The organism is Wolbachia endosymbiont of Drosophila ananassae (assembly GCF_008033215.1).
In the GTDB taxonomy this organism is placed as follows: Bacteria; Pseudomonadota; Alphaproteobacteria; order Rickettsiales; family Anaplasmataceae; genus Wolbachia; species Wolbachia pipientis.
In genome coordinates this window covers 1,038,089-1,095,759 of sequence record NZ_CP042904.1, presented here as the reverse complement: position 1 = coordinate 1,095,759, position 57,671 = coordinate 1,038,089, and the positions used below count along the sequence as shown (strand labels likewise).

Annotated in this window: 46 protein-coding genes and 1 pseudogene (2 of these 47 running past the window's edge); 34 read left to right on the top strand and 13 right to left on the bottom strand. The window is 34.4% G+C overall.

Translation table 11 applies throughout. The annotated features are described in order from the left end of the window. The 7 genes from wmk (EA652_RS05325) to EA652_RS05295 all read left to right on the top strand — a co-directional run. On the top strand, positions 1 to 848 hold the 3' portion of the coding sequence (wmk, locus tag EA652_RS05325) for a WO male-killing family protein Wmk (RefSeq protein WP_010962718.1). It extends 64 nt beyond the left edge of the window; 848 of the gene's 912 nt are visible here — the last part of the coding sequence; its start codon lies off the left edge, out of view; its stop codon occupies positions 846 to 848. A gap of 169 nt (positions 849 to 1,017) precedes the next feature. Further along, complete coding sequence (locus EA652_RS05320) at positions 1,018 to 1,674, top strand: JAB domain-containing protein (RefSeq protein ID WP_006280787.1); 657 nt, start codon at positions 1,018 to 1,020, stop codon at positions 1,672 to 1,674. A 100-nt stretch (positions 1,675 to 1,774) separates the two neighbouring features. Continuing rightward, complete coding sequence (locus EA652_RS05315) at positions 1,775 to 2,908, top strand: hypothetical protein (protein WP_007549714.1); 1,134 nt, start codon at positions 1,775 to 1,777, stop codon at positions 2,906 to 2,908. A 75-nt stretch (positions 2,909 to 2,983) separates the two neighbouring features. After that, entirely contained in the window at positions 2,984 to 3,892 is a 909-nt protein-coding gene (gene wmk / locus EA652_RS05310) for a WO male-killing family protein Wmk (RefSeq protein WP_006280075.1), read from the top strand. 25 nt (positions 3,893 to 3,917) lie between these two features. After that, positions 3,918 to 4,829: a WO male-killing family protein Wmk gene (wmk, locus tag EA652_RS05305; protein ID WP_010962716.1), complete on the top strand. Its 912-nt coding sequence runs from the start codon at positions 3,918 to 3,920 to the stop codon at positions 4,827 to 4,829. 483 nt (positions 4,830 to 5,312) lie between these two features. Next, complete coding sequence (locus EA652_RS05300) at positions 5,313 to 6,227, top strand: DMT family transporter (protein ID WP_006280073.1); 915 nt, start codon at positions 5,313 to 5,315, stop codon at positions 6,225 to 6,227. Positions 6,228 to 6,291: 64 nt separating this feature from the next. Further along, entirely contained in the window at positions 6,292 to 7,599 is a 1,308-nt protein-coding gene (locus EA652_RS05295) for a UDP-glucose dehydrogenase family protein (protein ID WP_006280072.1), read from the top strand. Between the two features lie 17 nt (positions 7,600 to 7,616). Here the strand turns inward: EA652_RS05295 and EA652_RS05290 are convergent, their stop codons facing one another. The 9 genes from EA652_RS05290 to EA652_RS05250 form a co-directional block, all read right to left on the bottom strand. After that, complete coding sequence (locus tag EA652_RS05290) at positions 7,617 to 8,762, bottom strand: MFS transporter (RefSeq protein WP_006280071.1); 1,146 nt, start codon at positions 8,760 to 8,762, stop codon at positions 7,617 to 7,619. A gap of 127 nt (positions 8,763 to 8,889) precedes the next feature. Continuing rightward, positions 8,890 to 9,942 (bottom strand): threonine aldolase family protein, encoded by a 1,053-nt coding sequence (locus tag EA652_RS05285; protein ID WP_006280070.1) that lies wholly within the window; start codon positions 9,940 to 9,942, stop codon positions 8,890 to 8,892. Continuing rightward, the gene (locus EA652_RS05280; RefSeq protein ID WP_006280069.1) at positions 9,939 to 10,988 is read right to left on the bottom strand and encodes a threonine aldolase family protein; all 1,050 of its coding nucleotides are present in this window, start codon (positions 10,986 to 10,988) and stop codon (positions 9,939 to 9,941) included. Before EA652_RS05280 ends, EA652_RS05285 begins: the two co-directional genes overlap by 4 nt. Before the next feature lies 1 nt (position 10,989). Beyond that, entirely contained in the window at positions 10,990 to 12,765 is a 1,776-nt protein-coding gene (locus EA652_RS05275; RefSeq protein ID WP_006280068.1) for an ABC transporter ATP-binding protein, read from the bottom strand. Beyond that, positions 12,766 to 13,755: a phytanoyl-CoA dioxygenase family protein gene (locus EA652_RS05270; protein ID WP_006280067.1), complete on the bottom strand. Its 990-nt coding sequence runs from the start codon at positions 13,753 to 13,755 to the stop codon at positions 12,766 to 12,768. Positions 13,756 to 13,758: 3 nt separating this feature from the next. Next, complete coding sequence (locus tag EA652_RS05265) at positions 13,759 to 15,453, bottom strand: WG repeat-containing protein (protein WP_006280066.1); 1,695 nt, start codon at positions 15,451 to 15,453, stop codon at positions 13,759 to 13,761. After that, positions 15,414 to 17,750: a glycosyltransferase gene (locus tag EA652_RS05260; RefSeq protein ID WP_006280065.1), complete on the bottom strand. Its 2,337-nt coding sequence runs from the start codon at positions 17,748 to 17,750 to the stop codon at positions 15,414 to 15,416. Before EA652_RS05260 ends, EA652_RS05265 begins: the two co-directional genes overlap by 40 nt. Beyond that, a complete protein-coding gene (locus tag EA652_RS05255) occupies positions 17,707 to 18,666 on the bottom strand; it encodes an NAD-dependent epimerase/dehydratase family protein (RefSeq protein WP_006280064.1) in 960 nt (319 codons plus the stop codon). Before EA652_RS05255 ends, EA652_RS05260 begins: the two co-directional genes overlap by 44 nt. Before the next feature lie 131 nt (positions 18,667 to 18,797). Next, positions 18,798 to 19,559 carry an NTP transferase domain-containing protein gene (locus tag EA652_RS05250; protein ID WP_012673202.1) on the bottom strand — a complete coding sequence of 254 codons (762 nt, stop codon included), beginning with the start codon at positions 19,557 to 19,559 and terminating at the stop codon, positions 18,798 to 18,800. 693 nt (positions 19,560 to 20,252) lie between these two features. Between EA652_RS05250 and EA652_RS05245 the strand changes: the two genes are divergently transcribed. The 3 genes from EA652_RS05245 to EA652_RS05235 all read left to right on the top strand — a co-directional run bounded on the left by EA652_RS05245 (position 20,253) and on the right by EA652_RS05235 (position 27,602). After that, complete coding sequence (locus tag EA652_RS05245) at positions 20,253 to 23,780, top strand: DEAD/DEAH box helicase (protein WP_012673201.1); 3,528 nt, start codon at positions 20,253 to 20,255, stop codon at positions 23,778 to 23,780. 183 nt (positions 23,781 to 23,963) lie between these two features. Next, a protein-coding gene (locus EA652_RS05240; RefSeq protein WP_094189578.1) for an IS5-like element ISWpi1 family transposase occupies positions 23,964 to 24,796 on the top strand; the annotation gives its coding sequence in 2 pieces (ribosomal slippage) (positions 23,964 to 24,333 and positions 24,333 to 24,796; 834 coding nt in all). A gap of 610 nt (positions 24,797 to 25,406) precedes the next feature. Beyond that, complete coding sequence (locus EA652_RS05235; RefSeq protein ID WP_006280189.1) at positions 25,407 to 27,602, top strand: AAA family ATPase; 2,196 nt, start codon at positions 25,407 to 25,409, stop codon at positions 27,600 to 27,602. A 1,165-nt stretch (positions 27,603 to 28,767) separates the two neighbouring features. On the opposite strand, the gene ltrA is transcribed toward EA652_RS05235, so the two are convergent. Both ltrA and EA652_RS05215 read right to left on the bottom strand, forming a co-directional pair. Further along, positions 28,768 to 30,081 carry a group II intron reverse transcriptase/maturase gene (gene ltrA / locus EA652_RS05225; protein ID WP_006280268.1) on the bottom strand — a complete coding sequence of 438 codons (1,314 nt, stop codon included), beginning with the start codon at positions 30,079 to 30,081 and terminating at the stop codon, positions 28,768 to 28,770. 585 nt (positions 30,082 to 30,666) lie between these two features. Next, positions 30,667 to 31,671, bottom strand: a complete 1,005-nt coding sequence (locus tag EA652_RS05215; RefSeq protein ID WP_006280269.1) for a virulence RhuM family protein — start codon at positions 31,669 to 31,671, stop codon at positions 30,667 to 30,669. Positions 31,672 to 32,507: 836 nt separating this feature from the next. Between EA652_RS05215 and EA652_RS05210 the strand changes: the two genes are divergently transcribed. The 24 genes from EA652_RS05210 to EA652_RS05095 all read left to right on the top strand — a co-directional run bounded on the left by EA652_RS05210 (position 32,508) and on the right by EA652_RS05095 (position 50,708). Further along, entirely contained in the window at positions 32,508 to 32,963 is a 456-nt protein-coding gene (locus EA652_RS05210; protein WP_012673199.1) for a crossover junction endodeoxyribonuclease RuvC, read from the top strand. A gap of 113 nt (positions 32,964 to 33,076) precedes the next feature. After that, positions 33,077 to 34,303 carry a DNA modification methylase gene (locus EA652_RS05205; RefSeq protein WP_006280179.1) on the top strand — a complete coding sequence of 409 codons (1,227 nt, stop codon included), beginning with the start codon at positions 33,077 to 33,079 and terminating at the stop codon, positions 34,301 to 34,303. A gap of 13 nt (positions 34,304 to 34,316) precedes the next feature. Continuing rightward, positions 34,317 to 34,796 (top strand): hypothetical protein, encoded by a 480-nt coding sequence (locus tag EA652_RS05200; protein WP_006280180.1) that lies wholly within the window; start codon positions 34,317 to 34,319, stop codon positions 34,794 to 34,796. 3 nt (positions 34,797 to 34,799) lie between these two features. Further along, on the top strand, positions 34,800 to 36,281 hold the full coding sequence (locus tag EA652_RS05195) for an ankyrin repeat domain-containing protein (RefSeq protein ID WP_010082188.1): 1,482 nt from the start codon (positions 34,800 to 34,802) through the stop codon (positions 36,279 to 36,281). Beyond that, on the top strand, positions 36,278 to 38,101 hold the full coding sequence (locus EA652_RS05190; RefSeq protein ID WP_012673198.1) for a phage terminase large subunit family protein: 1,824 nt from the start codon (positions 36,278 to 36,280) through the stop codon (positions 38,099 to 38,101). Before EA652_RS05195 ends, EA652_RS05190 begins: the two co-directional genes overlap by 4 nt. Before the next feature lie 3 nt (positions 38,102 to 38,104). Then, positions 38,105 to 38,338, top strand: coding sequence for a gpW family head-tail joining protein (locus tag EA652_RS05185; protein ID WP_010962704.1), 234 nt, complete (start codon positions 38,105 to 38,107; stop codon positions 38,336 to 38,338). A 40-nt stretch (positions 38,339 to 38,378) separates the two neighbouring features. Further along, entirely contained in the window at positions 38,379 to 38,639 is a 261-nt protein-coding gene (locus tag EA652_RS05180) for a hypothetical protein (protein ID WP_012673197.1), read from the top strand. Then, a complete protein-coding gene (locus EA652_RS05175; protein ID WP_010962706.1) occupies positions 38,630 to 38,911 on the top strand; it encodes a type II toxin-antitoxin system RelE family toxin in 282 nt (93 codons plus the stop codon). The genes EA652_RS05180 and EA652_RS05175 overlap by 10 nt, the downstream gene beginning before the upstream one ends. Positions 38,912 to 39,013: 102 nt before the next feature. Next, entirely contained in the window at positions 39,014 to 40,432 is a 1,419-nt protein-coding gene (locus EA652_RS05170; RefSeq protein ID WP_012673196.1) for a phage portal protein, read from the top strand. Beyond that, positions 40,429 to 41,490 (top strand): S49 family peptidase, encoded by a 1,062-nt coding sequence (locus EA652_RS05165; protein ID WP_006280203.1) that lies wholly within the window; start codon positions 40,429 to 40,431, stop codon positions 41,488 to 41,490. The genes EA652_RS05170 and EA652_RS05165 overlap by 4 nt, the downstream gene beginning before the upstream one ends. A 74-nt stretch (positions 41,491 to 41,564) precedes the next feature. After that, on the top strand, positions 41,565 to 41,936 hold the full coding sequence (locus EA652_RS05160; RefSeq protein ID WP_010082142.1) for a head decoration protein: 372 nt from the start codon (positions 41,565 to 41,567) through the stop codon (positions 41,934 to 41,936). A 37-nt stretch (positions 41,937 to 41,973) separates the two neighbouring features. Further along, a complete protein-coding gene (locus EA652_RS05155) occupies positions 41,974 to 42,978 on the top strand; it encodes a major capsid protein (protein ID WP_006280204.1) in 1,005 nt (334 codons plus the stop codon). 97 nt (positions 42,979 to 43,075) lie between these two features. Further along, positions 43,076 to 43,381 (top strand): head-tail joining protein, encoded by a 306-nt coding sequence (locus EA652_RS05150; RefSeq protein WP_007550857.1) that lies wholly within the window; start codon positions 43,076 to 43,078, stop codon positions 43,379 to 43,381. A 1-nt stretch (position 43,382) separates the two neighbouring features. Beyond that, positions 43,383 to 43,904: a phage tail protein gene (locus EA652_RS05145; RefSeq protein ID WP_006280676.1), complete on the top strand. Its 522-nt coding sequence runs from the start codon at positions 43,383 to 43,385 to the stop codon at positions 43,902 to 43,904. Beyond that, positions 43,901 to 44,377 (top strand): hypothetical protein, encoded by a 477-nt coding sequence (locus EA652_RS05140; RefSeq protein ID WP_010962732.1) that lies wholly within the window; start codon positions 43,901 to 43,903, stop codon positions 44,375 to 44,377. The genes EA652_RS05145 and EA652_RS05140 overlap by 4 nt, the downstream gene beginning before the upstream one ends. Further along, on the top strand, positions 44,364 to 44,828 hold the full coding sequence (locus EA652_RS05135) for a phage baseplate assembly protein V (protein ID WP_012673195.1): 465 nt from the start codon (positions 44,364 to 44,366) through the stop codon (positions 44,826 to 44,828). The genes EA652_RS05140 and EA652_RS05135 overlap by 14 nt, the downstream gene beginning before the upstream one ends. 7 nt (positions 44,829 to 44,835) lie before the next feature. Further along, positions 44,836 to 45,090, top strand: a complete 255-nt coding sequence (locus EA652_RS05130) for a PAAR domain-containing protein (protein WP_010082105.1) — start codon at positions 44,836 to 44,838, stop codon at positions 45,088 to 45,090. Positions 45,091 to 45,092: 2 nt separating this feature from the next. Then, positions 45,093 to 45,428, top strand: a complete 336-nt coding sequence (locus EA652_RS05125; protein WP_007552425.1) for a GPW/gp25 family protein — start codon at positions 45,093 to 45,095, stop codon at positions 45,426 to 45,428. 2 nt (positions 45,429 to 45,430) lie between these two features. Next, the gene (locus EA652_RS05120; RefSeq protein WP_012673194.1) at positions 45,431 to 46,222 is read left to right on the top strand and encodes a baseplate assembly protein; all 792 of its coding nucleotides are present in this window, start codon (positions 45,431 to 45,433) and stop codon (positions 46,220 to 46,222) included. Next, the gene (locus tag EA652_RS05115; protein WP_044471240.1) at positions 46,222 to 47,382 is read left to right on the top strand and encodes a phage tail protein; all 1,161 of its coding nucleotides are present in this window, start codon (positions 46,222 to 46,224) and stop codon (positions 47,380 to 47,382) included. Before EA652_RS05120 ends, EA652_RS05115 begins: the two co-directional genes overlap by 1 nt. A 167-nt stretch (positions 47,383 to 47,549) precedes the next feature. Then, positions 47,550 to 48,284, top strand: a complete 735-nt coding sequence (locus EA652_RS05110; protein ID WP_006280237.1) for an ankyrin repeat domain-containing protein — start codon at positions 47,550 to 47,552, stop codon at positions 48,282 to 48,284. A 25-nt stretch (positions 48,285 to 48,309) separates the two neighbouring features. Further along, entirely contained in the window at positions 48,310 to 48,768 is a 459-nt protein-coding gene (locus EA652_RS05105; protein ID WP_007549613.1) for an ankyrin repeat domain-containing protein, read from the top strand. A 12-nt stretch (positions 48,769 to 48,780) separates the two neighbouring features. Further along, positions 48,781 to 49,221: a DUF2924 domain-containing protein gene (locus tag EA652_RS05100; protein WP_044471239.1), complete on the top strand. Its 441-nt coding sequence runs from the start codon at positions 48,781 to 48,783 to the stop codon at positions 49,219 to 49,221. Next, positions 49,215 to 50,708 (top strand): recombinase family protein, encoded by a 1,494-nt coding sequence (locus EA652_RS05095; RefSeq protein ID WP_012673193.1) that lies wholly within the window; start codon positions 49,215 to 49,217, stop codon positions 50,706 to 50,708. Before EA652_RS05100 ends, EA652_RS05095 begins: the two co-directional genes overlap by 7 nt. 406 nt (positions 50,709 to 51,114) lie before the next feature. On the opposite strand, the gene EA652_RS05090 is transcribed toward EA652_RS05095, so the two are convergent. Together EA652_RS05090 and cifB are read right to left on the bottom strand one after the other, a co-directional pair. Further along, positions 51,115 to 54,015, bottom strand: a complete 2,901-nt coding sequence (locus tag EA652_RS05090; RefSeq protein WP_121692673.1) for an ankyrin repeat domain-containing protein — start codon at positions 54,013 to 54,015, stop codon at positions 51,115 to 51,117. A gap of 1,119 nt (positions 54,016 to 55,134) precedes the next feature. Continuing rightward, a pseudogene (gene cifB / locus EA652_RS05085) lies at positions 55,135 to 57,671 on the bottom strand (cytoplasmic incompatibility factor CifB) (it continues 964 nt past the right edge of the window).

Here is a 57,671-nt window from a genome sequence, read left to right as displayed (position 1 = left end):
GTTATACTCAAAAAGATTTAGCGGGAAAAATTGGCGTAACGTATCAAGTAGTACTACAATATGAAAAAGGAACACGTAAAATTTCGATTGAGAAATTGTATGCTATAGCAGAAGTGTTATCGGTTGGCATCATAGATCTTATTCCTGTATCAAGTGAAAAAATTTGCCTTAAAAACGAAGAAGAGGAAATATTAAATCTAGTAAGAAAATATAAAACGATTAATGATCAAGAGTTGCGCAAGGTGTTTTACTTGCTAACAAAATTTACCCGAGTTGGTGAGAAAAGTAGTAAAAAAGCAGAGAAGGTAAAAATTGCAAAGGGTATGGTTAAAGCAGGAATTTCTGTTGATATTGTTTCACAAGCAATTGGCCTCTCTGCTAATGAGTGTGTTGAAGAAAAAACAGGTTCTATCTACTACCAAATAGGAAAAAAGATAAAAGAATGGAGGCTAGTGAGAGAGTATACTCAAAAGGATTTGGCTGAGAAAATGGATACAACACGTGATGAAATAAGCAACTATGAGCAAGGACGTGTGGCCATTCCACTGGAAAAATTATATGCAATAGCAGAAACATTATCAATTAGCATTACAGATCTGCTCATAGAGGAAGATGAGATAGTAGAAAGTGAGCTACCTGATTTAATAAAAGAATACAAAAAAATTGAGAGTCAAGAATTACGCTATGCGCTAATAAAATCTCTGTTTGAAAGCATACAAATTTGCGAAGAAAAAGTGAAAAGAGCAGAAAAGATGAAAATTGCAAAGGATTTAGTGAAAGGAGGAATTTCTACCGATATTATTTTGCAAATAACAGGCCTCTCTTTAGGCGAAATTCAACAGATTTAAAATAAAAAATCAGTATATATTAATATCTTTACTCTTAGATGAAAAAATAAGTAAAAAAGATTGAGAAATTGATTTGACTTCACTCGAAAGCTATGGCTTTATGCCAATGCTGATAAAAAACAGCAGTAAATATCTAAAAAAAGTTTGTTGTTAGTGAAAGGTAAATTATATGAATAAAAGTAAAGAAGAAATCGAATTCAGAATATTAGAAAGCAAAGGCAAAGCACTACTTGATCGTGAAATAATGGAAACGTTTCTAAGTGCAGTACATGAAAGCCCACAGGCTCAAGAAATTGCTAAAAATTTGGTGAATACTTATACAGGAGTAGGAAGGATTTTAGGTAGAGAAATGGATGACCTGAAAGTTATAGAAGGAGTAACTGATTCTGCAGTAGCAATGATTATGTGTGTTAAGGAAACACTAGAAAGGGTACTGAAAGAAAAGCTTAAGAGTGAGCCAATCATGGACTTACAAGGGATAGTAGAGTACTTAAACGTAAGTATAGGCCACTCAGAAAGGGAATGTGTAAAAATACTGTACTTGAATAAAAGGCGTCAACTAATTGGAGAAGAATCCTATATTGGTGAAATGGAAAAAGCACCAGTATACATAAAGGAAATTACAAGAAAGGCATTAATGAAAAATGCAACATCAATAATAATGTCACATAACCATCCTGGAGGGAGCTTAGAGCCATCAGAAGAAGATCAAGCAGTAACGAAGAGCTTAGCAGCAGCATGTAGTACTGTAAGCGTAAAATTGTTTGACCATATTATCATCACAAGTGGAGGCTATTTCAGCTTTCGAGAAAATGGATTGTTATAGTAGAAAGTATTTGCAAATCTACTCATTATAATTTATAATGAGTAGTAAGATGTATAAAGTTTATTGTACGCTTAAAAAGTATTTTTAATATGAGGTTTATATGACTAGTAAAGATCGGAATAAAAAGACTAATGTTAATCACAAGAAAATATTTGGTGCTCTTGAAGGCGTTGATATAAAGCAGTCTAAATTTGTGAGTAAAATTAATAACCAGAAGGAGATAAACCGGGAGGCCTCCCCTAGCAGAAACATTCGCGAAAACAAAATCAACTACGGGAAAAGCCTTGACTATGTTTATGGCACAAAACCTTTAAATGATCAAGCAGAAGATTTAAATCCATTTGCTTCAAATTTGCAAAAAATAAAACCAAGTGCAAGCGAAAGTGAAAAGTTGAGCTGGTTTAAGAGTGCTGTAGTAGAGACAAAAAACGTAAATGCATTGCATAAAGTTATAGAGCAAGTATTAGCCTCTGGAGCAAGAGTAAATGCATGTAATGATGGGGAGTGGAGCTTCGCAGAATACATGATATTGGGCACACACTTTCACAGATTAGAAAAAAGTGATCGAAAAAAGATAATGCGTAAGCTAATGCTAAGTGGTGCAGAGTTTCATGATACTCTACTACAGAATAAACTGATAGGTGAAATCTATAATGAGCTACAACCAGAAGTTCAGCCACAGATAGATGAGAGACTAGAAGAACTAGAGAAAGCTGGCGAAAGTGCTGTGCAAGAAGGAGAATTAATAGATGTTGAGATAGATAATACAACATCGTACATAGAGTTTTCTGGGAATAGCAAGGTAGAGGTAGCCAAAATACTGAGAGAGTTAGGGAGTAACATTTTAAAAATGGGTAATAATGCAGTTGAGATCAGAAGGGAGGAAGGAGGTGCAAGAAATTACGTTGATGTATCAGATGGTAGCTCCGTTGTGTTAGAATTTCCTACAAGCCTTGGTAAGCTAAATATTGTATTGTACCAGGACGTAAAAAACTGCAGTCAGGTACAAGTAAAAGTAGCGGATAAGGAAATGTGGGCTGAATTACAAAAAAGAGGAGAAGAAATTGGAAAAAATTGCCTTTTTGGGGGAGTGAAACTTAAGAAAGTGGTAGAAAGAGGTAATTTCACTAGGTGCGGCATATGGAGTGAAAAGCAGAAGGAAGTAAGTGAAAAATTGTTTTCATGGGCAGACAAAGTACGTGAAAATAGTAAAGAAACTTGTAGGGCACTTTAATTCATCAATTTAAAGGTTCCAGAGTCTGGCTATTATATCTGGAGCCTTTGAGCTATAGTATAAAATATTATATGTATGGTTCTTTTTGTGGAAAAAAGTCTAGATTATAAAGTGGGAGAAAAATTAAAAAGTTGGAGGTTAGAGAGAGGGTATACTCAGAAAGATTTAGCAGAGAAACTTGGTGTAAAGTACTGGGTAATACTTCAATATGAAAAAGGGAATCGTAGAATTTCAATTGAAAGGTTATATGCTATAACTGAGGCACTATCAATCAGTATTACGGATCTAATTCCTATATCAAAAAGCTGTCTTGAAGATGAGGGAGAAGAAATCTTAAATCTAGTAAGAGAATATAAAAAGATTAATGACCAGGAGTTACGTAAGATGTTTTGTTTACTAACCAATTTTGTCCAAGTTAGTGAAAAAAGTAGTAAAAAAGCAGAGAAAATAAAGATTGCAAAAGGTTTGGTTAAAGCAGGAGTTTCTGTTGATATTGTTGCAAAAACAATTGGCCTCTCTGCTGATGAATGCGTTGAAGAAAAAGGAGGTTCTATTTACTGCCAAATAGGAAAGAAGATAAAAGAATGGAGGCTAGTGAGAGAGTATACTCAAAAAGATTTAGTAGAAAAAATGAGTACAACACGTGACGAAATAAGCAACTATGAGCAAGGAAGGACTGCTGTTCCACTTGATAAATTATATGAAATGGCAGAAGCATTATCGATTAATATTACGGATCTACTAATAGAGGAAGGGAGTAAAGTGAAAAATGAGCTACCTGATTTGATTAAAGAATACAAAGAAATTGAGAGCCAAGAACTACGGCATGCACTAATAAAGTCTTTGTTTGAAGGGATACGGATTTGTGAGGAGAAAGTGAGAGAGATAGAAAGGATTAAAGTTGCAAAGGATTTAGTAAAAGGGGGAATTTCTATTGATATTATTTTGCAAATAATCGGTTTATCCGTTGATCAAATTGCATGAAAATTTATTTCTAAGTAAGGTATATATGTTTGTTTCTGTAAGCGATATTAGTTCTATAAGCTACAAAATAGGACAAAAAATAGAAGATAGCAGGTTAATGCGAGGGCATACTCAAGTAGAATTGGCAAGTGAAATAGGTTTAACATACCAAGAAGTAAACAGCTATGAAAATGGGTATATTCCTATTCCAATTGAAGTACTATATGTAATAGCAAGAGTATTGTCAGTTAATGCTATAGATTTATTACCCGAACCAGTAATAGTAAGGGAAGACAGCTATGAAGACGAGGAAATACTCTATCTAACGAAAATATATGAGAATCAAAAGTTAGGCAAAATAGTACCTTCATTAGTCAGGTTTGTTCATATTAGCGAAAAAATTAATCAAGAAGAGGCAAGGTTGGAAATAGCAAAAAATCTAGTGAAAGAAGGAGTTTCAGTTGACATAATTTCCCAGGCAACCGGCTTATCTATTTACGAGTATGATAATACAGAGAGAGAAATCTGCACTGATTCTATATATTACAGAATAGGGCAAAGAATAAGAGAATGGAGGTTAATAAGAAGGTATACTCAAAAAGATTTAGCGGATAAAGTTGGCGTAACACTCAAGGAAATACATGAATATGAAAGAGGTTATACTACCATACTATTTGATAAATTATATGAAATAGCAGGAGCATTATCAGTAAATATTAAAGTCTTGCTACCTGAAACGAGAGAAAGTAAAAAGCTATTGAGTTTAATAAACGAGTACAGAGAACCGGAATCATTAGATGCGTTAGTCAAATCTCTATCTGAAGATATGAAAAGCGGCAAGGAAAAAGTTAAAAAAGCAGAGAAAATCAGGGTTGCGAAAAATCTAGCAAAGGCAGGTGTTGCAATTGATATTATTGTGCGAGCAAGTGGCCTAACTGCTGATGAGTGTGAAAATTGAATTGTGTTAAAGACGGTACTGAGAAACATTATATTAAGATATAAGTAAAGATGGTTACGTATTTAATACATCTATTCTGAAAATTTGTTTAGCTGACTCAACTGAAGCATTTTCGTAAAGTTTTGCTGCTAATTTGCTTGTTTGATAACTTTCTTTAACGTCTTCACAGCTAACACTGAAAACACATATTGCTAATGCTAGCAGAGAAGCTAGTTGGTAAAATTGCCACAGCCGTCAGTACTCCCGATTACTTTTCCTGATAATGTGATAGTATTCGCAAGTATTATCATATATTACAAAAAAATCAGTTAGCATTTCTGTTTATTAAAATTATACAATAAAGCTGCACTTTATATAATACTTCTCAAATCATTTCTACTAAATATTTATGAATATGGTTAAACAGTAGATAGAGGAAAACTTGTCTAGTATTGATCTTTTTTATAGTAAAGTTATCTCATAAAATATTAAATTGGGAGTTTTATGGATCACAGATTAAGAGCTTATTTGCTTGGAGTTACCTGGTTTATACTCAGTTTACTTAGTAGTGTAGCTAATGATACTATATCAAAATATCTAAGTTTACATCTCCAAAGTTTTGAAGTAATCTTTTTCCGCTTTTTATTTAGCACTATTACCCTTGTACCTTTTATGCTTTACTATGGAAGAGAAGCTTTTAAAACAAGTCAAATATCTATTCAGATAACTAGAGGAGTATTGTTATTTGTTGGAATAACCTTGTGGACCTATGGGTTAGCTATTTTTCCCATAGTAACTGCAACAATTATAAGTTTTTCTATACCATTATTTGTTATACTTCTTGCAATCCCTTTACTAAATGAAAATATAATTTGGCAAAGATGGTCAGTAACTGTTATTGGCTTTGTTGGTATTGCTATTACTACCAAAGCTTATAGTGAAGACTTTAATCCTAAAATTCTTATTTTTATTGTATCTACATTAATCTTTGCTATATTAGACATACTTAATAAGAAACTCGCAATAAAAGAGTCCGTAATAAGTATGTTATTTTATTCAGCTCTAACAACAACTATTTTTTCCACTGTGCCTTTGCTGTTTTATTGGCATTTGCCTTCCTTGTTAGAATTAGTATTACTACTGATTTTGGGAATTAATTCAAATCTAATTCTGTTCTTCACATTAAAAGCTTTTACTCTTGCAGATGCTACTGCACTTGCACCATATAGATACATAGAGCTAATAATTTCTGCAATAGTAACATATGTTATGTTTAATGAGTTGCCTGATAAAAGTGCTTTGTATGGTATTTTAATATTAATACCATCGACTTTGTTTATAGTTTATTCAGAAAGTAAAGTAATTAAGAAAAATAATGTATGCAACGCTAGAGTAAAAATTTATGACTCTAATTGTTAATGATGTTCTTTTTAAATGTTTAAGCAGTTGAGCTACATTAGGATATTTTTAAGGTGATGACAAGATGTATATAACCATTATAGGAATAGGGTATGTAGGTTTAGTATCTTGTGCAATGTTATCAGAGCAGGGTCATAACGTTGATTGCATTGACATAAATACTAAGAAGATTGAGTTATTGAAATTAGGAAAAATTCCTATATATGAGCCTGGATTAGCAGACTATTTAGAGAATAATATAAAGTTACAAAGGATAAGATTCTTCGATTCGTATTCTCAAATAAATCCCAACACAGAAGTAGTGTTTGTAACTGTAGATACTCCATCAGACTCCCTAGGAAATGCAAATTTACAGAATGTATATAATGCAGTAAGTGAAGTTTCTGAGAGAGTTAATCAAGATTGCTTAATAGTGATAAAGTCAACTGTTCCTCCTGGTACTGCAGAAAATATATATAATTATTTATCTAATAAGGGCTATAACTTTGATTTGGGGGTTAATCCAGAGTTTCTCAAGCAAGGCTCTGCAGTATCAGATTTTTTATACCCAGATAGGATAATAATAGGAGTAAAAACTAAGCTAGCTAGAGCAAAACTAGAAGTTATATATAGATCATTTATAGATAAGAATATTCCGTTAATAGTCACTGATACAGTTACTGCTGAAATGATTAAATATGCTTCTAATGCTTTTCTAGCAACAAAGGTTGCTTTTATCAATGAGATGGCAGGTTTATGTGAGCTATTAGGAGCAGACATTGACCTTTTAGCTAACAGTATGGGAATGGACCATAGAATAGGTAAGGAATTTCTCAAAGCTGGTCCAGGATTTGGAGGATCATGTTTTCCTAAAGATTTGTCAGCTTTAATAAGGCTTGCTGAAGATCACAATGTCAAGCTACAAATTTTAAATTCAGTTAAGGAATCTAACTATAATCATATAACAAACATTGCTAAAAAGGTAGAATATGTATTAAATGGAGTCCAAAATAAAAAAATAGCAATATGGGGGCTAACTTTTAAGTCTGGTACTGATGATGTAAGAAATAGCCCAGCTATAGATATTGCACAATTGTTAGTGAATAACAAGGCTAAAATTACTGCATATGACCCAATGGGGATGGATAATGCTAGGCAAGTTCTAAAGGATATAGAATACGCGGACAATGCTATAGGGGCTGCAAGGGACGCGGAAGCCTTGTTATTGTTAACGGAGTGGAAAGAATTTAAAAATCAAGATTTTGCAAGTTTAAAGAGTATTATGGCTGCACCTAATGTTTTTGATTTCCGTAATTTATTAGATAGCGAGCTATTACTAAGATATGGTTACCATGTTTATTCCTTGGGTAAAAAATCTATCTACAAAGTTTAACTGTTGAGAAATTTTTTTTACACCGCTTTACTTAGTTTTTTTAGATCTTTGCTTGATAGTATGGAAAAGCAAACGAGTGCAACAACAGAGCAAATGGAAAAAAATGAAAACATAATACTGTTACCACAGTGCTTAACAAGTACTCCTAAGAGCACGCATGAAAATATTGAACTTGCAATATACCCAAATAATCCTGTTAAGCTTACAATTGCACATACATTATTTTGTGGAGCAATTTCTACAGCTATAACACCTGTCAGTACTTGCACTCCAAATATAAAGAATCCTGATAAGATTGCACAAAGGTTCATAAGAATTATGTTTTGACCAAAGTTCATTGCAATAAAAGTGAGTGCTATACCCAACATATAAAGTGATGCCAGCAAGCTTCTATTTTGAAAGAAGTACATATCACTAATTCTTCCTGTTATTAAAGTTCCAAGGATTCCACCTAAATCATATACGCCTGTTATTAGTGAGGATTGTACAAGAGAAATTTGTAATTTATTCTTTAAAATTATAGGAAACCAAAAGAAGATTCCCATTTTTATAATATAAGCACAAAAAGTAGCACAACATAGAAACCATATGGAACTTGTTACCTTGATACCTATTTGAGATTTCTGCACCTTATAATAGGTAGTAAAGTTGGCACTTTCTTTGTAATATGCCTTTAATATTATATAAATTCCAAAAAGTAAGCATAAGAAACCAGAGTACAAAAATGCACTTTTTGCATTATATATTTTAATTATACTTGGTAATACAATTAAAGTAATACAAGAACCAAGTTGCTGAGATGCGCTCATAACTCCCCATGATGATGCAATTGAAGAGATGCTAGAGTTTGTAACCATAAACTTGGTAATAGCTGGCCAACCTAACCCTTGTGTCCAAGCTAATAATATTAATGTTAACAGTAATAAAGTTAGATTATTATATGATAAAGTTATACCAATGGTTAATAATCCAGTTGCAATATTGCATAGCCCAAACATAAATAATGGATTATTTTTGGAGTCCATGATTATTCCATTAACAAATTTTGATACTCCATAAAAAAAAGAAAAGCAGGCAAAAAAATAGCTTAATTTTACATGGTCAGTATCTATTAACAGTGGTAGAGCAATTGGTATACTTTGTCTTGATAAATAAAGCAGCATATATCCACAGAAGAATAGTAAATATTGAAAGAAGACAAAGTTCACACCTATTCCCAAATAGCTCTATGCAGATGCTAGCATAATACTATATTGGTATAATATTGTTTGACAAGAAGTTTGCAAACAATTAGTGCAGAAAATTACTTAGTATCTTTCTTATAGCAGATACAGTAGTATTAATATCTTCATAGCTTATATCTCTATGTGTTATAGCTCTGATTTTACCTTTGATGTTAGCCATTCTAATTCCATAATTTGTCATTAGTACGTTTATTAATTCTTGAGTAGATATACAATTAGTACGTAATGAAAAATACGCTATATTAGTTTTATACAGGTCGATATCAATTATAACTTGATCTATGGAGTCTAGGCCTTCTATAAGGTGCTGCATTTTTTTATGATCTTCTTCTAAAGAATTTACATTATTACGTAGAGCATATAAACATGCAGCTGAAATAATGCCAGCTTGGTGCATACCTCCGCCAATTTGAAACTTATAGTACCAAGCTTTTTCAATAAAATCTTCACTTCCAAGCAATATTGCACCCATTGGAGCACCTAATCCTTTACTAAAATCAATGAATACCGAATCAAAATAACTTGCATACTCCTTTGGAGATATTTTAGTATGAGCACAAGCGTTGAACAGTCTTGCTCCATCTAAATGAGTGAATACGTCATTCTCTTTGCAGAGACTTGAGATCTCTTGAATATATTCTAAAGGCCACACAGCTCCACCACCAAAATTTGTCGTTTGTTCGATAGAAACAAGCCCAACTCTCGGAATATTTCTTAAACTAGGACGAGTAATAAACTCAACAATTTGTTCTCCAGTAAATATTCCTCTTGTACCTTTGATGGGCAAAGGAGTAGCATGTGCCTGGGCTGCGATCAAGCCAGATTGTACTATGAGTGGATGTGAAGTTTCATCAAGCAGCAAGTAATCACCAGGTCTTTGAATGTGTACTTTATAAGCAATTACATTGGACATCGTTCCTGAAATCAAAAAGATTCCTGCAGGTTTACCTAATATTTTACATGCGGTTGCCACTAATTCGTTCACAGTTGGATCTTCACATGCAGCTTCGTTTCCAACTTTTGCTTTAGCCATCGCTTCCCTCATTTTAGCTGAAGGGTCAGTGTTTGAATCGCTAAAGAAATCTATTTTTACTCTCATATTAAATTTAACACAACCTCCTTTATAATTTCAGCAGCTTTCATGATGTCTGTTTCCTTTGTGCCAAGATGGGTAACTGCTCTTATATGAGACTCGAGCCAAGGAAAAAGCAATAAACCATAAGCTTGGCACTTACTCAAGAAAACCTCATTAGTTACATTTAGTGCTTTTATACTAAAGCTTACTATATTAGTTTCTGGATAAGGTAGTACCAGTTTTATGTGTGGAATTTCCTTAATCTTGTCTGCAAACAGTTTGGCGAGTTTATTGTCTTCTTTAAGCCTAGAAATATTGTTCTGTAGTACATACTTTGCTGCATTAGCACAATACCCTATCTGATGATAACCACTACCTAGCCAAACCTGTAGCTTTTTAGCCCTTTCAATTATCTCTCTTTTACCCATAAGCATTGAACCAAAAGGAGCTCCAAGTCCTTTGGTAAAAGAAAAGCTCATTGTATCCACATATTTAGCATAATCTGCTAAAGCAATATTTGTTTCGACATGAGCATTAAATATTCTTGCACCGTCTAAATGAAGATTTACATTGTGAGCTTTTAAAAAGTGATATAACTCGACTTGTTTTTCAAAAGGATAAATTTTACCATTAAACCCGTTTATACTATTTTCTATAGAAACAAGACTCACCTGAGCAAAAATTTTGTACCTTGGCTTAGAATTAATAGCATATTCTACTTCAGCAACATCTAAGATTCCGCTATTATTTCTAATACAATTAAATACGATATTATTTACTTTTGCATTGCCTGCGCTATCGAAAAAATTAACGTGATAATTATAATGAGTTATTAGTTCATCACCAGGACTTGTTTGACTGGCAATGGCTAATCTATTTGCAAGCATACCGCTGGTTGCAAATAATGCTTCTTCTACTTTGAATAATTGTTTGCAATATTCTGATAAGTCATTACAGCTTTTGTCTTCACCATAAGCAAAATCTCCAACAGTTGCATTACTTATTGCATGTATAACGTTGGAGCTCTGCAGAGTTGTAGTGTCACTTCTCAGATCAATAATTTTTTCCATCTTATTTTTTGCCATTCAAACAACCAATTTGAGCATTCCAAAGTTCCTTGTAAAGACCTTGCTTAGAAACTAATTCAGCGTGTTTACCATCTTGGACAATTTTTCCTTTGTTAAATACTAGAATTCGGTCCATATGTAAAAGTGTAGAAATACGGTGTGCTATAGTAATGGTGGTTTTATTTTCCATCAACTTAAATAAACTCATTTGAATTGTTTTCTCTGTTATAGAATCTAACTGACTAGTTGGCTCATCGAAAAATAATATCGGAGCGTTTTTTAGAAATGCTCTCGCTATGATTATTCTTTGTCTTTCCCCTCCAGATAGCTTTATGCCTTTTTCTCCGACTACAGTTTCATATTGATCGGGTAGAGTCATAATGAAATCGTGAATACCAGCCAGCTTTGCAGCTCTTATTATTTCTTCGATAGTAGATTGAAGTTTACCATATATAATATTTGCTAAAATAGTATCATGAAACAACAATGGTTCTTGAGGTATTACAGATATTTGTTGCCTCAAAGAACTCTGTGTAACTTCCGATACTACTTGATTATCAATCTGTATATTACCTTTTTTAACATCAAATAGCCTTATGATTAAGTTTATAAAAGTAGATTTACCACCTCCAGAATAACCAACTAGACCTACCTTTTCGCAAGGATTAATGGTAACTGAAAAATCTTGAAATAATGACTTCTGACCCTCATAAGAAAAAGAAACATTATTAAACGTTATTCTTCCACTTAATAAATTTAATTTTTTAGCATTTTCCTTATCTTGAATTTCTGGTACGGTAGTCAAGATTGGCAATGCATCTGAAACTTTGCCGAAATGAGTAGAAAATTGGGTAAGATTCCTAGTTAGATGGTTAAGAAACTCTATAATCGATATATTAATTCCAAGTACAAGAGCAATATCTCCTATTGCAATCTTGTTCAATTGATAATCATGAATTAAAAAATACAAGTTTACTGCTTGGAGTATATCAAATGAATAGCCATATATAAACCAAAGCCAAAAGTATGCCCATTGTAATTTTCTTTCTGCAATAGTTTTTTTCTTGCATACTTGAAAAAATTTATGCCTCTCATGCGCTTGCCGAGAAAATAACCTTACTGATATAACATTTAAAATACTGTCGGCTATACCCGCTATTACTTGTGAACTTTGTTTAGAATGATCATCGGCTAATCCGGTAAGCACCCGAAAACTGAAAACCGAAATCAAAATAAAAATGTTCACCCAAATGAATGTAGCTATTGCAAACTTTATATTTACTAGTGATAAAGTATAAATAGCCAAGATTAATGCTATACTATAACTAAAGAAACAGTCTATAAGCAGTCTTATTAGCTCTATCACACTATCCATTAAGTTACTGACCTTATATACTAAACTTCCGGATAGGTTGTTTTGATAATAGGAATGGTCTTGCTGAAGCAGCCTGTAAAAAGACATATCAGCTATTTTTTGACGCATTGAGGTAAACATTCGAATGTCAACAAAATAGCCATAGAATCTAAAAGCAGTAGTAATAAGTAATGCCATACAAACATAAGCGCTTACAGGTAATAAAAGATTTTCAATTACATTACCTTCTTGATATTTTACAGCTGTATCTAAGATATTTTTTACTAAATACTTTCTAAAAGATAAATCAACAGCCACTACTAGGGCAACCAGGAACATTACAAGCACATTAAGCTTAAACTTGGATAAGATATTCAAAATGAACACCAATATATACTTGAAACTACCAACTCTACTTTTGTTCATTTATAATGCTAGCTCCACCACATTGACTTTTTTATTGAGAAATACAAGCAGTGAAAACCATAAATTTTTGTATATTTTTCCTGAAATGTCTCCAGCATCATGTAGTGCTGACGCTTGATTCAGAATAAGTAGCTTATATAAATCTCGCTTAGCTTCAGCAGTGTTGACCTCAGAAATATTTGTAGTTGTGTCTGTAATAAAGGCTAACCAGCTCTTAATAAGTTCTTCCATATTTTTTGTTTTTATACTTTCCTGGCGACGAAATAATGATAAGTATTCTCTCAGTATAAATTCTGTTAATGCACCACAGTTTAATATACCAAAAACTGAAGGCTGAGGTTTTGGCACACAAGGAAGACTTTTATCTTTTACAACCCATCTCGTAACATAAGCAAACCTATCTTTAGCATCTATATTCTTATCACTACCATGCCATAACCGTGAATCAAAAACTATCGCATCTCCTGCTGAAATAGGTAGTGACTTAATTTTATAATTTTCCCGGTTATCCGAGTATTGATCCAAAAAGTATGGATGCCAAAAATCAACTAGAGGCTGTATTTTCCAGTTGTGACTATCTTCTATAACTTGTAGTGCACCTGAAGTTTTATTGACATTATTCAAAGCTAGCCAAACAGAAAAATGATAAGGGTCATTAAAGCTATAAGAGATGTCCTGATGGAAGGGAACTGCATCTATTAAATCAGCAGTTTTACATATAACATTTGATTTTTTCTGCAGTATCTGGCATTGAAGTGACTTTTCAAGATAATTTTTAATAATTTTATCTAATACTTGAGATACAATTCTAGTTACCTGAGATGATGTACCCCATCTTCCAGTGCAGTTTAAATAGTCAGAAGTTGAAACACCTAATTCTTGAGATAACTTTGATATCTTGCTTATTATATCATTTAAAGACTGAGTTATTAACTCTAAAGGAACTAGATTTTTGATAATAAAAAAACCATTTTTTTGCAATGCTTTCATATATTAACACCTAATGTCAATAACTGATAAATAATCTGTTAAAGGTACAATACTAAAAATTTTAAGCCCTTTTACTTGTTTTAGTATTCTTTTCCAATCGCTCAATGTCCTTAGTTTACCCCCTGTTTCAACCATTACATTAATATCTACAGAACCTCCCACTGGGGAGTAGTAATCTAGGATAGTTTCTATCACTAAAACGCGTGGTATTCCTTTATTTTTTACCAATTTTAAATAAGACAATACCTTATTATCATCATAATGCTGCAGAAAGCGGCAAAAGACACCTAATTCATAATTTGTAGCTGATAATTCTTCTTGAGTTATGAGTTTAATTTTTAAATCTTCTACTGCCTGCCTAGGCACTTTATGTTCGTTGTAATAATATAAGCCTATAGAACCTTTATTGTGTATATCAGAATAAGCAAGAAATAAAGAGTGTACGCCAAATAGCAATATATTTTTAGCACCATCTATATTAACCCTAGAATTAAACTCTTTAGTGTCAAACCTGGAATATCCTAGCAATGCTTGGTAAAACGCTATTTTCCTGTCTTCTGATGTTTCTTTCTCCTTAAAAGATTCAAATGAAGATATTGACTCCTGCCTTAATATATCGGCAATTTTTAACCAATTCTTTTCAGCGGCAACCCTTGCCCACATTGCTGCTGCTTTAGGCAAAAATGGTATTTCCTTAAAACACTTACCTTTTGATGATAGTTGCCATAAGTCCTTGTTCTTATCGTAATCAATAAACCCTATTTCCCACAACGCCCTTAACAGCCTTTCTAGATTTGGAACGATAATATTTAACTTTTGAGATAAAACTGGCATAGTTGCAGGTAAGATATTTAACAAATCAAGTTCAATAGCAACATTTGCGAGGTAAGTTTTCCAAAAGGCTGAAAGTTCTGCAGAAATCTTATGCACTTGAGATTCTTTATCTAAATCAAAAATACTAAACTTTACGTTTCCGGTAATATCGATCTGTCCTAATACACCTTCAAAAGTTTCAACTTTTGCCATGCCATTATAGAATGCTTCTACCATTTTAAATCTTTGCCGGTAAACAGGATTGCCATTAATATCTATATGAAACCAGCCATGCTTATCTTCTGCAATAGCAAATCCTTTATGAAAAACATTAAGCTTTTTATACCATTTATTATGTACTAACTTTCCATGATTATTAATATGTGTAGCTTTACCATCTTTATGGACTACAGCGATACCATCCTTAAAATCCCCAACATAATTGTATTCTTGCTCATAAACTCTATTGCCGTTCAAATCAATATGAAAAAACTTATCATGCTTTCTAATCACACAAATATCTTCTTGGTAATTTCCAATCCATTGATACGAATGTTTGTATACTCTACATCCAGATGGATCAATATGGTAATACCCTGTGTCATCTTCTACGGCTGCTCTATTGCAGTAAAATCCAAAAGTTTTTAAAAATCTGTCGCGATAAATTGCTTCTCCCATTGCATCGATGTGATAAGCGCCTGTCTCATCATAAACTGGTGCAAGGCCAGGCTCGTGAAATTTATCAACTCTAATAAATCTATTTTTGTACAAAGGATTTTCTGACAATTGGTGAAACCTTTCACAGGGGGAAACCCTAATAGATTTAAGGTACTCACTATCTTTCATTAATTGACTAATGGTTTTCTCATGTTGCATGTTTTGCATAATTCATAGTTTAAATAATTCTTTTGTAAGTTTAGGTACTCGCTACTTTGCCATATTTCCTCCAGTTTAACTTCATTAACATTGCCAAAATCTCCTAATGTTTTGCGTAGTTCATCTGGAGCACAGCAGGGACTAAACTTGCCTTCATTGTTTATCCATGCTTCTTTACCTAAAAATGGGCACTGACCACCTGGAGCCAAATCCTTGATACCCTCTTGAGAAAGGATCGTAAAATTTTCTAATTTTATCTTTTTACCATTTGGCAATAGCATATTATCCCTAAGTTCATATAACCTTCCCACCTCCGTATTCCATCTACTAATTGCTAATTCATCTCTCCTCATAGATAGATCCTTAATTTCCTTAAAATGTGCCCAAAGATGATGTCCTTTAACTCTATCTATGCCATTTTTTATAGCCATCTCAACTATGTCGTAAAGTTCATGTAAATTACTTTCTAAAAATGTTAATTGTAAAGTAACGGTACACCTTTCACCTGTATCGCTAAAGTATTTATCTCTAACTTCAAGGAAAGTTTTTAAATTTTCTGTCACTACTTCCCATTTTGAACCTTTCATGATTCTTTCATGAGTTTCTTTAGTTGCCCCATTCCAGGAAATCTTAACATCAGATAAAATTGGTACCAATAGTTCAGCCCATTTTCTAGCTCCTTTAATAGGAAAAGAACCATTGGTCGTGAGGTTAAGCTTCAGGCCGAACTCATGGCACAAATTGATTATTTCATCAAAGCTTTTATACATTAAAGGCTCACCCATAGTAGAAGGAATGATTTCCCTTAAAGGTGTTCCATCTGCTTCCTTAATTACCTTCCTGATAGTTTCTATTGACATTATCTTGGGTTTTATCCCTTTAGCTTTCTTCTCCTCTTTAACTTTACTATATGGTGAAAAGCATTCACACATTACACAAGCAAAGTTGCAGTAATCTGGATTAGTATCAAAAGTAATTCTCCAAGGACCAGGTTTTGTAGCCACTGATTTGCCTTTATTTTCAATAACATTACGGTAAATTTTGTTAAGTTTCTCAGTATGCTCACTTATAGAAGGTACATTACCATTTTTAGTATAAAGATAGCCTCTTTGGGTCAGTTCACTGTATAATTCCTGGTCTGTAGATAGGACTTGCATTTTTTCTGACAAACTATTTGTATCTCTATGCTTAAATAATAGTCCGTTTATTCCATCTCTTACATATTCTGCCATGCCACCATAATCAGCCGTTATTACTGGTACACTCAGTTGCTGTGCTTCATGTATTACTAATGGTGAATTTTCACCCCAAATTGAAGGAACAACTATCGCATCAACTTTATTAAATACATCAGTAACTATATTTTTATTGTTATAACTTCCCATCCATTCTATCCTTTCTTTAACAGCATGTGGAAACTGATCGGCAATCGCTTTTAAAGTTTTAGTTTCTTCCCTTGCCGCTCCCCAAATTCTAAGTTTTGCTTTAGATGATAAGCGAGAAAAAGCCTTCAATAATAGGTCAACACCTTTCTCGGGAGTATGAGTACCTATATAACCGAAAATAAACCCTTTTTCTTGCACCCTATTTCTATTCTTAAGACGATTTAGATCAAAACCATAATCAAGATAAGAAATTTTGTTTATCGGAACATTAAAGTCTTGAGTAAATTTATCCATTAAGAATTTTGACGGAGCAATGAAGTAATCTATATAGTCCACTACTTTCTTTGTTTGCTTCATTCTAGTTGCAACCCATTGTTCCCAATAATTTAAGTCTGAATTCAAGAATTCTTCATCTCCTGTAAAATGCCCCTTGTAACATTGGGTTGCACATTTTTGATCCTTCTGTCCATCACAAAGCCGTAACAAATCTTCAGAATTACGTTGAATAAATCTTCCTCTTGGACACATTAACCAAAAATCATGTAGCGTAAAAATTGTAGGTATATTTTCTTTAAAAGCAACTTCTGGTAAAGTAATTGATAGATGATTAAGATGACCAAAATGTATAAGATCTGGTTGAAAGTTATCTATTATTCTTTTAAATTTTATATTTACTTCTTCATTGATAAATTTGTAACGATATTTAGTTGTAGGTATATTAATTAAATTCAGTAAGATCCGGGAATCACTACAGTCCAGAGCTATAGTATAATGGAAATCAGGTAAGAAGCTGTTTTCATGCCTAGTAAATATTTGTACCTCATTATTATTGGCTAGTTCATGGGCAAGAGTTTGGCTGTAAACCTCCGAACCAGCGCTATAATAAGGAGGGTAACCATGAATAACTTTTAATATTTTCATATATTACCATATCTATATTGTTAGGATATTCTTGTGTATTGTTTTGTAGACTTTTTATAAATTTACCTAATCCTACTTTTAATGAATGCTTTGGAGACCAACCAAGTAGCTCTTTAGCTCTAGTAAAATCACCATGGAACTTAGTTACGTCAAAATTTCTTGGAGGATAAAAATCAATTCTAGAATCACTTTCCGTGACTTTTAATATTGTTTTTGCTAAGTTTTCTAAAGTACATGGGCTATTAGTAGTAAGATGAATAGCAGGAAGAGAAGATTTCTCGTTTTGTAAATATTTAACAGTTAAGTATATACCCTCTATAACATCATCCAAATAGGTAAAATCAAAAACACATTCTTTACCTTCTATCCTAATTGGATCGCCTTTCAATGCATTGATACAGAGTGCAGGAATTACTCTACTACTATGATCTAGTAAACCACCATATACATTTGAGAAGCGTAATATTGCTACATTAAAGTTAGAACCTTTTAAATTTATTACTTGTTCTTCAATAAATGCTTTACCTTTGGCGTAATTATTTATTGGGTTGATACTAGCAGACTCTGCAACTGGTAGTTCCTTTTGTTCTCCATATACTTCTCTACTGCTTGCATATATAAACCATGGTTTATTCGGAAGCGACTTGCAGAATTCTAAGAATTGGATTGTACCATCGACATTAACTTTTTGGCACAATTCAGGATAAAGCTCACCATGTATAACTCTAGAAATTGCAGCCAGATGAATAACCCCCGTACACTTAGCGAGTAGCGGCATTATATCTTCTGAAAAAAAACTGAGTGGGTTGTCGCGAAACCTAATATCGCAGCTTATTACTTCATAACCCTGCTTTTCTAACTTTTCTACTAAAGCCGATCCTATCAAACCTGCAGCACCTGTTATTAATATTCCCATGTGTCCCTCTCACTACAACCAGGAAAATCTTTCACACCTATCATCTTACAAGTAAGACTTAAAAAGCATTATAAAACTAGTATAAAACAAATGTCAACTTAAATTAAGGATCAATGAATAAAAAAATATAGTTATGAAAGAAGGGTTGGTTGTCTTCTTCTATTTGCCTGAAAATAACGTTCTGCTTTGACCAAATCCTCTTTGTTATTTACCCCCATTGCTTCCTTTTCGTCAGCGACTACATAACCTGCACGTAAGTTATTGCTTGCTGCAATGGGTATTATATCATTAAGACAACATTCGTTGGTCGAATCATTAAATTTTACTTCTTTTATTAGGGTATAAAGATCTTTAGCGTATGAAACCATTATTCCAGAGTTTGCAAGAAGAATTTCATCTTCACTTTTCAAGACTTTTTGAACATTGTCATTATCATCAATTACTAATCTTCCATATTGCTTATCTTGACTATTAAATCCAAGAAGAACTAAATTTTTATTATTACACTTTAAACAATCAGTCATTCTCATAACTGTATCACTAGATATAAACGGGGTGTCTCCGTACTGTATTAAAACTATGTCTTGGTCAGATAACCGCTCCAGGCTTTCTAGGGCAATTTTAACTGCAGTGCCAGTACCTGTAATATTTTCTTGAATTATCAATTTTATATTATATTTATCAATTATATCTTTTAAGGTACTAAATCTTTCTAACTCCTTTAGAAAAGGCTTGCTAATGACAATTGATAGACTTTTTAAACTCAGCGGTTTTGCATTGTGAATTATATGCTCTAAAAGAGTAAAATTTCCTACTAGGTGTAGTGTTTTTGAGTACTGTGAATTCATTCTACTGCTTTTTCCTGCTGCTAATATTATCAACGTGTTATCCATACATAACTCAAGAACTTACTAGGAGGTAAGTTAAGTGATAATTAATGAGTTGTAAAGTCTACTATAGTTTCCTAAATGATCCAGAAAAAATAATTAACATGCTTGAAATATATAAATCCTCTATGACGCTAATATAGATTAGCCGATAAAGTAAGCTTCCCAGAACTACTCATTTATATTGACCCATCAGTACTTATACAAAAGCTAGTTGATCGAGAAAATAGGCAAATCCTTATCAACGGCCTACTACTTTTCCTAACTTATGCTTCCTTGTTATATTGTTGAGTATACTTTTTAAATAGTTTTTTTCTGTTTTCTATCAACCAATAGAAGTTTCTTTTAGCCCATAAGGATATTTATATAGGAACTGATATTTTCTATGCTGGCAAGAGTCTTGACGCCGTAAAAAAAACTACTCAATAATTGGGTAACTTCTGATGACATTTTCACTGTACATTTATCGCACAACATTAGTGCTACAATCACAGGTGTAAAGGTATTAAACAACCTTTAAAAAGTTTCACTTTTCCCTTAATCAATTTTTCCTTTGATATAAGTGTTTATTGCTTTTGCCCTCTCTGTTGTTATAATTAACATTTTGTAGTAGTTCAAGATGAGTTTTGCATATTCAGAGAAAATCGTCCATAGAATCAGCATCTAGCTTATCTAGGTTAAAATATATAGTTTTACAAGATGACTATTTATGGAAGAACATGGTGGGGTAAGAAGTGGCTCCAGTCTTTTGACGGAATAGATTATGATAACCGTCTTCCACGTGGCAGAACTTGTGCTAATACTGGTCGAGCTTTTGGTATTAAAATTAATGGTCACATAGTTACAGCTAAAGTTCATAGCTCAGGATCTTACCCATATCGTGGTTCAAAACCTCAACCATATAAAGTCAAAATTATACTCAATGAATTAAGCTCATCAGAACAACAGACCATTCGTCAAATTATTGAAACTTCACCAGCTATATTAGCTAAATTGATAAATAGACAATTATCAGCCAGCTTGTTTGATAAGCTTAATGATCTTGGGATTAAATTATTTCCTTCAAATTGGCAGGAGATGAATGCAAGTTGTAGTTGTCCTGATTGGGCTATGCCTTGTAAACACATTGCTGCTGTAATTTATCTTATTGCTGCAGAAATTGATAAAAACCCCTTCATGATTTTTAATATTCATAATTGTAATTTGTCAGCACTTATCGATGATTTTGGGAATGGAAAATTAGAAAATGCTCAAAACATTTTAAAGATAGATGATATATTTAAGGCATGTTCTAAAATTAGAATACATAACCAAGCAATTTTAAATGATATTGATTTATCAACTATTCCTAACCTTTTTGATTGTATCAGTAGTATTTTAACAGATAATCCACTTTTTTTTGAAAAAAACTTTCATAATATCTTACAGATAGCTTATAAGCATTGGCAAAAGTATCCTGCAGGAAGATTAGTGTACTATCCAGCTTCTAAGAAGGAACTATCAGAAGAGGAGCTATTTATTAAAAGATGGGGAAATATTGAGAATTGGCAAACATTTCAACTATTCATTGATGATCAGCATTACCTTACTCAAGTGAGCAATGGTACAACTAATTTATTTAGGCTCAGTGGAAATGTATTGAGGGATGTAGCACGATTTTTAAATGATATTCCTAGTTCGTTACTCCACAAACTTAACCCTGAACTTCGCTTCATGCATATGATTTCACAGTTTGCACATATGCTAATGGAAAAGTCAGCGCTAATACCACAAGTATTACAAAACAAAAGAGGAGAAGTAATAATTAGGTGGATTCCGGCGTTGTTTAATGAGTCAGTTAAGGAAATTCATAGCAAGATATCATCTATTTGTCCGCCTCTATTGATTAAATATCAAGAAATCGTTATGGAACCAGAGGAACAAGTAAATGTTGCTATCTCTCTCATCCTTTTAGGGTATATAGAAGATAACTTTCCTGCATCACTGGATAAGCATAGAGATAAATCCATCTTTGAATTATTCTTTACTGGAAGATCATACAAGTTTACTGAGTTTAGCAACAAGGAAATACCGCAAGCAATTAATCTCTGGCTTTCACGTCTTTATTTAGCAGATAAACCTTACAAACTCTATTTAATGATAAAAGATCACCATGAAAAATTTGAACTTGAGGTACAGTTATCACTGGATGATGAGAAGTCATTCATCAAGCTGGAAAAAGCACTCTCTAATCAAAACGTAAAGCTTAGTATTTTATCTGATCTTGCACTTTTGTCTGAATATATACCTGAACTAGAAAAGTCGATTGACGATAATAGCACATTATCATTTAATTTAGATAATTTTGCACCATTATTTTTGCATATCTTGCCTGTACTAAGAGCAATAGGCATCAAAGTTATTTTGCCGAAATCTTTACAAAAAATCTTAAAACCACAATTAAGTCTTAATTTGTCTACTAAAGATAAAATAAAAGAAGATCGCGAAAGCTTTTTAACGCTGGAAAATTTATTGAAATTTGATTGGAAAGTAGCAATAGGAGATAAAAAACTAAGCGTTACAGAATTTAAAAAATTGCTAAAAGATTCCCGAAGGCTTGTGCGAATAGTCGATCAGTACGTCCTTTTGGATGACAAAGAGGTAGAAGCTTTATTAAAAAAACTTGATAAATTGCCTGATTATTTAAGTCAAGCAGAGCTTATGCAAGCTGCTCTAACAGGAAAAGTAAATGAAACTAAAGTAGCATTTGACCAGCAGCTTACAAGCTTATTTAATAAACTTAATACTTACACACCTGTTACTACACCAAATAATCTAATAGCACAACTACGCCCATATCAAGAACGTGGATTTAGTTGGCTTGTACAGAACATAGAAAACGGGTTTGGTAGCATAATTGCTGATGATATGGGTCTTGGTAAAACATTACAGGTTATAGCAGCTATTCTGTGTTGCAAAAATACAGGGTTTTTGGATCGGGACAGAGTCTTGGTAGTAGCTCCCACAAGCATATTAAGTAATTGGCAACGAGAGATGGAACGTTTTGCACCAGAATTAAAGCTTTTCGTCTATCACGGACAAAATCGAGAATTGGCAAGTGATTATGATGTAGCTCTAACATCCTATGGTCTTGCACGTCGTGATAAAAAAGAACTTAATAAAATTCGCTGGTTTTTGCTCGTGATTGATGAAGCACAAAATATAAAAAATCCTAATACCGAACAAACCAAGGCAATTAAAACTATTGCAGCAAAACATAAGATAGCTATGAGTGGTACGCCTGTTGAGAATAGGTTGCTTGAGTATTGGAGCATTTTTGACTTTATCAACAAATCTTATCTTGGTACTCCTAAGCAGTTTAAAAGCAGCTTTGCAACACCGATTGAAAAAGCAAGAGATAAAACTTGTCTAGAAAGGTTTATGAAAATCACTAGCCCTTTTATGTTACGTAGGCTTAAGAGTGATAAAAGCATTATTCAGGATTTACCAGATAAAATTGAGAACAATCGTTATTGTTCCCTCACTTCAGAGCAAACAGCGCTTTATCAAAAGGTTGTTGATACAACTATGGAGAAGATAGAAAAAAGTGAAGGGATTGAACGTAAGGGACTAATCTTTAAACTTATCAATGCTTTAAAGCAAATTTGTAACCATCCATCACAGTTTGGCAAGAAAAAGCGTGCGAGTATTGAACAATCCGGTAAAATGCAGATGCTTGAGGAAATATTGATTAGTATTGGTGAAGTTGCAGAAAAATCATTGATATTTACTCAATACACTGAAATGGGTGAGATTATAGCTAGGCTACTTGAAGAAAGGTTTGAATCAGAAGTGCCATTTTTACATGGAGGACTTTCTAGAAAAGCACGTGATACAATGATTAATGACTTTCAAAACTTATTCCAGTCCAACATTCTTATAGTGTCTTTAAAAGCTGGTGGAACAGGGCTTAATTTAACAGCGGCAAACCATGTAATACATTACGATTTATGGTGGAATCCAGCAGTGGAAGCACAAGCAACAGATCGGGCCTATCGTATCGGGCAAGAACGTAATGTCATGGTGTACAGGCTACTTTCAACAGGTACATTTGAAGAGCGTATTGATGAGATGATTCAAAGCAAGAAGGAATTAGCAAACCTAACTATAAGTAGTGGCGAGAGTTGGATTACAGAATTTAACAACGATCAATTAAGAGATTTAGTTAATATAAAAAATGCACTATAATATAGCTGAGTTATTTAATGTAAAGAACCAGCTAACTACCGCTAATAGTTCAAAATAGAGACAAAGATTTATATTTCGTACTTTATGTCTCATTGGTAGGCAAAAAGCCTGTAATTACGTTTTAGAGGTTGTCCGGAAACAAGTAAAAGGCTATAATATCTGAAATTTTAGTACGGGGTAAAGATGAGAAAAAAGTATCCAACAGATCTAAGCGAAAGGGAATGGGCAAGAATAGAAAAACACTTCAGAGTATCATACAAGAAAGGAGGAAGGCCGCCAAAGTATAGCAAAAGAGAAATATTAGAAGCAATTTTCTATGTATTGCGTACAGGGTGTCAATGGCGGTATTTACCAAATGATTTTCCGCTATGGAAGACTGTGTATGAGCAGTTCAGGCAATGGAAGAAGCAGGGAATTTTTGAGAAAATGAATTATGAAATTACAAAATATAGTAGAAGAAAAATAGGAAGGAATGAGCAGCCGAGTGCCTGTATAGTAGATAGTCAATCTGTAAAGACTACAGAAAAGGGGGGATCAAAGGCTATGATGGAAGTAAAAAAGTAAAGGGTAGAAAAAGGCATATAATTACAGACACTCAGGGTTTTATACTAGGTTGTTACGTAGGCGCTGCTAACGAAAATGATAGAGATGGTATTAAAATAGCATTAAACAATATGAGAACAAAATATACTAAAGTTAAAAAAATGTGGGCTGACATGGGATACCAAGGAAGAAATTTAAAGAATCACATAAAGGAAGAATATGACATAGATATTGAAATTGTTAAAAGGCCTCCATGTAGATTTTGGGTGCACAAAGATACGCCACCTGAGCTACTACCAACAAGAGAACAAGGGTTTAAAGTACAGCCAAGAAGATGGGTTGTAGAAAGGACTTTTGCTTGGGTTAATAGGAATAGAAGGCTATCGAAGGAGTATGATTTACTCACAACATCCACTGAGAATTTCATATACCTAGCTATGAGTAGGGTTATGTTAAAGAGGGAATATGCTTGAATTTACTAGTTTCCGGACAACCTCTTAAAGTGATTCCACTTTAAACTGTACCCTTTAGCACCTGTAATGCCCTTTAAAATTTGAATAAAAAGCATCTTTAATAATTCTATTCATGAACCAAAAAGTAATTGCCGTTTTCAGAAACTTTTCATTTTTACAGATGGCTTGAAAAGATTATCATTAATAGGTAGGCCAAACTCCTCCAAAGAAAAAAGTTTTTAATTTTTTCAGAAAAAGTCATAAGAAACCCGGTATATATATAGTAGAGGGTTTTCTATCAAAGACACCATTATGAATTATATAGCAGAAAGAAAACATTAGTTTTTTTAATTTATTTTAAATATATCAACAGAATAAAAACTAAGTGGTTGACATGGTGAGTAAAATGTAGTAGAATTATAATAGAGTATTTTTCCTTAAAAGAAAGAAGATACTAAAACCTCACTTTTCACCTGAACTGACTTCCTTTACTTGTTAATATATTTTTCAAGCTTTGCCAAGAGAACCCCCACCGTAGTTTTTACTTACATAATGAAAGAGTAAGACCCCAATCAAAACAGCCTTACTCAAAAACCTTTCAAACGCTTAATCTTAAAAGGAGTTTCAACTTATGGTACAAGATTTTTTAACTGATGTCAAACAAAAAAATACTTTAAATGATGAATATTATGATTTTAATAATACTGTAGAACCATTAGAGCAATTTGATGTAGAAGAAATAAAAAGACAACTATTATTAAACATAAGATCATGCCTTTCTTATTTATTCCCAAGGGGAACTTTTCATGGAGATGAATTCCGAATAGGTGATGTGCATGGTAACAAAGGACAAAGCCTCAGAGTAGCATTAACTGGTGGAAAAGCCGGACTCTGGCAGGATTTTGCAACTGGGCAGAAAGGTGATGTTCTTGATATTTGGGCAGGTGCACAGGGAAAAGATACAAAGAGAGACTTTTGTGAAGTGATGGCCTCTATAAGTGAATGTCTTGGATATAACAAGAAATGCGCAAAGGCTGACGAAGACTTCGAGAAATTTATTACCCACAGTTGGAATTATTATGATGAAAATGGTCAGGTCATTGTAAAAATTTATCGTTCTGATCCTCCTAAAGGAAAAAAGCAATATAAGCCTTTTGATGTTAAACAATCTCGGTATGGTGCGCCAAAAGTAAGACCTCTCTATAACATACCAAGTATTTTAAAGTCTGATAAAGTTGTTCTGGTTGAAGGGGAAAAATGTGCAGAAGCGCTGATAGAACAAGGTATCACAGCAACAACAGCAATGTCTGGAGCAAACGCACCAATTGATAAAACAGACTGGTCACCACTTAAAGGTAAGCATATTATCATTTGGCCAGATAATGATGAAGCAGGTAATAAATACGCAAAAAATGCTGAAAAAAAGCTTTTAGAGATCGGAGTTGCATCACTTGCTGTGCTTGAAATTCCTCGAGGTAAGCCTGAGAAATGGGATGCTGCTGATTGTGTAGAGGAAGGTATAGATGTCAAAGAGTTTTTAGCTTCAACTCCGTTGCTTACTATTGATACTCCAGCTACTGATACTTCAAATATGAAAAGTTTAGAAAGATCCACAAAACAGCCACTTAACATTTTAGATTGGAGTGCAGAGCGCTTTGTAGGTCCGGTACCAGAGCAAAAGTTTCTTGTTGAAGGTCTATTTCCTTTAGGTGTTACTTCAATAATAGCAGCAATGGGAGATACAGGCAAAGGTATGCTTCTTCTTGACCTAGCGCTTAAGGTTGCAAGTGATAAGGATCAGATGTGTGGCTTTGGTTCACTTGTTACTGAACATGGATCAGTAGTGATTTTTTCAGCAGAAGATGATGCAAGTGAGATACACCGCCGCTTAGAACGACTCGACCCTAAGTGTGAAAGGTTGAAACATAAAGATAAATTATTTATTGTACCACTGCCAAACGTCAGAGGATCACTTACAATACTCAGAAATGTTCGTGGTAAAATCGTCGAAGTTTCTCCTGAATTCGAATCCGTAATGAAACAGCTCGAGGAAATTAAAGATCTGAAATTGATAGTATTTGATCCACTTGCTTCATTTATCCATGCAGATATAAATGCTGATCCTGCTGTAGGGGATTATCTAATGTGCTTATTATCTGATTTAGCATGTAGTACTGGAGCTTCGATAATTACTGCTCATCACATGAGAAAGCCAAAAGGAGAAAAACCAATATTAACTGCTGAACAAGCACGCGATGCAATTAGAGGTACCTCTGCTCTTGTTAATGGTGTTAGATGCTCATACGCTTTTTGGCCAATAGAAAATACAGCTAGGCTAGAAATCTTTAAGGCAGTAGGAGAAACACCAAGACAGAATGCTTTGTTTCATGGGGCAGTTGTGAAGGCCAATGGTTTAGCTGATCGCACTGTAAGAACTTACCTAAGAAATCAGGAAACAGGGCTACTAGAAGATATAACAATACAACTAACAGTTAAAAATGCTAGTGAAAAAGACCTTAAAATATGTCTTACTGATGCAATTACACGATCTGCTGTTGCAGGACACCCATTTACTCACACAGGAAGCACAGGAGTATATAAACAACGGCATAGGCTACCTGAGATTTTCCACAGTATGGGAAGAGATCGACTAGAGCGTATAGTTCAGGAACTTTTACAAGCAAAGCAGTTAGTTAAAGGAATGTCTACAGGTGCAAAAGAGGATAAGTGGCTTGACATTCCAACTGGACCATTTGCTTGTGGTATAGGAAAGTTCACTCTTGGAGCTGAAGATTTTAGCTATAGGCAAAATTTAATGTTAGGATAAGTCTTTCTTTATGGGTGGCTCTTTAAATATTTTAGAGTTGCCCTATTTTCTCTATTCAATCTACCATCTACTCAATCTAACTTCGGAGCCACAACCCTATTATAAGTTATGATTTCAATTAAAAAGGGATAAGACATCAAATGGTTGAATTATATTCCTGATTCCTTGGTTACTAAATAAGTAATGAGAAACTAGGAAGCTAAAGATCGCTTGAATCCTAACCTTTTGCCCTCTATTCCTAAAAGTGTTCCTAGTTATTATGTGTCTGAAGTCAGCCAGTATAGCGGATTCTGCGTTCCTAAAACCCTTATATATTATATATATATAATAGTAATAAATAATAATAGATAATATAAAATAATAGTAAAATACAAATAAAGTACAATAACTTAAACAGCAAAAAGAAAGAAGTCCAGAAAGGCTGCCACAAAATATTATTAAGATATTTACATTTAATGAAAAATACAATTAGTGCGTTTTTAAAAGGCTCTTACTCTCATCTTTTTTTTATGCTGATAAAACTCAAATAAACGTTGGTCTGCTAATGCGGTTTTAAAACGATTCTACGACTTCAGGGTACAATTATACCACCAAGACCTAAGTTGCTCATGTAAGGTAGCTTAAAAATCGATTATGAGGCATTTCTAAATTATTTTTTATCTCAAATTTTTATTTATTACAAAAAACCCTAAAGCTAGTCTATCATGTTTTTTTGTTGGTTGCAAAGAAAATTTTTCAAAAAAGATTGAACAACTTGTGGTGAGTATAAGGGGTTAATGGAGACTATATGAGAATACAACAACTTTTATTGCAAACCTCTGAGCAATTGATTGCAAAACTCTCAGTGATGAAACAATCTTTATCAGCAAATTGTAGATGAAGCTAAAGGAAAAAAGTTTGAAGTTACTGCCATAGAAGAAGAGACAGAAGCTCGTAAAATTTGATTGCTGCTTAAAATGGAGACAAAGAGCAAAGTTTATTTACGTCTCCAACAGAAAAGCTTCTTTTGTAGTAGTCAAAAAAAGCAGAGATATAGGGCTTTCTGAAGGGAGGGGGTCTGGTAGAGACTCATGACCTTGAAACCAGCGATTTGGTCTCATAACCATAGTCTCCCCAAAAGAACCGTGCTTGCGGATTTCCCGCACACGGCTCCACAATACAGCGTTCACACTAGTGCTCCTGTGTATAAAGAAACATATACCTTTGGTTTTGGTAATGGATTTACTTTTAAATAGTGTATAAATTGTTCCCAATCCATACTTTTCTTTTGACTACGTCGGTTTATCCACTTAAATGCTAACTTTGTTACCGGTCGATAGAATTGAATCAAACACCGATAATTTCCGCTAACTCCGAAGTAGCTATAGTGTCCTGTTAGTTTGGCTTTAAGTTTCTGCCACCAATCTTTGAGACAGATACGACTTCGTACCATCTTCAACCATTCTTTGATTTCTTTAATCTTTCTGGCTAGGCTTATTTTTGAAGTTTTCTGCTTCATCATAAGTTTACCATTACGACTTTTTCCACAATAATGTGTAAATCCTAGAAAGTTGAAGCTAGCCGTCCTACGTTTCTCTCTTTCTGCTTGATACCATTCTTTCTTACCAAACTTTACTATTTTTGTTTTATTTTCAGCTATTTCCAACCCAAATTTACTTAGTCTTTGTTTCAGTAATTCTAGAAATTCTTTTGCGTCTTCTTCCCTCTCGCAGCCAACTACAAAATCGTCGCAAAACCTTATTAGCTGTAAATATCCTCTGGCTTTTGGCTTAAATTTCTTTTCAAACCATAAGTCCAGCACATAGTGTAAGTATATATTAGCTAATACAGGGCTTACTATACCACCTTGTGGTGTGCCTTGATCGGTTGCTTTATAACATCCAACTTCGACTATTCCTGCCTTTAGAAATCGTTTTATTAACCACAATAAATTTGGGTCAGCTATTCGTTCCCTTAGACAATTCATTAGCCATTTATGTTGAACATTATCAAAGAACTTCTTGATATCCACTTCTACAATATAGTTAATTGGTTTGTGCATAACTGCTTTATCTAGAGCGTTTATCGCCTGATGACAATTTCTTCCTGGTCGAAATCCATACGAGCTGTCCATAAAGTTTGCTTCATAAATATTTTCTAATATCTTCTTTAGCATTACCTGTACCAACTTATCTTCCGTTGATGGTATTCCGAGACCGCGCTTCTCTTTGCTCCCGGCTTTGGGTATGTATACCCTTTTCACTGGTAGCGGTTGATATTGTTTTCTCTTCATACTATCCACTAGTGTTTTAAGTTTCTCTTCTAGATTTTCTCCATAAGCTTCCACTGTCACACGATCTATACCACAAGCCTTGTTGCGTTTTAGTTCCTTATAACACTCTGCAAGATTCTCTTCATTAATCAAATGAACTAATGATGTAAATTTTACTCGCTTATCTTGCTTAGCCCTTACTGCTATCTGGTTTAGTTTTCCTTGCATACTCCTCCAATCTCTGTTGTATTGGTATAGCAATCCCTATACCAGTCACTATATTGCTAACCGCTTCCCCTTGTATGTGGCTTTCCCACACTCCGAGTACTATCAGTTAGTCCGACTTCCTTTGCATCTTCCTCCAGTCCTCGCCTTTATTGACTTGTTCCAGAGTACCCTTACAGGAATACAAAGGATCTCCCAAGTTCACGTAAGGTCCATCTCAACACATGACGCGGCCTTCGATCCCGATGAGGTGAGTAATATCTTGCCTTAGCGTTATTACCCATGTTGCCTTCCACCAAATGTAAAGTGTCAGCCCCCATGACGCGTGAATTACGGGACTCAATACCTTCACTTTCGTTGCACCCTATGTTGTCCATTCCATTAGCTTTACTACGCTCGTTACCTTACGCAGCATAATGGTTTGTTCCAGGTTGCCGGCTAAGCTTTACCCGTGTTGGATTTTCACCAACTGTTCCTTACGCACTTCTTGGCGCACACAATTTTTCACCCCCCTTAAAATTAAAACAAAAGGTGGTAAACAAGATGTCAAACACAGATAACTCAACTACAAGCTGGTTTTTGTTGTAGTTAGATAGTTATTTTCTCACTTTCTTTACTTGCTTTAATTAATTCATCAAAATCAGATTCATGTAATTTGTCCTGTATAACTCTGTACTTTTCGTATTCTCCTTCAGCCAGGGCTTTTGCAACTTCAGCACTAACTTTACCGGCATCTTTAAGTACTTCATAATCATTGAATAATAGAAATGCATCCAATTTTTCAGCCCAGTCTTGCATTTTCATCAGCCGATTCTTTTTTGCTTGAAGTTCTGCATAATCTAGATACATCGAAACAATGTGGTTTAGTTCACTTAGTTCTTCTTCAGTTAAGTAATTTTTCGCAATACTTACATCACTCTTGTGAATTTTTTTACCTGGACCATCTTTCCATGTAGTTAGCCCCATATGTGGTTTTTTGTGATCAACCCGAGAACATATCAACTCTGCTGCAGTTAAACCATAAATTGCCCAATATAATTTGTTTTGTACTTTTGCGTAAAATTGTTTTGTTATTTCTGAATTTGGATCGTAATCTGCAGAACATTCGGCATAAATGTCGGTAATCTTCTGGTAAAATCTACGTTCGGATGCTCGTATTTCCCTGATTTTTTCAAGTAATTCATTGAAGTAGTCTTTGCCAAACTTTTTCCCGTTTTTTAGTCGTTTACTATCTAAAGCAAATCCTTTGATAATAAAATCCTTCAAAACTTTTGTAGCCCATACTCTGAATAATGTTGCTTTTTTAGAATTAACTCGATAACCAACAGCTATAATTGTATCTAAATTGTAAAGTTGTGTTGGGTAATTTTTACCGTCTGCAGCGGTTACCTCAAAAGTGGAAACAACTTCTTTTTCCTGTAATTCACCAGATTCAAATATGTTCTTGATATGCTTACTAATAGCTGGCAGTTGTACATCAAATAATTCAGCCATCCTTTTTTGCGTAAGCCAAAGATTTTCATCTCTGCATAAAACTTCAATTTCTATATTTCCACCTGGAGTAGTATAAAATACAATCTTATTCTCATCCATTATCTATCTCCTATAACTTACAAACAAACCATTGATCATCAATAGGAATTTAACCAATTAATTGTCTCTACTGCAACTAAATTCTTTAAAACGTCTTTAGAGGGCTATTATAACTTATTAATGAGCTGGATAGAGGGGAATATCTGTTTTATCAAAAATTCATGTGACCTCTTCTCAGCTCCAGTAAACAGTTATTTCCAAAATGGAAACAACTCAAATAGTAAGGTGTCTAGGAGGTCGGACTTCCGTTTAGCGGGTTCTTAAAGTTTAGGCTCTCTTTAATTTCTGAGCTGCATTCAAATTATTTTAACTTTTTTTCAGAAAATCCCGGAAAAAGTGGTGAGAAATCCGGAGTATAGGGGCATTGAGTGTAGATGTGCTTCAAACACAAAAGTCGGCAAATAAACAGAGTAGAAAAGATTGAAGGAAGCAAAAGAAATTTAGGCTTTTGGTAAGTTACGTAATTGAGAATTTGTATTTTTTTAGATGAGGTAAAAACTTTGTTTTAAGGCTAGATGCAACTTTAGGGTACAAATACTACTATTACCAAAGAACGCATATAATACCCCTTAGAACTCGAATAAATGGCATTCTTAGCAATTCTATTACTGTATAGCAAACTCACAGGTGAGTTTAGCACGTTTTTTACGCTTTGCAAAGAAAAATTAAAAAAAAGTGAACAGTTTTTGTAAAATCGGTGAATATATATAATACCAAGTCCTAACTAAGGTAGGTAGCATAAGATTCTTGTCATTGGCCAACAAAAACCCATTCATAGCGTATTTTGAAGGAACCAGACGATATTTAGCGCTACTTATAGTTTTAAATAATAGCAAATGTCAATCCTCACACTCGACCTCGGCAAACAAACCGGCTGGGCAATTCTAACAGATGGAATAATTGAAAGTGGGAGCAAAAGCTTTCATGGTAGTCGTTTCAGCGGAGGTGGAATGTGTTTCTTAAACTTTTGCAATTGGCTCAATTCTTTGAAAGACATTTCTGCAGTGTACTTTGAGGAGGTGAGAAGACATTTAGGAACTGATGCAGCCCATTGCTACGGTGGGTTTCTTGCAGTGCTGTCTGCTTGGTGTGAAGAGAACAATATTCCCTACCAAGGTGTTAATGTTAAAACTATAAAACGCTTTATAGCAGGCAAAGGCAATGCAAGTAAGAGTGAAGTTATTGAAGCGATACGTGAAAAAAGTTTTTCACCTAGAGATGATAATGAGGCCGATGCTTTGGCATTAATGTTCTATATTAGTAAAGATATTAATAAGACGAAAAATCCATAAAAAGTGGGTCCTTTCAGCCAGAATGGCGGATTTGGTGGGTTCAACCCCAGGCCTTCTTTAGCGTCAGAGATATTTTGAATATTAACTTTTTAATTATTAAGGATTTAAATTATATGAATTTAGCAATCCACTACTATCCTGTTGAAAACCTCGTCGAATATAAGCGTAATCCTCGTAAAAATGATGATGTAGTAAATAGAATGTGTGCTTCAATCAGGGAATTTGGCTTTCGTATACCAATAGTTGCAAAAAGCGATGGAACTGTGGTTGATGGTCATTTAAGACTTAAAGCAGCAAGAAAACTTGGTATGGAGAGTATTCCAGTGGTCTTAAGTGATAATTTAAATGAACCACAAACTAAAGCTTTTCGGTTACTGGCAAATCAATCAGCTAACTGGGCAAAGTGGGACGATGAGCTTTTGAAAGTGGAAATTCAAGAGTTAGAAGATTTGCAGTTTGATCTTAAAATGACTGGATTTGAATTGGAAAAAGTTCAACGTTTTCTCGATGATTTTGATGGAAAAGAAGAAGTAGAAAGAGGAGTTTTGGAGTTAATTGATAAAAAGGTAGAAATAGCAAAACCAGGGGATTTATGGATTTTAGGTGATCATAGAATCTATTGCGGTGATAGCTGCGTAGTTGAATCATTTAAAGCAGTATTAGATGATAAAATGGCAGATATTACTGTTTGTGATCCTCCATATAACGTTGATTATGGTAGTAGCCAGGAGAGAGAAGATAAAAAAATATTGAATGATAATCAAGGTGAAAAGTATGAGCTTTTTCTCTACGACATCTGTTCCAATATTTTAGCATATACGAAAGGAGCAATTTACATCTGCATATCATCATCAGAGTTTTCAACGCTGCAAAAAGCATTTGAGGAAGCAGGAGGAAAATGGTCAACATTTATCATTTGGGCAAAGAATCATTTTACGCTAGGCAGGTCTGATTATCAAAGACAATACGAAGCAATGCTCTATGGATGGAAAAGCGGCAATAAACGTGAGTGGCATGGAGGTAGAAATCAAAGTGATCTATGGTTTTATGATAAGCCAATACATAACTCACTGCACCCAACAATGAAGCCAGTAGAGCTAATGGAGAAAGCAATAGTTAATAGCAGCAGACCTGGGGATACTGTACTTGATCCATTTAGCGGTTCTGGCAGCACACTGATTGCATGTGAGAGAACAGGAAGAATTTGCAGAACAATAGAGCTAGATTCAAAATTTGTAGATGTAGCGATAAAACGTTGGCAAGTATACACAGGTAGGGAAGCAATTCTTTCTGGTACTGGCAAAACTTTTGCACAAATTCAAGAAGAAAAACAGCAATAAAGGGGCAAAAGAAGTGGAAAAGATCACACAAACGGAATGGGCAAGAGAGATAGGAGTTTCAAAGCAATATGTCTGTTATTTAGTAAAAAAAGGAATAATTGAGTTGGAGAATGGTTTGGTAAATAGAGAACAAGCAAATGAAGCAGTAGCGGCAATAAGAGATCCAAGTCAGCCACTTAGGAGGAAAAATCCAGAAAACGAAAATACAAGTAACCTTTCCACGATGTTGCTAAAAACTCGAATAAAAAATGAAATGGAACGAGGTAAACTTCTTGAGGCGAAAGCTAAGGCTGAGATTGGTGAACTTGTAGCAGTAGAGGAAGTAAAGCGCGATGCATTTAATGTAGCAAGAGTTGTACGTAATAATTTGCTTAATATTCCAAATAGAGTTTCAGCACTGCTTGCATCACTGAGTGACACTGAAAAGATTCATATGGCGCTAACCGAAGAGATTACAAACTCATTACAAGAATTATCTAATATTAAGTTTTAAATAATGTCTGCTAACTTAAGTTTAGAATTAATAAAGTGTCTTATTAATCAACCAGGAGTGGATGTAAATGTTAGAGGATTAAATGGGAAAACCCCACTACATTATGCAGTAGAAATTAACGAGCTTAGTATGGTTGCTCTCTTACTAAATAGGAAAAATATTAATCCACTGATCACTGATGATAATGGTAAAAGTGCGCTGGATTGTGCAAGAGAAGAGATATTACAAGCACTAATCAATCACAAATATGGATTGGAGAAAGATAGCTTACTTCACTTAGCTGCGATGTTGAATGAAGCAAATGCTGTAAGGTTTTTACTCGACAAAGGGACTAATGTTAATGAGCAGAATGCTTTACTACATACACCGTTACACTTAGCGGCAGGAGCTGGGCATGAACAAATAGTAGAAATTTTAATTAGAGAAGGAAATGCGGACAAAGATGTTCTTGATGCGAGAAATCATGCAGCAATTCATTATGCAGTAAACAACAAGAAGCTAGGAGTAGTAAAATTACTTTCAAATCTTGGTGCGAATGTTAATGTAGTTGGCAGCGGCAGAAATGCAATGAAATTATCTTCTTTGCACGTAGCTATAAGTAGTAGTAATTACGACGAAAGGGACTTATGTTTAGATATTGTAAGATGCTTAATAAATGTTCCTAATGCTGGGGTTAACTTACAAGATTATGAAAATAAAACGCCACTACATTATGCTGAAAGGCTGAAAACAATAGAAGTTTTACTAACGCGAGAAGATATAGATCCTTTAATTAAGGATGATAATGGCAAGACACCATTTTGTTATGCAAAAGAAGCAAATAGATTAGATATAGTAAAGATTTTAGCAAGTAATAGATACGGAGCTGATAAAAACAGTTTGCTTCATTTAGCTGCCAGAAAAGGATATGAAGACCTAATAGACGGTATTCTTGGTGAAGGAGTTGAAATAGATGCTGTAGATGAGAGTGGAAAAACGGGAATTTATGTTGCTGTAAAGCATGGTCACTTTAACGTAGTAAAGTTGTTGCTAAAGAGAGGAGCAGATGCCACGGATGTTTTTCAGTATGCAATAATAACGAACAACGCAAAATTAATAAAATTACTGAGCAAAGAGAAGGAAATAGTGTTATTTGGAAGACAGAAGAACTTTCCAACATTTCATTTATTGAGCAATAAATATTTTGAAGAAAGGAAAATAGCAGACAAAAAAATAAAGAAATATATCAATATCGTCTGTGTTTCTATAACAGTATGTGCAATAGTGATAGTGGGAATTTACCCTAACATTATAGCTGCGGTAATGGTGGGAATAGTTGCGCTCATAGCTGCAATAGCAATGAGTAATTTAACTCAGAAGTACATAGAAGAAGCACTTGAAAAGAAAATGTTTATTGAACTCGAAAGTGAGAAAACAAGTGAGTGCAGTTCTATTTTAAGTGATGTTGAGGTATCATCTAATGATGGTGAAGAGCTAGCGATATGATATATGCTACATCTTTTTCTGAAGGTTTAAAGCCAGATCCACTACTTAAAGTGTCAGAGTGGGCGAATGAGTATCGAGTTTTAGCGCCAACTGCAGCATCAGAGCCAGGTAAATGGAGAACAGAAAGAACTCCTTATTTAAAAGAAATCATGGATTCACTTTCTCCGTCCTCACCAGCAGAAAAAGTAGTATTCATGAAAGGAGCGCAGATTGGAGGAACAGAAGCTGGTAACAATTGGATAGGCTATATTATAGATCAGACTCCTGGTCCAATGTTAGTTGTGCAGCCAACAGTTGAAATGGGAAAGCGTTGGTCAAAAGGAAGATTTGCGCCGTTAATAGAGAGTACGCCATGTTTAAAGAGTAAAGTAAAAGACCCAAGGTCAAGAGACTCAGGCAATACTGTACAAAGTAAGGAATTTCCAGGTGGAATAGTAGTAATAACCGGAGCAAATAGCAGTGTAGCACTGAGATCTATGCCAGTAAAATATCTCTTTCTTGATGAAATAGACGCCTATCCAGGAGATTCAGGTGGTGAAGGAGATCCAGTGCTGCTCAGTATTGCTCGAACTAATACATTTGCACGGCGAAAGATTTTTTTAGTATCAACACCAACGATTCATGGAATAAGCAGAATTGAGAAAGAATTTGAAGCAACAGATAAGCAGTACTTTTTTGTACCATGTCCGTATTGTAATTACTATCAAGTTCTAAAATGGTCACAAATTAAATGGGAAAACAACGACTCAAGAACAGCACATTATGTCTGCACTGAATGTAGCGGCAAAATAGAAAATCATCAAAAGACAGAGATGCTTGAGCGTGGAGAATGGAGACCTACTAATAGAGTAAAAGGTGAGAAAAAAGGATTTCATCTTTCAAGTCTTTATAGTCCAGTAGGCTGGTATAGCTGGACTCAAGCAGTAGAAGATTTTCTTCATGCAAAAGAAAGTGAACAATTACTAAAAGTATGGATAAATACTACGCTTGGAGAAACCTGGGTAGACAAAGGAGAAGTACCAGATTGGAAGCAATTATTTAACAGGAGAGAATTTTTTCCCGTAGGCACAGTACCTAGGAGAGAAGTGGTGCTTACTGCAGGAGTAGATGTCCAAAAAGATCGTTTAGAAGTAGAAGTTGTAGCATGGGGAAAAAGCCGCGAAAGTTGGTCAATAGAATACCGAGTATTTGAAGGTGATACTGGAAGAGGAGAAGTATGGGGAAAACTCTCTGAGCTCTTAAATCATCATTTTATCGGTGAAAATGGTCTTGAATACATGATAAGTATGATGGCGGTTGATGCTGGGTATGCGACACAAGAAGTATACAATTGGGTAAGAGGTCATCAAGGCTCTGGAAGAGTAATGGCAGTGAAAGGTGTAAATAAAGCTCTAGTACCACTTAGCAGCCCAAGTAGAGTAGATATAACAGTTGGTGGTCAAAAGCTAAAAAGAGGAATAAAGCTCTGGCCAGTGGGAGTATCGATTTTAAAGTCAGAACTTTTTCAATTACTTAATGTTTTAAAGGACGGTGAAGAAGCTCCAGCAGGATACTGTCATTTTCCCGAGTATGCACCTGAATATTTTAAGCAGCTAACGGCAGAGCAATTAGTCAGCAAAGTAGTAAAAGGTTATACCAAACAAGAGTGGCAAAAGGTAAGAGAAAGAAATGAAGTATTAGACTGTAGGATTTATGCAAGAGCAGCATCTATTGCGCTTGGAATCGATCGTTGGCCAGAGAGTAAATGGAATAGTTTAAGTGAAAAACCAGAAAGTAAAAAATCAAAGAAAATAGTGAAAAGCAAATGGATCAGCGAGTAGTAAATGTATAACGAAGATTATCTAATTCAAGTCGAAGAAGCGATAAAGAAACTACAAAACGGAGAGCGAGTAGTATCAATTGCATATGGTGACCATGTTGTAAGATATGCTGAAGTAGATATAAATGATTTACTAAGCTTAAGACAACGTATTAAGGCTGAATTGAAAATTGCAGGTATGAAGCCAAAGAGAAAAATTGTTTTTTCAACAAATAAAGGGGTTGACAAAATTATGTAAAAATGTTATAGTTTAGAGTTGATATCTTACAGTGAATAATATGGATCAAAGTCAAGGAAGGCTTAATGTTAATGTAAATTTTGAGGGGGAATTTGCTCAGTATCTTACAGAAATGGCAAAAGTTCAAAATAGAACTATTGAAGAAATTGTAAAAGATCTAGTAGAAGAAGAACTTGAGGTAAGTAAACTATCTGAAGGTGACGAAATGGATGAAGGAGAAATAGCTCTACTTGAACTTGCTGCTAAACGTAATGTTCCTGGAGCAAAAATAATTAGACATGAAGATATCAAGTGGGAATAATTTACCAAATTGGTTATTTAGAAGGTGTAGATACCGAAGATCTTCCTTCTCTTCCGAAAACAATACGGTTAAGGGTGCAAAAAGCTATAGAAAAACGTCTCACAATTATTCCTGATAAAGTAGGTGAGGCTTTATCGCATAAATGGGTAGGCTACTTTAGGTTGCGTGTTGGCGATTATCGAGTCATATACTTAATAGATAACTCAGAGCACATGGTCAAAATTGCAGCAATAGGACATCGAAAAGAAATTTATAAACGTAGTCCAGAGTAATGACTCTCTACATACAATCTGTTGACCAAATTCTCTAGCAACTTGCTATAATTTTTCAATGTCAAATTGTGCAACAACTTGTTGCATAATCAAAGAGGCAAAATGTTATTAAAATCATTCAAACAACTATTTAACAAACCAAAGATAAAAAGCTCAGCCTGGGATGCTGCAGGCTCAGGAAGAAGATTTTTTCACTTTCAACCAGAGTTAGGAAGTATAAACAATTTGCTGTCTCAAAACCTTGAAACTTTACGTAGTAGATCACGTGATATGGTGAGAAAAAATCCATATGCAGCAAATATTATTGATACAATAGTAAGTAACTCTATTGGAACAGGAATAAAACCGCAATCAAAAGCAAGGGATGGGGAATTTCGAAAGAGGGTGCAAGAATTATGGCTAAGATGGACAGATGAAGCAGACAGTAACGGAGTAAGTGATTTTTATGGATTACAAGCTCTAGTATGCAGAAGTATGATAGAGGGAGGAGAATGTTTTGTACGTTTAAGAACGAGAAAGCTGGAAGATAGATTTTCTGTGCCATTACAACTGCAAGTACTTGAGTCTGAACATTTAGATAATAAAACAAATCAAACTTTAGGAAATGGTAATGTAATAAGAAACGGGATTGAGTTTAACAAGCTTGGGCAAAGAGAAGCATATTACCTATTTAAAGAACACCCTGGTGAAGGCTCATTTGGTGAATCAGTGAGAGTGCCAGCAAATGATGTTTTACATATTTATAGACCATTAAGACCTGGGCAAATTAGAGGAGAGCCATGGCTTTCGAGTATACTGCTAAAGCTCTATGAACTTGATCAATATGATGATGCAGAATTAGTGAGAAAAAAGACAGCAGCGATGTTTGCAGGGTTTATTACAAGGCTCGATCCTGAAGCAAATATTTTAGGAGAAGGTGAAAGTAATGAGCAAGGAGTAGCACTATCAGGTTTAGAGCCAGGAACAATGCAGCTTTTAGACCCAGGAGAAGACATAAAATTTTCAGAGCCATCTGATGTAGGAGGAAGTTATGAAGCATTCATGAGACAGCAGCTGAGGGCAATAGCAATAGGCACAGGGATAACATATGAGCAACTAACAGGAGATTTAACGGGCGTTAATTATTCATCCATTCGAGCAGGATTAATAGAGTTTCGTCGTAGATGTGCTATGCTGCAACACAACATTATGGTATTTCAATTTTGCAGACCAGTATGGAGTAGATGGCTAGAATTAGCAGTACTCTGTGGAGAACTGAGTATAGATAAAAAAGTAGCAAAAGCAGCGAAAGAAGAAGTAAAATGGATACCACAGGGATTTGATTGGGTGGATCCTTTAAAAGACCAGCAAGCACAACAAATGGCAGTAAGAAATGGATTTAAGAGTCGATCAGAAGTGGTTTCAGAGCTAGGTTATGATGTAGAAGAAATAGACCAAGAAATTGCAGAAGATCAAAGACGTGCTAGTTCCTTGGGTTTAAGTTTTGATTCCGACGTTACTACTAATCAAGAGATAATATGAAAAACCAAGCGATATGGCTAAACAGATGTGTAATGGTAGAACCAAGGAGTTTTGAATTACTGTCACTACAAACAGGAAAGCAGCCTATCTTTAAAAATATAAAACATGCGGTAAGAAATAGTGAAAGAGGAATAATACCAATACATGGAATCTTGACGAAAAAGTCAGAAGTTTTTGATGATGTATTGGGGATGACATCGTATGAGAAGATAAGTGAAGAGATAGAAGAAGCTTTAATAGATAAAGAAGTAGAAACAATAATTTTGGACATAGACAGCCCCGGAGGAGAAGTAAACGGTTTATTCGACCTTTCCGACTTTATTTACCAAGCAAGGAGAAAAAAGAGGATTGTGGCAATAGCAAATGATGATGCGTATTCTGCGGCGTATGCAATTGCATCAAGTGCTGAAAAAGTATTGGTAACTAGAACTTCAGGAGTTGGAAGCATAGGAGTAATAGCAAGTCATATAGATCAAAGTGGGTTTGATGAAAAACAGGGAATAAAATATACGACAGTATTTGCAGGAAGTAGAAAAAATGATTTAAATCCACATGAGCCAATAACTTCTGAGAGTTTAGAAAGCCTAAAAAGCGAAGTGAATCGTTTATATGGAATGCTGGTTGAGCTAATAGCACGCAATAGAAACCTTTCTGTAGAGGCAATAAAATCAACAGAAGCAGGGCTATATTTTGGCGAGAAAGCAGTAGAAATAGGTCTTGCAGATGGAATTACAATTCTTTCAGAGTTTAAATCTATTAATAAAAAAGGGGATATTACTATGAATGAAAAAACTACAAATGACCTAGAAACTGACAATTTAACTAAGTATCGTACTGAAGTTCTTGAATTAATACGTTTATGTAACTTATCACGAATGCCAGAAAAGATAGGAGAATTTATTGAGCAAAGCGTAAGTGTTGAGCAAGCCAGGGAAGTTTTAATGGAGTTACTTGCAGAGCGAACGAAGAAGACAGAAATACTAAGTGCAATACCACAGAATTCAGGAGAAGAGTTGATGATGCAGGTAGCGAAAAGTCGTGCGCAATCAAACATTTAAAGTATGTGTATAACCGCCGTGTATAACAACCACAAATATGGCGGTAAAAAAATAAAAAAAGGAGAGAAAAAGACATGATAAGTATAACTGAAGGAAATAATTTAGGCGATCTTCTGAAATATGAAGTGTCCAACCTATATTCAAGAGATCAAATAACAGTAGCCAAGGGACAAAATCTAAAGCTGGGAAAAGTAGTTGGTTATGATACTAAAGATGGTTTTATTAAAGCTTTAAATCCAACTGCCACAGATGGGACACAAACGGCTATAGGAGTGATAGCAAGCGATGTAAACGCAAAGGAAAATAGTAAAGGAGTAATTATTGCTCGTGGTGCAATACTAGCAGATCATGCAGTTGTATGGCCAGCAAATATCATTGAAGAGCAGAAAACTGCAGCAATAAAGCACCTTGAAGGACGAGGGATCATTATCCGCAAGGGAGCTTAAAAAAACTATTAAAAATACAAAAGGGGGAAAAGAAAAAATGCAAAATCCATTTACAAATACAGCATTTAGCATGACGGCACTAACAAATGCGATAAATATATTGCCGATAAATTATGGACGAGTTGAAAATTTAAATTTGTTTCCAAGTAGGTCAGTAAGATTTAGACATATTACTATAGAGGAGCAAAATGGAGTATTAAGTTTACTACCAACGCAGTTACCAGGAGCACCAGCAACAGTAGGAAAACGTGGAAAACGAAAAATAAGAACTTTTACCATTCCACATATACCACATGATGACGTAGTGTTGCCTGAGGAAGTACAGGGAATAAGGGCATTTGGGTCAGAAAGTGAACTGAAAGCATTGGCAGATGTAATAACTGATCATTTGCAGCTAATGAGAAATAAACACGCAATAACGTTAGAACATTTGAGAATGGGAGCGCTGAAGGGAATCATTCTTGATGCTGATGGGTCGGAGTTATTAAACCTTTACAACGAATTTGAAATTACACCAAAAGTAGTAAATTTTGCATTGGGGACTGCGACAACCGATGTAAAGCGTAAGTGTCTGGAAGTATTGCGCCATGTTGAGGACAATTTAAGTGGTGAATATATGACGGGGATTCATGCACTGGTAAGTCCAGAGTTTTTTGATGCACTAATTTCGCATAGTAAAGTGAAAGAGGCATATGAAAGATGGCAAGAAGGAGCAGCGCTGAGGAATGACATGAGATCAGGATTTACGTTCTGTGGAATAACATTTGAAGAGTATAGAGGGCAAGCAACCGACCCTGAAGGAACCGTAAGAAGATTTATAGAAAGAGAAAGTGGAAACTGTTTTCCACTAGGAACAGCGAGCACATTTACAACGTATTTTGCACCAGCAGACTTTAATGAGACAGTAAATACTCTTGGACAGCCACTTTACGCGAAACAAGAGCCAAGAAGATTTGATAGAGGGACCGATTTACATACTCAGTCAAATTCTCTGCCAATGTGCCATAGACCGGGAGTATTAGTAAAAGTCGTTGTAACATAACAACACAGGTAGAGCAACTATAAAGTGGTGAGGCAGAAGAATGCTTTACCTGTGTGCCCCTTCTTAGCATGTAAAGGTTAGTATATAGCAGAAAAATATGCAAGAAAATATTAAGAGATTATTGCAAGATTGTTTTGCCCATTTAGGAAAAGTAGCTTTGTATGAATCAAAGGATAAGTCATATATGGTACAAGTACTAAAGCAACAGCCAGATAAATTATACGAGATTGGTGAAGGACAATTTGTAGGAGAAATTTTATTGTTGGAAGTAAGTGTGTTTGATGTATTAAAGCCAATGGTAGGAGATACTTTTTCCATAGGTAGTTGTAGATACAGAGTACACACACCACCACTTAGAGATAATTCAGGAATGGTATGGAAAATTCAAGCATCGGGGGTGTAAAATGTCTATTAATATAGAAGTTACCGATAATATTAATAAGGTAATTGAAAATGTAAATGCTGAAAGGAAAAAAGTGGAAAAAGCAGCGGTGAGGGCATTGAACAAAACAGCACTATGGTTAAAAACGCAAGCAGCTAAGGAAATTAGTGAGGAAAAGAAGATAAAATTAACGGTAATGAGAAAAAGGCTAAGAATTTTTAAGGCTAAGACAAGTAGGTTAGATGTATTAATGAGAGCAAATTTATATGATATTAGGGTATCAGCAATTGGCAAGATGAGACAAACAAGAAAAGGAGCGAAAGTAGGAAAACATAAGTTTATAGGAGGATTTATGGCAACAATGCCAAGAGGAAATAGTGGTGTTTTTAGGCGTGAAGGAAGAACAGCTTTGCCAATACAAGAGGTAAAATTAGGACTGGAACCAGAAGCATCAAAAATAATAAAGGAGCTAGTTAATTATGAAACAGAAGGGATATTTGAGAAATATTTTGAGCGTGAATTAAACTATATTGTAAAAGTATGATTTTAATTGAGTTGCACAAAGCAATTTGCAGAATGTTGAAGAAAGAAATACCAGCGATACAGACATGTGAAATATATCCAATGATAAGAAGGGAAATAGTAGCACCAGCGGTATTTGTGGAATTGTCAAGTTTAGAGCAAGGAAAAGATTCAGGAACAGAAGAATTAGCCCTGAAAGCAAGATTTGAGGCACGAATTGTGATTGATAGCACAATAGAGAATGCAGCTATTATTGTCAGAGAATTAGCTGCTGAGGTTGCGAGAGTAGTAAATAAAAATACTTGGAACGTAAAAAATGTTTCGCCAGGTGAATTTATATCAGCAGAAATTGACGGATTTAGGCCAGAATTAGACGCGTATTTAGTGTGGATGGTAGACTGGGTGCATGAAGTACACTTGGGTCGATCTATTTGGGAAGAGGGAAAATTTATGCCACACAAAATAGAAATCGGTGAAATAAATGTTGGAAAGTAATTTTGCTATTTCAGAGTTGCAAAGAAAGTTAGCTAACATTGTACGTATTGGGCTTGTGAAAGAAGTAGATTATGAAAAAGCGAGAGTAAAAGTGCAAATAGGGGAATTTTTAACAGATTGGTTGCCATGGATAACAAGTAAAGCAGGAAAAGATAGAAATTGGTCTCCTCCAGATATCGATGAACAGGTTATTATACTTTCTGCGCTAGGAGAACTATCATTAGGGGTGGTATTAGCAGGAATATATCAGGAAAAATACCCTGCACCAGAGAATAAAAAAGAAATAAATAGTGTAAAAATTCAAGATGGGACAAGATTGTTATATGATAAAGAGAAGCATCATTTAGAGATTGAAGTAGTGGACAAAATAACATTGAAAGCTGGGGAATCAAGTATAGAGATGACAAGGAGCGAAATAAAACTGAAAGCAGATAGAATAGAACTTAATTAATTGGAAAATGAATAAATCAGTTGTGCGAGTAGGAGATTATTGTGGAGAAGCAACACCACATTTTTGCATTAGCGGCAGTAATAATGTTTTTGTAAATGATTTCCCAGTCTGTAGGAAAGGAGACAATTTTAACGAAGGAAAAGTAATGATTCAAGGATCAAAAACAGTGTTTGCAAATGGTCATGGTGTAGGAAGAGTAGGGGATTCAGTATCTTGTGGGTTAAAAGTAATAAAAGGCAGTAAAAGCGTCTTTGCAAAATAGAAATGAAGGGTATGGATGGTAAAACAGGAAAAGCGTTAGAAGGAATAGAGCACTTAAAGCAATCAATAATTGATATACTTACGACTCCTATAGGATCACGAATTATGATGAGGAATTACGGGTCTAGGCTATTTGAATTATTGGATAAGCCAGTTAATCGTGATTTAACACTAGAAATTTACGCAGCAACTGCAGAAGCTTTGGAAAAATGGGAAAAAAGGTTTAAATTAGAAAAAGTAAAAATGACAGAAGTAAAAGAGGGAAAAGTAACGCTTGACCTGGAAGGGTTGTACGTACCAATGGGGAAAAAGATTCGCTTCGATGAGGTTGTAGTATAAAGATGCAGCAGACTAACATTATTGAGCCACTGAACTTCGAAGAAATCTTTTCACGTATGAAAGAAGAATTAATAAGTCGAGATGAAAGTTTTACGGCATTAGTAGAAAGTGACTCAGCGATGAAGGTATTAGAAGTAGCAGCCTGGAGAGAGCTTTTGCTGAGACAAAGGATAAACGAAGCAGTAAAGAGTAATTTACTTAAGTTTGCGACAGGAGAAGATCTTGATAATTTAGCTGAATTTTATGGAGTGGAGAGGCAGAAAGAAGAAGATGACGAACGTTTTAGAAAAATAATTAAAGCAAAGATAATAGGCTGGAGCACGGGAGGAAGTAAAGAACACTATCGATATCATGCACTGTCAGCAGATAGTAGAGTAAAGGATGCATTAGTAGAATCACCTATACCAGGGAAAGTACAAGTTTCAATCTTATCCACAGAATTATCCACACTGCAAGAAGAATTACTAGAAATTGTCAAAAATCAGCTAAACAGGGAGGATGTGAGGATTTTAACAGATACAGTTGAAGTGGTAAGTTGCAATATGATAGAAATAGATATCCACAGTAAAATTAGCATTAAAAGACCAGATATTATTGAAACGGTGAAGAAGAAATTTATCGAAAAATTTGGAACAACGAAAAGATTAGGATGGAAGGTAACAAGATCATGGATAATAGCCAATTTGTTTATGGAAGGAGTAGAAAACGTGGAATTAATAGAGCCAAGAGAAGACATAGTTGTGAAAGGAAATGAGTGCGCTTTCTTAAAAAGTTTAAATGTTGAGTTAAATTAATGCTATTACCGCCAAACGCAACAAAAAAGGAAAAAGCGCTGGTTGATGCAATAGATTACAAAGTAGATCCTGGTTGTATCAGAGGGTTTAAATTTAGCCAAGGGGAAAAAGTGTTGCCATGGATAATAGAGGAATATGGGCTAGGAGAAATCCTACATTGGGTAAAAGACAAAAGAAAGGCGATAAAAAAAGGGATAAAATTTCAGCGTTTAAGAGGAACACCTGCTTCACTGAAAATAGCACTAAAATGGGCAAATATAGAAGATATTACAATTATCGAAGAACCATCTGGCAAGCACTTCTTTGAACTGCAGATAGGGATAAAAGATGTTCCGAATGACTTCTTCGTTGATGCAGTAGTAGAACTAGCAAAACTATCATTGCCTGCAAGATCGAGGCTAATGAGGATTTTTAACGATTATTACAACATTAGCAGGTTCATATTGGATGAGAGTTTTTTCGGAAGTTTATTATCGGATTATTCCGGGGTAAAAATAGAAAAAGATGGGCCAGTTTTATCATTTGGAAGAGTAAATTTTTTCAGGTCTCATGGTCCGGTTATTAGGATTGTAGAAAACTATCTACGCGATCATTATGAACGAGCTTTAAGCAATGACATATATCGCTTGGATGTAGCAATACTTGGAGAAACCGAGCCTCATACTAAGAACTACAACGGTATTTATGAACGAAATCATGTGTGGTATAACTTCAAAGCGCTATATCCGCTACCACAGAGCTTATTACCTAAGATTAAGTTTGCTAAAGCGCAGATAGTATTATCAGATAGCTGGAACTTAGGAGAAATAAACGCGTGTTTTCCGGTTACGAGTGGAGAAGAGAAAGGAAGTAAATTTTTACTAGGAAGTGATAAACTATCTGAACAACTGTGGAATTTAAAACACAAGCCAATTTTAGAAAGGTTTAGCGTTACTCACCACTACAAAGTAGAAGATTTTACCAACCAAAAAGTTATAATATTTGGTGTGGCAGAGCACAATATTCATTTTGAAAGGGATTTAAATTCAGAGCAAAAGGATTCAATACATGAACCGGAAAATTACGTTTTAGTGTTTTACCCAGGCGTACTAACGTGGCACGAACATCGTCATTTGAACAGAGGTTGGGAAGAGAAACAAGTAATATGTTTAATGCATTAAGCATATATATTTATATCTTCATATACTATATTAGTATTTAGTTAAAAAGGTGTACTACGCGAAAAAAGACTTGCCTTTTTATGCCAAAACGCACATAACTTGAATAGCAGCAGGTAAATATAAGAAATTTGTCTGGCGCTAGAAAAGATAATTTTGTGAGGTATGAAATGGGGTTCAGCGAAGAAAAGAAAGAATCTTTTAACAAGTTTTTTAAAGAAGTATCAAGGAATGGATTTAAAAATATTAATAAAAGGGATGAAAAAGGAGAAACAGTATTGCACCATGCAGTAGAAAATTCCGATCACAAAACAGTGAGGTTATTAATAGAAAAAGGAGCGGAGATCAATGCAAGAGATAAAAATGGTTATACGCCACTGCACTGTGCAGTATTCGCAAAAAGTTTAGAAAATGTAAAAGTACTGCTAAGGTCAGGAGCGGAAATAAATGCCACTCAATATGTCAGTGGATGTACGCCACTGCACTCTGCATGTAAAATAGGAGGAGCAGGAGTTGAAATAATAAAAGAGCTAGTAAAAGCAGGATCTGAAGTTAATCAACTGAATAAGTATGGTTCAACACCAATGTATTACATATGGGAAAGTGAAAAGTATTGTCTATGTGATAGGGAAGAGAGTGAAAAGGCAAGTAAATTTTTGAGAGCAAAAGGTGGAGTAACAAAAAGTAGAAAACTGACGTGCTATGGAATAGAGGGGCTAGTGGGAGAAATAGCAGACAAGTTGGATAGGAGCTATATGCCAGAGCTAAAAATAATGGAGATCGAAGAAATAAGGAAGAGAGACAAATCATTAATAAAGAAAGAATGTCAAAATTTAGCAACCAAGATAATGTGCCAAGTAAACGAAATGATAGATGAGGTGGTGAGAATTAAAAAAGGGACTTAAATTTAAAGAAAAGGTGAGGTAGGTTATGAGTAAAAAAGAAAAAGAGGATGCACTAAAAGAATTATTAGAGAACTCAGGTAAAAATATTAAGGGGACAAAAAAGGAACTGCATTATGCAGTAGACGGAAAAACAGTGAGCTTATTAGTTGAAAAAGGAGCGAATGTGAATGCAGCGGATGTAGAAGGATATACAGCACTGCACCTAGCGATAACGGAGAAACGTCTAGAAACAGTTAGAGAATTGATAAAATCAGGAGGGAATGTAAATGCTGAAGAGTATGGCAGTAAATGCACACCGCTGCACCTTGCATGTATGGTGGGGAAAGTGGAAATAGTGGAGGAGCTAGTAAAAGCAGGGGCTGAAATAGAACAAGCAGATAAATTTGGGATGACAGCGATGGATTATGCGAAAAATAGTAAAGAGGTAACTGAAGTATTGAAGAAAGAAACAGACAGAATAGAAAAGTTATTTGAGAAATTATGAGAGGCTGAAAATATGGAAAGAAAGGAAGAAATAGAAAAGAAAGTAATGAATTTAGAGAAAAAAGCGTTGGAAGAGGTGAGGAAAATATGGAAAAAGGTATATGGAGAAGGAGCGCCTAGATACTCAAAGAAATACCTGATACCAAGATTAGCTTATAGAATGCAGGAAAAAGCGTACGGAGAAATATCAAGAAAAGGGGCAAAAAGACTAGAATACCTGGCAGATCGACTAGAGAAGGGAAAAAGGATAAGTAGCGATAAACTGCCAGTAGAGGGAACAGAGCTAATATTAGAAAGAGGGGAAGAGACGCATGCGGTAATGGTAACAGATAAGGGTTTAATCTATAAAGAAGAGTTTTATACGTCATTATCAGCAGTAGCCGGCAAAATAATGGGAATGAGTTATAATGGACCGCTCCTATTTGGAATGAGAGATAAGGAGAAAGAATGCTGAAAGAGGTAAGATGCGCGATATATACGAGAAAATCAAATGAAGACGGGCTAGAACAAAAGTTTAATAGTTTAGATGCACAGCGAGTAGTATGTGAGAAGTATATAAAAAGCCGAGAAGGGTGGGTAGCATTGGCAAAAAAGTACGATGATGGAGGGTTCTCAGGGAGTAATTTGAATAGACCAGCGATAAAGGAATTGTTTGAAGATGTAAAGGTAGGAGAAGTCGACTGTGTAGTAGTATATACGCTAGATAGGTTATCAAGAGAAACAAAGGACTGCATAGAAGTAACATCATTTTTTAGAAGGCACCGGATAAGTTTTGTAGCAGTAACACAAATATTCGACAATAATACGCCAATGGGAAAATTTGTACAAACAGTGCTATCAGGGGCGGCACAACTAGAAAGAGAAATGATAGTAGAGAGAGTAAAAAATAAAATAGCAACATCGAAAGAACAAGGGTTATGGATGGGTGGAACTTTACCGCTTGGGTATGATGTAAAAGATAAAGAATTAATAATAAATGAAAAAGAAGCAAAGACAGTGAAGCATATATTTGAAAGGTATGTAGAGCTGAAGTCAATGGCAGAGTTGGCAAGGGAGTTGAACAGAGAAGGATATCGAACAAAAGCAAAATCAGATATTTTTAAAAAAGCAACAGTGAGAAGAATAATAACAAATCCAATATACATGGGAAAGATAAGACATTATGACAAACAGTATGAGGGAAAGCATGAGGCGATAATAGAAGAAGAAAAATGGCAAAAAGCGCAGGAATTGATAAGGAATCAACCATATAAAAAAGCAAAATATGAGGAAGCTTTGCTTAGGGGAATAATTAAGTGCAAGAGCTGTGATGTAAATATGACGCTGACGTATGCAAAAAAGGAAAATAAAAGGTATCGATACTACGTATGCAATAATCATTTAAGGGGAAAAAATTGTGAATCAGTGAATCGAACAATAGTAGCTGGAGAAGTGGAAAAAGAAGTAATGAGGAAGACAGAGCAGCTATATGAAAATTGGAAAGAAAAGACCGAAGAAGAGTGGAAAAATTTAAGTTTTGGAAAGCAGAAAGAAGTAGTGAAAAAGTTAATAAAAGGAGTAATGGTAAAAGGAGATGGAATAGAAGTGAGTTCAGAGGATAAGATAGAATTTATACCAATAAAGAAGAAAGGAAACAAATGTGTAGTAATGGAACCTGAAGGAAAAACGAACAATGCGTTACTGAAAGCAGTGGTAAGAGCCCATCTGTGGAAACGGCAACTAGAAGAGGGAAAATATGGAAGTATAAAAGAGCTGAGTGCCAAAATTAATATAGGTGCAAGACGTATACAGCAGATTTTAAGGTTGAATTATTTAGCACCAAAGATAAAAGAAGACATAGTAAATGGGAGGCAGCCAAGGGGTTTGAAGTTAGTTGATTTAAAAGAAATACCGATGCTGTGGAGTGAGCAAAGGGAGAAATTCTATGGTCTTGATTTATAAAAGCAACAGAAAAGGGCCACACAAAAAGATGTTGAAATTGATATAGAAAAGTAAGTCAATGTTACAGAATCAATTATGCGAAAATATCAATATAAATAATGAAGATTTTAGCATATCAGATGCAATAGTGATAAAAAATGTATCCAACTTTAACTGCATATTTTAATAGTAGATTTGGAGGAAAATTCTGTAAACATCAAAAAAAGCAATACTCTAAACTTCAGCACACAACTCCACGAAGTAGTACATGTCGAGCAATCTATAGCCTCTTTGAATCTGAAAGTGTACTTGAAAATTCATAAGCACTAAGTAAGTTTTTTAAGTAAAATAATTTCTTTTTTAACTTAATAAATAAACTTTCCCCTTCATTGTTGTGTCACAAGTCATATACAAAGCTATGGTCTACTTACAAGCAGTGCCTTATGTTGGCTTTTTCTATTTTTAACTCATCCATACTACAGCTTGGCAAGCTTGAATAGCATAAGGAATCTTTTTGTTCTTGCGTTTGTTTTGCCAAGGCCTTATTTCTATAAAGTAGGGGTTGAAAATGATCATGGCCTCCATTTACCATATGTAAGGCACTATTGTGACTATAATCTATCTTACCTGCTTTTGATCCTGAGCTATCTATTAACTGATGCAAGAACGGATCTTGTTGCTTATCAATAGTGTGCAATGGGTTACTTTCTGCAACATGCAATTTCACACCATACTTATCACAAAGTACTCTGCCCTCGATATCGGAACGTCCCCAAAATTCATTCTTTCCAATGCTATTGATATATTGGTTACACGTAATTCCACGATTTACGAGCTCACTTTCAACCTCATCAAAGTCATTGCCAATTTTACTTATAAACCACTCTGGAGGATTGTCTTGCGCAAATCTCTTACACTCATTCCTTAACTGCTCTACAGTAACTTTGATTCCCTTCTGTTGTTCTAGACTTTGCCTGAATGAATCAAAAAAACAGCTTCCATTATTGATTGTGTGCCCTAAATAGAAGTCATCAGGTATGTTTGATTTTTGCTCTTTATCACCTTGTTTTTCTACCTTTTCAATAATTTCTTCCTCTAAACCAAAAATCTTACTCCAGTTGTATTTACCTTCTAACCCCAATTTTTTACTTTCCTTTTCTGCTGCTTTAGCTAAGTCTGTTTTAGAAATATCCCCTTTTTCTTCATAGAACCTAGATAAAGTTTTAAAGATGTCTATCAGGTAAGTTTTTATGTCAAAATTCTTCTCCTTTTGTACAATATTAGACTCAATATTGCGTAAATCTTGTAATAACTTATGCCTTCTAGCAATTTCCTCCATAGAATCCCTTCTTAACTCTTCACGTTCTGTCCATTTGTTGTTAGACTCGCTTATTACTTCAGGACGCATTAATTTTCTAGACCTTTCAAAATATCCCTGTTCAATAGCATTGTAGACCGAGTAGCCACCGAGCGCGCAATCATTGCCTAACTCTTCTTCGCGACCTTTGAATTTTTCTAATATTTCTTCTCTATTACTCACTTCTACTATAATCTTGCTTTTATCCTGTATGTCAGGATACAGTCTAAGGTCTATATTTCCCAAACTAGTATAGAAAGTTAATACTATATCGCTGCCTTCTGTAAGATCTGTGTAATACCTTATGCCGTTTTCGGTTATAATTTCCATCTTACTTTTGCCAATTTTTATTATATCCCTTCTATATGATTCCTGAATTAGTTCCAGATTTCTTGTTCTATTTGTGATTCTTGCAACATCTATTATACTATCCTCTGAGTATTCTAAGTAAAATACATTATTATCGATTTTTCCATCATATAGTTGACCGCTGGTAGCAGCCTTTGCAATTCTAAAAAATTCCTCAGCATTACTAACATACTCTAAATGAGCACTGATCATATTAGCCTTATGAGCTTTGAACTTTAATTCTATTGTATCAATGACTTTTAAACTTTCTGACCTTTTTAACTTTGCTCCTCTTGATATTAATGTACATACTATATCACTGGCAATTCCATAGCTTCCTTCTATCTGAGCAATTTTTTCTAGTACGTGATCTGCAAAGTAATAATCTTTGTCTTTAGCAAAATTTAATCTCATTCCAGAAGCTATAATCTCATTTACAACTTCTTGTAATTCAATCATGCTTTTAGCTTTTACTACCTTACTTAAAAACTCATTGCGTTTAGCAAGGTAATTTATTTGATAAATCTCTGATAAAAAACTATCGCATTTTTCATAATTGTCTTGTTTTTTACCTATAAAATCAGCTGCTCCTGCTTTTAAGAGCAAGGCTTTTACATTAGGAAATTGACGAGATGGCGAATCAAGAAGTACTGAACTATCATCCTTAACATTTAAAACTATCTTTAAGTCGTTGTCATTTTCATATTGATTTAAAAACTTTCTTAGATTTTCAACCTCTGGATCATAAGCATTATCCCAATCTTCATCAGAACTTGTAGCGAGAAGCATTTTACCTAGTTGCTCTCTTAATTTTTTTTGACTATTAGTTAATAAACATCCTATAATGTTGTCATTATCAATTGCAACTTGCAGTGGAGTTTTTCCATCGTTATTTTTTATGCTTAAATCAGCTCCTTTGCTTATGAGCAAATCCATAGTTTTTCTGCTTTGATCACTACACTTAGCAGCATAATAGTGTAAAGGTGTGTTACCTTTTTCATCTTGTATATTTGGATCAGCTTTTGCATCTAAGAGATACCCAAGATCTTCATATCCACTAGAATAAATAGCAGTATCATGCAAAAGTGTTTTACCTTTATTATCCTGCATATTTAGATCAGCACCAGCTTTGAGAAGAGAAGGAATAATTTCGTCGTATTCGAGAAACACGTTCAATATTGTTGTTCCTAGATGCCCTCTTTTTAAATTAAGAACGTACTTCAGGTCTTTATTTTTCTCGTTACTTTCTAAAAACTGCTTAAGATTTGAAAATGAGTCATAATTTCCCATATTAAAATCTTTTATAATACTATTGAGTAATTTTTGATTTAACTTTTTTTGACTCTCTTCCAGTCCTAAGTTAGGTGCATGAATAAGCCACTCATCTATTAAATCCTCTAAGTATTTTTTATCATCTATCAAACTTCTATCAGCCGAAAATAAATCTCGCTTAATGAATTCATAATAACTATCTACTGGTAATCCAGTTGCTTCTGTTTTTGGGCTACCTATTTCTGAAAACTCTTGTCCAGCACTTAGGTCACACTTCAGTTTTTGCTCATCAGTGTGTTTGCTTTGTTCACTGATAGGTTCTGCAATATATTTTACTGACCCTGTATCCATATTACCTCCTAGCTCTAGATATAGAATATATTATATAGAATGTGTAGTATGTGTCAAGTTAATTTCAACATAATTTTTTTACTACTCATATTTTTGTTAAGTTTTTATGGTGAGTACTGCTAGGTTAAAAGTTGTTTATTACTGGAAGTTTTAGCCAATTTTACTATAGATCAACAAAATTGAGAACACCAGCTATATTTAATATATAGGAATATGATGCTTTAAAGGAGTACAAAAACTGCTGAAGCTTATACAGTAACCTGCGGAGCCACTTCAGCAGAATAAACAAACATATGCTAGTATTAGTAGAGAATTATTTATAAGTCAACTAACTTTTTAAAAAAATATTTTAGTGAAGATACCATGCTAGCTAGTGTTATAAGGAATTGAATTATTGACTCTTCCTAAGATTGCAAAAAAGGTCGTATATTTGTGAGAACAAGCCGCGTAAAAATAAGGTTATAAAAATAGAAGATTTAAATTATTTCAATAAGCTTAGGCAAAAAAGTTCGTATGTAGATATGGATGAAATGGGCTAATATAGCTAGTTTTAGCGTATAGTTAAATTGTTATATTAAAAAGTTCGTATGGTACATATGGTAGACCATCCCATCCCAAAGAAAAATGTTCTCACGGGTAGCGTTTTTTGTTGCTGGAAATGGTTGGATTATTTAAGTTATTAGCAATATATAATACTAAATTAATAGTAATTCATTTGAGAACAAAAAGAAAAATTTATGATAATTTTACATTTCAAATGGATATTGTTCTTTTTATAAAAAATATTCCTACACTATGTAAGGTCAAGTTCTAATCACATCAATTTTTCTTCCAAATTAAATCTTATCTTTTACAGTGGATCTTACGTTTAAATTATTTTATATCCAAAATTAAGGAAGTTATTCTAAACGGTACACAACTTCAGCATCTAAAGCTAGCTGATTTTAAGAAAATATCGCTCTCATGAATGTGCTTTACGGACAAAAGCTTTATTAATATCTTCTATATTATTGTTAATAAACAACCCCCCAAAAAAAATATGCAGAAATAAATTAAAAGACCCATTACAACCAACGCGTAAATATGGAGTAAAGAAATACTTCATTCACCTATTAACCTCTACCTACTGCCTCTACCATTGCTATGATCATAAACTCTATTCACTCCATCAATTTCATCCAATACAGATTGCGGACCAAAATCAATTGATATCACTCTTTCTCCGCCTAATTGCAATGCTCCCCCACCTCCACGCTGTGGATATTGGAGTTCTAAAAATTGTAATAGTAATGGATCAATTTCATGTTGAATTCCTGGACGACCTTGAATCAATCTACCCCTAGGAGAAGATAGAGAATCATTTTGGAATAATTGTGAAATATTTCTTCTCCGATTTCTAAAGTATTGTTCATTTCTTTGAGGTTGTCTAGTGTCATTTCCAATTCCTGCACTAAGAAGACCACGTATATAACCTATAATACCTTCACCTTTCTCTCCAAAGTTACTATTTCCCTGTAAAGCTTGATCAATAGCTTGGTTAATATCCCTAGCATTTTCGTATGCCCATATGCCACAATTATGGCCATCTGTTTGCTGATGAACGGAAACATCATGGACATTATCATCGCTAATATCACATTCTCTTAAAGCTCCTCGAATATTATTGTCAATACGACTATCTGGACCAAGTGAATCAGCATAATACCCATAATAATTTCCATTTTGGTGGACAATAACTAATGTAACCCAATGACGATTACCTACATTAATAATAGCAGTTAATCTATCTTTTTCACCCGAATCTACTTTTTGTTTAAAGTTATCTATGTTACTACTTAATAAGTCCCTACCTGTTGGATCATTTTGATTTCCATCGACTCCTACTGAAGTTATTGCAAAATCATGACGATCATTAGTTGGATTAGATCGATCATCATGGAAAGTATATTGTCGTGCAGCGAAAAACATGTCATGAGTTTGTAGCCAATAACGGAAATTTTGATTTTCTGTTGCAAAGTCTAGTGCAAGTAGATTATGCACATCTTCTATTTCACGAGCGTTGTTTCTACGAAGGATAGTGTTTATTTGTTGTAATATTCCTTGTGCTGTAGAAGTACCACCTCCCCTTATTCTTGACCTTAATGTTTCTATTGCCTGTGCTCTAGTACCTTGCAAGTAACTAAATGGAACGTGCAGATTATCATCTATATCAAGCAAAAAAATCGAGTTCTGTCCTGGTCTTTTTTCCATGTAAAAGCGCCTGAAATTTTCACGAGTTTGATCTGACAATAGATTTTCTGGTGGATTTTCATCAATAACACTTTCAGGTCCCACTAATACTTCTGGTCTTGAGTCATGACCACGACGATCAAGTCTATGTACATACACTGCTTGTTGTGGAAGAGATATAAAGTCTTCTGCTCTCTGTGCACCTCTATTAAATACAGCATAAGACAAAACCACCTCATTTCCAGAAGTAATAGGCAAATATCCCCTTTGTTTGCTCATCAATTCTGTTATTTTGTACCTTGCCTCGTCTTGCTCCTGTTCTACTTCTTCTGCATTATCAGCAAATCCTAATACATATCCAATTGGGTGAGTATCTGCTGTAGGTTGTCTTAATAATAGAAGACCTAGTCTCTGTTCTGTAACTCTTGTAAGTATTACCCTTTCTCCTTCTTCTTCCTGCCACCTTTTTAAACTATATGTTTGACCAACTTTATACATAGCAAGCACTTTATAAGGATTATCACTAGCATAAAATGTACCATGTAGTATAGAGCGAAACTTATCTTTGCTATTTACATCTATTATCATATTGCCATGCGTATCTTCTGGCATTAATACTGCAGAAATGTTTCTAAATAATTCTTGATGCTGAAATCTATCTTGCCAGCCATCATTCATAACTTGATTTAAAGCATTATGCACATTTCCAGCATTAGGCACTTGCACAAGATTACCACCAAGAAAATTATTTGCATTATTATTTTGGTAATTGTGATATAAACCAAGGTTATCTGTATGAATATTAAGGCCAAGTTGATTATTAAGTGTGCATGAAACTTCCCGTACATGAACATTATTTCCGTCAACATTAAGATCTTGTAAATTGATGGCTCCTTGTTGTACAGCGTTGTTATCTCTAATATGAAGTATAACTATATCAGAACCTTGAGTATGGAAGACCATGGTTAAAGCATGATTCTCATCACCATATCTAAATATATACTTTCTTACACGTTGTTGAACTGCGTTTACTAATCTGAACTCTTCTAAAATACTATTCCCAAAAGCAAAACCAGTTATGCAATCAAATATTCTGTTATAATTCTCTGCATTTCTTGGTATTTCGTTAGGAAGATGTTGAAGCAAGAAATCTCTAATATTTTCTCTAATTCCTTCATCCTCCAAACACTCAAATAATCTTTGTACCAAAGGAAATCTATTCTCTAAAAACTCTACTGTATCAATACTAAAAGGATCTATATTCAGATTAAAATTTAATCCAATACAAACAGCATTTCTTGATTCAGTGTGAATAGATATAAATGAAGAAGCATGTAATCTTTTAGCATCAGCTCTAGCGCGGTTTAATGCAATATCAGACGATGTCCTCCATCTAGTAACATTAATAACGATAGGAATGTTTTCTC

Bases quoted from the DNA above. Each gene is read 5' to 3' on its own strand.
- EA652_RS05130 (WP_010082105.1), top strand. From the start codon at position 44,836: ATGAATAAATCAGTTGTGCGAGTAGGAGATTATTGTGGAGAAGCAACA.
- EA652_RS05260 (WP_006280065.1), bottom strand. From the start codon at position 17,750: ATGAAAATATTAAAAGTTATTCATGGTTACCCTCCTTATTATAGCGCT.
- EA652_RS05180 (WP_012673197.1), top strand. From the start codon at position 38,379: ATGGATCAAAGTCAAGGAAGGCTTAATGTTAATGTAAATTTTGAGGGG.
- wmk (WP_010962716.1), top strand. From the start codon at position 3,918: ATGTTTGTTTCTGTAAGCGATATTAGTTCTATAAGCTACAAAATAGGA.
- EA652_RS05295 (WP_006280072.1), top strand. From the start codon at position 6,292: ATGTATATAACCATTATAGGAATAGGGTATGTAGGTTTAGTATCTTGT.
- EA652_RS05280 (WP_006280069.1), bottom strand. From the start codon at position 10,988: ATGGAAAAAATTATTGATCTGAGAAGTGACACTACAACTCTGCAGAGC.
- EA652_RS05155 (WP_006280204.1), top strand. From the start codon at position 41,974: ATGCAAAATCCATTTACAAATACAGCATTTAGCATGACGGCACTAACA.
- EA652_RS05250 (WP_012673202.1), bottom strand. From the start codon at position 19,559: ATGGATAACACGTTGATAATATTAGCAGCAGGAAAAAGCAGTAGAATG.
- EA652_RS05115 (WP_044471240.1), top strand. From the start codon at position 46,222: ATGCTATTACCGCCAAACGCAACAAAAAAGGAAAAAGCGCTGGTTGAT.
- EA652_RS05170 (WP_012673196.1), top strand. From the start codon at position 39,014: ATGTTATTAAAATCATTCAAACAACTATTTAACAAACCAAAGATAAAA.
- EA652_RS05270 (WP_006280067.1), bottom strand. From the start codon at position 13,755: ATGAAAGCATTGCAAAAAAATGGTTTTTTTATTATCAAAAATCTAGTT.
- EA652_RS05135 (WP_012673195.1), top strand. From the start codon at position 44,364: ATGTTGGAAAGTAATTTTGCTATTTCAGAGTTGCAAAGAAAGTTAGCT.
- wmk (WP_006280075.1), top strand. From the start codon at position 2,984: ATGGTTCTTTTTGTGGAAAAAAGTCTAGATTATAAAGTGGGAGAAAAA.
- EA652_RS05090 (WP_121692673.1), bottom strand. From the start codon at position 54,015: ATGGATACAGGGTCAGTAAAATATATTGCAGAACCTATCAGTGAACAA.
- EA652_RS05100 (WP_044471239.1), top strand. From the start codon at position 48,781: ATGGAAAGAAAGGAAGAAATAGAAAAGAAAGTAATGAATTTAGAGAAA.
- EA652_RS05215 (WP_006280269.1), bottom strand. From the start codon at position 31,671: ATGGATGAGAATAAGATTGTATTTTATACTACTCCAGGTGGAAATATA.
- EA652_RS05275 (WP_006280068.1), bottom strand. From the start codon at position 12,765: ATGAACAAAAGTAGAGTTGGTAGTTTCAAGTATATATTGGTGTTCATT.
- EA652_RS05285 (WP_006280070.1), bottom strand. From the start codon at position 9,942: ATGAGAGTAAAAATAGATTTCTTTAGCGATTCAAACACTGACCCTTCA.
- EA652_RS05195 (WP_010082188.1), top strand. From the start codon at position 34,800: ATGTCTGCTAACTTAAGTTTAGAATTAATAAAGTGTCTTATTAATCAA.
- EA652_RS05235 (WP_006280189.1), top strand. From the start codon at position 25,407: ATGGTACAAGATTTTTTAACTGATGTCAAACAAAAAAATACTTTAAAT.
- EA652_RS05145 (WP_006280676.1), top strand. From the start codon at position 43,383: ATGTCTATTAATATAGAAGTTACCGATAATATTAATAAGGTAATTGAA.
- EA652_RS05120 (WP_012673194.1), top strand. From the start codon at position 45,431: ATGCAGCAGACTAACATTATTGAGCCACTGAACTTCGAAGAAATCTTT.
- EA652_RS05300 (WP_006280073.1), top strand. From the start codon at position 5,313: ATGGATCACAGATTAAGAGCTTATTTGCTTGGAGTTACCTGGTTTATA.
- EA652_RS05265 (WP_006280066.1), bottom strand. From the start codon at position 15,453: ATGCAAAACATGCAACATGAGAAAACCATTAGTCAATTAATGAAAGAT.
- EA652_RS05140 (WP_010962732.1), top strand. From the start codon at position 43,901: ATGATTTTAATTGAGTTGCACAAAGCAATTTGCAGAATGTTGAAGAAA.
- EA652_RS05150 (WP_007550857.1), top strand. From the start codon at position 43,076: ATGCAAGAAAATATTAAGAGATTATTGCAAGATTGTTTTGCCCATTTA.
- EA652_RS05255 (WP_006280064.1), bottom strand. From the start codon at position 18,666: ATGGGAATATTAATAACAGGTGCTGCAGGTTTGATAGGATCGGCTTTA.
- EA652_RS05290 (WP_006280071.1), bottom strand. From the start codon at position 8,762: ATGCTGCTTTATTTATCAAGACAAAGTATACCAATTGCTCTACCACTG.
- EA652_RS05205 (WP_006280179.1), top strand. From the start codon at position 33,077: ATGAATTTAGCAATCCACTACTATCCTGTTGAAAACCTCGTCGAATAT.
- EA652_RS05125 (WP_007552425.1), top strand. From the start codon at position 45,093: ATGAAGGGTATGGATGGTAAAACAGGAAAAGCGTTAGAAGGAATAGAG.
- EA652_RS05160 (WP_010082142.1), top strand. From the start codon at position 41,565: ATGATAAGTATAACTGAAGGAAATAATTTAGGCGATCTTCTGAAATAT.
- EA652_RS05185 (WP_010962704.1), top strand. From the start codon at position 38,105: ATGTATAACGAAGATTATCTAATTCAAGTCGAAGAAGCGATAAAGAAA.
- EA652_RS05190 (WP_012673198.1), top strand. From the start codon at position 36,278: ATGATATATGCTACATCTTTTTCTGAAGGTTTAAAGCCAGATCCACTA.
- EA652_RS05315 (WP_007549714.1), top strand. From the start codon at position 1,775: ATGACTAGTAAAGATCGGAATAAAAAGACTAATGTTAATCACAAGAAA.
- EA652_RS05095 (WP_012673193.1), top strand. From the start codon at position 49,215: ATGCTGAAAGAGGTAAGATGCGCGATATATACGAGAAAATCAAATGAA.
- EA652_RS05105 (WP_007549613.1), top strand. From the start codon at position 48,310: ATGAGTAAAAAAGAAAAAGAGGATGCACTAAAAGAATTATTAGAGAAC.
- EA652_RS05210 (WP_012673199.1), top strand. From the start codon at position 32,508: ATGTCAATCCTCACACTCGACCTCGGCAAACAAACCGGCTGGGCAATT.
- EA652_RS05165 (WP_006280203.1), top strand. From the start codon at position 40,429: ATGAAAAACCAAGCGATATGGCTAAACAGATGTGTAATGGTAGAACCA.
- EA652_RS05245 (WP_012673201.1), top strand. From the start codon at position 20,253: ATGACTATTTATGGAAGAACATGGTGGGGTAAGAAGTGGCTCCAGTCT.
- EA652_RS05320 (WP_006280787.1), top strand. From the start codon at position 1,018: ATGAATAAAAGTAAAGAAGAAATCGAATTCAGAATATTAGAAAGCAAA.
- EA652_RS05110 (WP_006280237.1), top strand. From the start codon at position 47,550: ATGGGGTTCAGCGAAGAAAAGAAAGAATCTTTTAACAAGTTTTTTAAA.
- ltrA (WP_006280268.1), bottom strand. From the start codon at position 30,081: ATGCAAGGAAAACTAAACCAGATAGCAGTAAGGGCTAAGCAAGATAAG.